Raw genomic sequence first — 52,510 nt, 5'->3', positions numbered from 1 at the left:
ATGTCGGCGCGCTTGGCGTCGGCAGCTTCGTCCAGTCGGATCCTGAAAAGAACGAGGCGGATCATATGCGCGCCGCCTGTTCAAGCTGGCGCTCAACCTCGACGACCCTGACGCCGCAGAGAGACGCGGCCATGAGCAGCGCCAGAAAGGCGGCGCCTGTCATGCTCACGACAGTGATGCGGCCAAAGGGTGTTGGCTCGACCTTGTGAAAGGTGCCGAGGTTCTTGCAGGCTAAGGGGTATGCGGGGGATATTTGGGTCACGTTGGCCTCCATCCGTTCGGGAAGCCGCCTCGAACGAGGCGGAAACCGGAGCGGACGTGTCAGGCAGGCAATGGCGTCAGCCGCCTCCCATTGTGCAGATCCTTCCGCGCATGGAGGAGGGTGATGTAGGCAAGACGCAACGCATCGTTCGCTCTCATTCGACCGGCGACATAACCCTTCCGGATCTCCGAGGCCGCTCTCAGTCGACTGAAGGCGGAAATGATGTGGGGTGCGCCCGCCCTCCAGCCGTCATCGATATAAGATTGTCTGAATGCGGGTCCGCATGTTGCCTTTCGGCGCTGTGCTGGTGATGGCTTTGCCATGTCTGTCTCCATCCGTTCAGGAAACCGCCTCGCACGAGGCGGAAACCGGAGCGGATGTGTCAGGCGGCTTCAAGAAGCGCGTCGTCGTTCGCCTTCATGCGCGCCTGTTCGTGCAGGCGGTCGATATCGGCGTTCGGGAAATAGAGGTTCAGCTGCTCGCGGGTGCAGCCTTCACCAAAGCGGCGCATTGCGGCGGCCATCGCTTCGATCTTTTCATTGTCATTCATCGCACTGACGTTCATGTCGGTCTCCATCCGTTGAGGGGAGACCGGACGGCATCGAGGCGAGGGGGGTAGGGGTGCCGTCCGGTCTTTGTCCGGGCCATGTGGTTTGCTCGGATGGACGGATGTTAAGCATGGCTTTAAAGCAAATGCAAGCGATACTTTAAATCGCCCACGTGCCAAAAATGATTCGACAAGCGAATTAAAAGAATCAAATATAAGAACGTAAGAAGAACAAACAGGAGAAAGCAGGGATGAGTGGGGTGGCCGAGCCGACGTTGATGCAAGTGGTTTCGCTGTCGATTGAGTGCGCCGATTGCGGCCGCTTGCGCTGGCGAAAGCCCGAAGAATTGTACCGCTTTCGTGGTGTAAACGCTTCGACGCCGCTCTCCAAAATCGGAGAGAGGCTGTCTTGCTCAAGTTGCGTTGATGCTGGAGCTCAGGGCAAAAACATCGTTGTGCAGGCGGCGTTCTCCTTTGAGCTAGATCGTGAGAGGGCTGCTGCTTGGAGGCTTAGAAGCCAAGAAGTTCGCGCAGCGGGATGATTCGCCACATGTTTTTGATCGCGTAACGATCAAATTCGAGGTCTTTGGGAGGGTTGTATTGCTCACAAACGATAGTGCTTTTCGTCCGGGTCTTTAGTTTTTTAACGTACGCTTTTCCAGCTGGTTCGCCATCTGTGGGGAACAACTCAATCACTACATGATCGCCCGGTACTGCATCTCGCCCGCCGCAATATATGAGTTCTCCCGGATCATATCGAGGCACCATGCTGTCGCTAAGGATGTGTAGCGCAAATACTTTGCGTAAATTTGCGATACCAGGCGGGCGCCTGACATACCCCGCCACCTCGCCATTAAGTGTGAAATCGCCATCATCGCCACCGACGGCTACGCCAAGGACCTCAACGTCCATTGGCCCCTGGGGAGCCGGGCCGGCGTCACTGACAATTTCAGCGTCGCCCAGATCATCTTCGCTGTCGAGATATCGCAGTTCTCCGCGCGATAGCGCGAGCGGATCAATTTTCAGATACTCGGCAATGGCCTGAAGGTTTTCCATCGAGAGCACGTTTGCGCCGCGCTCCCAGTTCCCAACCGCACCGGTTGAGACTTTCGCTGCTGCGGCGAGTTGGCGCATTACAAGACCTCGCCGCTTACGCGCAGTTTGTATGGCTCGGCCAATTTTTTTGGGAAGTGCATCTTGTTCCATGTCTCGGATGAAAGGCAAACTTTCATCCGGCGTCCATTTAAGTATCGCTTGCATAGAATTTAAAGCTGTGCTTTTAATCTCGTTCATGGAACAGAACCCTAACTCACTCGGATTGGAAGCCGTTAAGCAGCACGCTGGTGGCGCTAGCGCGGTGTCCCGGATTGTAGGTGTGACACCTCAGGCCGTGGCGCAATGGAAGGCGATTCCACCCGAATACGTGCTCCGACTTGAGAAGGCGTTCGGGGTTTCCAGACATATCCAGAGGCCGGATGTGTTCGGGCCTGCCGATGTGGAGGCCGCAGAATGACGGTGCTCCTGCTTTTCCGCTGCGTAGGTAAGTGTTTATCCCTCGCGGCTCAGAATTACGGTGTCGCAGGTTCGAATCCTGACGCCGCAACCAATCCCGGCGCTTTCCTGGCAGAGCGCGCACGGGATACCGGACGGAAGAGGCTTTGCACGCCTGCGGACCCTTCCGTCCGGATCGCCTTTCCTGTTGCGCGAGAGTTCTTCCTTTCTTCTCCGCGCACCCGCCGTGACGCTTTTCCTCCGAGCTCCGGCGGCCCTTTTCTTTCGTTGTCATCATTGTTGTCACTCCAGCTTGCGTCGCCGCTGATGTGGCGCGGCTGTGGTTGATCTGATGAGCAACGAATAGGCCGCGCCCGCGCGGGCTTCACCGAATCCTTTTCCGATTTTCTTTCCTTGACGCGTTTTCAGGGGTGTTTTCGTGCGCACTATTTCCGAAGAAGAAATCCGCAGCCTGAAGGGCGCAACCGAGGCCAGCTACAAGCTGGGCGGCGGTGTGACCGATTTCCCGTTGTTGACCCGCGTGAATGTCTCGACGCTGTCGAAGTATGCGAGCTTCAACGAGGAAAACAGCGAAGCCCTGATCCCGATCGATGTTGCCGTCGAGGCGGACCGCCGCGCGAAAAGCCCTGTCATCGTCGGCGCCATGGCGCGCAAGCTTGGTTTCAAGCTTGTCGTCGATGACGAACTGCAGCCGGAGGCGCGGCCCATCAACGATACCGACATGATGGACCTGATGTCGGAGTTCGCTGACGTCATCAAGGTTGTTCAGGAGGCCAAGCAGAGCGGGACGCTCGGCACTGCCGCCGTAACCAAGCGTATCACCAAGGAAGTTCACGAGCTTATCCGCGAACTGAAGGACCTGATGGTGAATGCACCGCAGAGGCCGGACCGATGACTCTCTGCATGGCCGAAACAAGCCGTTCGAAGCTCATCAAGGAGGCCCGCGCCGCGCGGGTTTTGGAGTTTTGGCGCGCCGGCCGATCCACCCACGAAATCGCAACGGAACTGGAACTCGACGAGATCGAGGTCTGCCGTATTGTCGAGGAGGCAGGACATTGAAAACCAGTGAAAGCGCACTGACCCTGAAGCCGATATCTGACGCCGCGCGCGCGATGCTGCGCGACGTTCGCGCGGCTGGAAACAAGTACACCATTCGCGCCTCGTTTCAGGCTCGCGCTCTGGCGGCTGAACTCAAGAAGGCTGGATACGTCCAGATCGACCAGAGCGGCCATGATCTTCGGCTGACCGGAATGGGGCAAGCGTACCTTGATCGACTGATGAGGGCGCACTGATGGAGCTGTTCGACGCGCTTCCGCCCCAGATCCGCACCGCAATCAATGATGCCGGTTTCGAGTTCGCGCCACGTTTCGCCGTTCGCCTGCTTGGACGGGGCGTCTCGGTTGAGCGCGCCGCCGAAATTATCCGCGAGACCGACGTGCGCCTGATGCGCAAAGGCGGTGCGGCATGAATGCGCAGCGTCTCCAGATGCCGGGTGATGTTGGCCTCAACATCGTATCAGTTGCATTGCGCAACGGCGAGTTTCGGTGCCAGACGACGCAGGAAGTGCGCGCGGCATGTGCAGCGATGGCCCACCGCTATCTGACGCGCGATCCCAAAGACGGCAATCTCTTTCGCCCTGGTGATCGCGCCGCCGCTGTCATCGAGCGGGCGAGGACAGAGGGCAGGCTGCCGGAAAAAAACCTAAGCCGCGTTGTCGTGACGGGGCCATACCAGCTCCTGCCGCCGCTCTCGGATGACGATTTCAAGGCGCTCTATGACGATATCGCAGCGCACGGCGTCAAGGTGCCGGTCGAGTATGACGAGGCTGGCGAAATCCTCGACGGTCACCACCGCGTTGCCATCTGCAAAATGCTCGGAATTACCGACTGGCCACGGTTCGTGCGCAAGCAGCTGTCGGAAGAAGGCAAGCGTTCGTTCGCACGGTCCCTTAATTTCGCGCGGCGCCATCTCTCGGGCGCGCAACGGCAGGCGATCATTCAGGAGCATTTGAAGGACGCGCCGACCGCGTCAAACCGCGCCATCGCCGCACAGCTTGGCGTCGATCACAAAACGGTATCGGCTGCGCGTCGCCGCTTGGTTGATGGTGGGGAAATTCCCCACCAGACAACAATTGTCGGTCGCGATGGCGTTGCTCAGCCAGCGGTAAAACCGATCCGCACGATGTTCCTGCCGGAGCCATCGAATTTCCCGGAGCTAAAGAAGGTCGCTAAAGCCAAGCGTGCCGAGGATCAGAAGATCCGGCACGCCGTTCGCACCGATCTCGCCGTCCAGATCGCAGCGCGTCAGAACGTTGCGCCGTGGTGGCAGGGCGTTGGGCAGGACGAGGGCAGGGCGTTTCCGATCATCTATGCGGATCCGCCGTGGCGTTTTAAAACCTATTCCGAGGTTACCGGCGGCGAGAAGAGCGCCGAAAACCATTACCCCACAATGTCGCTCGACGACATCCTGTCTCTGGGTTGCCCCGGCGCCCATTGCTCGGCGCTGTTCATGTGGGTGACGGATCTCGCCAACGGCGTGGAAGCGCTGAAGCGCTGGGGTTACTCCTACAAGAGCTTCTGGGGCTGGAGGAAGGTCTATCCCGGAGAACAGACCGGAACCGGCTATTGGAGCTTCGACAACCTCGAACTTCTTCTGATCGGCACGCGCGGCGACTTCCCTGCGCCAATTCCCGGCACGCAGCCAATCAAGTGCACCGACCATCCTGTCGGCCGACACAGCGAAAAGCCGGTCTGGTTCGCCGAACAGATCGACCGGCTTTACCCGACCATGCCCAAACTCGAAATGTTCCAGCGCCGCGAAAGTCTCGCGGATGGCGACGTGCGCCTGAACGGAAAGTGGGAGTTTTGGGGAAATCAGGCAGGCACCCAAGAAGGGGACACCGATGTACGCTGAAACGCTCCTCAACCACCTCGCGCCTCCGCCGCAGTTCTCCAGCAAGAACCGCTGGAACCACGGTCTGCCGCTCATCGTCGACAGTTTTGCGGGCGGCGGCGGAGCCTCCACCGGAATTGAGATGGCGCTGGGTCGCTCTCCTGACCTTGCGATCAACCACAATCCGCAGGCCCTTGCCCTGCATGCCGCCAATCACCCTGATACGCTGCACATCTCGGAAAATATCTACAAGGTCGATCCGCTTGATTACGTGGCAGGACAGCACATCGGCCTCGCCTGGTTCTCGCCCGATTGCAAGCATTTCAGCAAAGCCAAGGGCGGCAAACCGGTAGAGCGCAATATCCGCGATCTCGCGCATGTCATTCCGTTCTGGGTTGAACGTGTCCAGAAAAGCGGCGGCAAGATCGACGTCATCATCATGGAGAACGTCGAGGAATTTGCGACGTGGGGACCACTTGTCCAGACCGACCGGGGATTGATGCCGGATCCGGATCGGAAGGGCGAAACTTTCCAGCAATGGTGCAAGAAACTTCGCCGCCTCGGCGGCAAGCTGGAGAAGCGGGAATTGCGCGCCTGCGATTATGGCGCACCGACGATCCGCAAGCGCCTCTTTGTGACCATCCGTTTCGACGGCCAAAAGATCGTCTGGCCGGAACCGACGCACGGTGCGCCCGATGATCCGGATGTCATTGCCGGTCGTAAACTGCCATGGCGCACTGCGGCGGAATGCATTGACTGGTCGATACCGTGCCCGTCGATCTTCGATAGCTCGGACGATATCGCGGCGAAACACGGTCTGAAGGCGATCAGGCCTCTGGCCGACAATACCATGGCCCGTGTCGCGCGCGGCATGAAACGTTATGTTCTCGATTCCGACAGGCCTTTCATCGTCAACCTGACGCATGGTGCGCGCTGCGAGGATATTGATGAACCTGTCAAGACGGTGACTGGGGCGAACCGTGGTGAGAAAGCTGTCGTTCTCCCGCACGTGGTCAGCTATTACGGCCATGGCGACCTGAGGGCTGAACGGACGCGGGATCTGTCTGAGCCGATATCGACGATCCCTTGCGAAAACCGGCATGCCGTGGTTGCGCCTTCGGTAATCCGGTTCAATACCGGTGCGACAGGCAGTGACATGCGCGAGCCCGCGCCGACCGTTACGGCGAACAGCTATATCAAGAAGCCAGGTGGCGCAGCACCGATCGGCATGATCTCGCCGCACCTGATGACGATGCGCAATGCTGGCAAGCCGTTTAACGGCGCTGATGAGCCGACGCACACTATCACCGCCGGCGGCGCTGGCCTGTCGTTGGTCGCGCCGGTTCTCACTGCCGCGCAACACGGCGGGTCCAATCGATCCGTCGAGGATCCTCATCACACAATCACGGCCAGCAAGAAGGATCAAAACAGCATCATCGTGCCGACGCTCGTTGGCTGTGGCGGACGGGCTGGGCAGAGCCGCCCGCGCGCTGGTGACGAACCGATGGCGACAGTGACTGCCAAGGCTGATGTCTGCGTTGCTTCCGTTTTCATCGCGCAGCATAATAATGACAGCCGCCGAGAAGGTGGCGTCAATCCGGGCAGGCCTGCTGATGCGCCGATGTCCACCGCCACGCAGAGCGGGTCACAGCAAGGTGTCGTATCCGCTTTCGTAGCGCGCCAGTTCGGCACCTCAACCGGCCACGAGGTTGACCGTCCGTCTGCGACGGTGATGGCTGATGGTGCTGGTAAGTCGCAGTTGGTGACACCATTCCTTCAGGCTTATTACGGCACGGGTGATGGCGGCGAAGAAAATCAGCCCGCGCGTACCATCACTACGAAAGACCGGCACGGCCATGTCGAGGCAGCGCTTGAAGTGCCGCCATTCACGGAAGCGCAGGCCGCCCGCGCCCGCGAGGTCGCGGCTTTCATGCGAGCGCACGGGTTTTGGGACGAGCGCGAGTTCGTAACCCTCGAGATCGGCGGGCACACCTTCGTCATCGTCGATATCGGCATGCGGATGCTTACGCCTCGTGAGCTGTTCAATGCGCAGGGTTTCCCCGGCGGCTATCAGATCGACGGGGTGAGGGTGTCTGAGAACGGCAAGGAGACTTGGATTGCATTTCCGAAGTCCGTTCAGGTGTCCTGCGTTGGAAACAGCGTAAGTCCACCTGTCGCGGAAGCTCTTGTCGGCGCTAATTGCAGTCATCTCATCGCCGCCCAGGTGGCCGCATGACGATGCGCGAGCAGGAAATACGCGACCGCGAAAAAGCCCGTGTGACGCGGCTGGAGGATATCGTCGGACGCTGCAATGGCGACAAGTGGCGTTTCGATACGGATGGCGACCAGACGCATATCATTGCGCGGCGGTCGACGGGCGAGAGTGTCATTCTCGGCACGCTGTATGCGGATGCCTTGCCGGATGAGGTCGAGCTTCTAACCGGCGCATTGGAGAACACTGTCCTTTTCCTCAGACTGCGGCAGCGCGCCATCGTTGCCTTCAGGAGCGGCCAAAGCGCGCCGCCGGATCAGCAGCCGGCAACGCGCCTGCGCGATGGCGATTTCGCTGCGAACGCCGCCATCCTCTGCGCGGATCCGCTATTTCATCGCTTTCTTGAGCGGCGACAGCACCCCGCAGAGGCGCGGGCCGTCCACAACAAGGAGCATGCCGACACGGTGCTGAAAAGCCTGATCGGCATCACCAGCAAGACGCAACTCAATCGTGAGGAACGGGCGCAGGCGGCGTTTATCGACCTGCGCACGGACTTCGAACTATGGAAAGGGGGCCGGTCATGACGGGGATGTCGCCGGTTATCGAACAGCTACAGGATTGCAGAACGGATGCGGAGCGGGCGCGGTGGCTGCTCAACATCCCGACATTCATCTTCTATCGCGAGCAGACAGCCATTTATCGCGTTCTGCGGCAGGTCGGGTTTGTTCGCGGCACGCAGCTCGTCGATCTTGAGATTTCGGCGCTAGTAACGGTGCGGGACCGCTTCGGGCGACTGCCGACCGACGTTCAGGACATGCTGAACGGCGCCAGGACGTTCATGGAGACGCTGGCGCGGAAAGGCGGTGTGAAATGAGCAACGCACGGTTCTCAATCATACCCGCATGGATCGTCACGGACCCTCGCCTTAAGGGCATTGACCTGAAGGTGCTGTGCCTCTTGGGGAGCTTCACCAATGCAGAAGGCTGGTGCCGTCGCAGTCAGGTGAAGATGGCAGATGAGCTCAACTGTGGCCGTTCCACGGTGCAGGGCTCGCTCAATCGGCTTTATGAAATCGGCGTGGTGGAAAAACGGATCGTTGAAAGCCGCGATGGTCGCGACTCCGCACACTACTATCGAGTCATCCATGACAGGGACGTTTCGAGCGATGCGATTGCTGCATGGCAAGCCGCTGCGATCGAGGAAAATGATCCTAACTCAGACGCCAATGCAGACGCACCCCCTGCCACTATATCGGCAGGGGGTGCCGCCTCTGGGATGGCACCCCCTGCCATCTCTGGACCGGCACCTATTAACGATACATCTCTAACGAACAATCTTAACGATCGAGAGAGAGCGCCTGCGCGCGGCAGTATAGGGGATGAGGAAGAAAATCCGAAAGCCGTGGAAGCTGCGTTCAAGCGGTTCTTCATCGGTTGGAAAACGGCGATCAGCGACAGCGAGCCGGAAGCTCGGAAGGAATGGCTGTCGCTTTCGCCTGATGAGCGTGGGTTGGCGCTGGAGCATTCGGAGGCGTATCAGGCTGCAGCGCTGTCGATCGGCCGGAAACACCTTTGCTCGGCAGCAAAGTACCTGAAGGAACAACGCTGGACGAAGCTCTCCCAGCCTAAGCCGGTATCGCCTCAGGCCGAAAGCTCGGAAACCTTCACCGTGTTCTCGCGAGCTGGGCGCGCCATGCTGATGTCAAAGCTGCTCCAGCCTATTCGCGCTTTGTCGCTCACTCCGCTTGAACAGAATATCGTCGATCAGAAGCCCGAAAAAAGCGACCTAATCTGGCGTGACAAGAAGGAAAAGCAGGGCTGGCCGGAAGCCGTGCAGCTCATAGAGCGCAGGCGCTTCACGGTGATGAACAGGATCATCGAGATCAGCAAGGATTTCGAGAAGGTCGCTGTTGGCGGTGAGGTTTGGGAAGCATGGAAACGCGCTTATGCGGAGCGCTGCTGGCCATGGCCTGTTGCCCCTGAGGTGTTGGAGTTTGCCCAGTTCCCACCACTGCCCGCCGATGTTGCCGACCTCGACGAGGCCGTGTTCGTCGCAATCGAAAACTTCAAATTCAGACTAACCGAGGGACGGAACGATGATGCAGCATAAGTTTGAAGGCATTTCCGGCGTGTCCCTCAAAGGGCTTATGAAGCTGGACAAGATCGCTCAGGAGGCCGCAAGGGTCGCTCATGAGCGCGAATCAGCATCAAAACAGAGGGCGCTAACCGTGTCTGATTCTGCTTGGGTGATAGCGCGCGTCGAGTATGGGCGGGAAAAGGCTGTTGAAAATGCCATGATCGAGGCCGGTATTGAAGCTTGCGTGATCATGCGCATGGGGCCGGAAAGGAAGCGCCACGGAAGGCGACTGCCGCCGTCACGCCTGCCAGTGTTCAACGGGATACTGTTCGTCTTTTGTGTTCCCGACAACCATGCCCTGCGCGGCATTCTCTCATTCGATGGTGTGAAAAACATCGTCATGGGTGGCGAAAGGCCGGTCAAGGTGAGCGTCGAAACGATCAATGAGTTCAAGGAATTGGCCGCAGATGGTGTATATGACTATGCGCGCCGATCAGATGCGATCAAGAAGGGCGACAAGGTCAGGATCATCAGTGGCCCATTCACTGGTTTTGAAGTATCGGTCGATGCTTTCGGGGAGGGCGGGCACGGCGACGCTGTCGTCACTATCGTCATCTTCGGAAAGCCGACCGTGTTCAACATGCCGCTTGCAATGCTTGAGAAAGTGTGAGTACAAATCTCCCCACGGTCGATGCGGTTCTTAGTGGCGATTACGTTTCACGCCCGCACCCAGTCCTGACAGTCTCCAAACCGAGACACCGACTCAGGGCCAGTGCTACAGCTATGCGACGATGAATGACAGGGCGGCCAGACGGTCGCCTTTTTGCATTGTGGGTATGGGCAGACTTACCACTCTCAAATCACGGATCGGCAATCTGCCACCTCGTCTGGGGCCAGCTCCTGGTGATGAGAAGGCTCGATTGAAAGAGCGAGACAGCAACGTTTCGTGGCGAGCATGGTATGGCTTAGAGCGATGGAAACGACTTCGTAAGAGGGTTTGGCTACGCGATCTATACATATGCCAGAAGACAGGTGTGTTGTGCATCGGCGCTTATCCTGCTCCCAATAGCCCCGTGGCTGACCACAAGATACCGCATCGTGGCGATCCCGTTCTTTTCTGGGATGAGAACAATCTCGAAACAGTGAGCAAGGCTTATCACGATAGCCAGAAGCAAAAAGAGGAGCGGTCTCAGGGCCGCAGGTTTTGATGACTGATCAACCTAATGCTGAGGTAGAAATCGAACTAATCGATGACGTTGTCGCTTCGCTTGATAGGTTGGCGATGGCAGCCGAACGCGCTTCTGCAGCGGTACAGAAGCTCTCAACGTTCACCGACACGGTCGTGACGGTTTCGGTTGACACCGATGGTCGATCGCTAGCACACAAGATTTCGACCGTCTTGCGAAGGTGGCGTTGATTATCACCACCTCAACGATTGCTGAATGGCATCAGTCCGACAAGTTCGGTTAGATCATCATCCCTCAAATCATCTTTTACCGCCTCCCAAATATGATCAGGGATTTCGAATGGCGTTTCATCGCTGTGGTGGCTACCTGGTGGGATTTGTAGATACCCCTTAGCTGTCAAAGCTTTCGTTACTGGGTGAAAGTAGGGTGCGGAAAAGACTTTGGTCCTGTTTGCGTAAGCCCATGCCAGGATGCCCTTCTCAGGGTCCGACAAGTCTTCCAGTCCATCAATATGCGCCTTTCGCCACTGGGCTGATCTACGTTGCCTCACTGGTCTTGCGGCCACTTCAACAACAGCTTGAGCAAGCGCGGCGAGCAAGATCGCGCCGCCTATAGCCACGGCAACAAACGCCGCTCCGGGTGTCCATTCAGGCAAAGACCGCAGATACTTCGCTGTGAGTTCGAACTCGTATCCACACAAGATCGCTAAGCCTGCCAACAGTAACGCTAACGCGACGGGCCACGATGCACTTAGTAAATCGAGCAAATCTTTAAATGAAGCCATCGTCCCCGCCTCAAATCCCTGTCCAAGACAGAGAGCGACATCGCTTGGAGATGTCAAGTCACGTCTCAAACGGCGATGGGGGGGGCGTTAAAAGTCTGGAAGGCCACCCACTTCTCCACCCGCGCCCCCCACATTCGGAGATTTTTTTTACCGTGACAGACGATTTTTCCGGCAAGGATGTCGAATACGATCTGTTCGGCAAACCGATCATGCCAATCAAGGATCGGCGCGGGCGCCCATCGTTCGCGAAAAACAATGAAAATCAGGAGCTTGTGTGTCTTCTTCGGGCTGCTGGTTGGACACAGGCAAGAATTGCCGGGTATCTAGGCTGCGACGAGAAGACTTTACGGAAGAATTTTTCCCGAGAGCTTCAGGACGGCGCAGACCAGATCGAGGGCATGGCGCTTGAGGTCACGCTCAAGAAAATGAAGTCCGGCAACTCGGTCGCGATATCGCGGATCTTCGACATCATCGAAAAACAGGGCGCTCCCGCCGTGCCGATACCGAGAACTCCGGAAAAAACGCCGGATGAAAAGCTCGGCAAGAAGGAGGCCGCCGACAGGGACGCCCATACGGCGCATGAAGGCACTCCATGGGCTTCGCTTCTGCAATAAAGGCGGACTGGAATTTTTCTTGCCCAGACTGGGCGGAAAGGCTGCGCGACGGACGTCCCATTGTCCCGAATCTGCCTCTCGATCTCGATGAAGGCAATAGGGCTGTCGGTATCTTCGATAATCTTCGCCTTCCTGACGTGCCTGATCAGCCTTACATGAAGGACGCTGCTGGCGACTGGTTCAGAGATATCGTCCGCGCGATCTTCGGCTCGATCGACGAACACGGCGAGCGCCATGTCCGCAACGTCTTCGGCCTGGTTCCCAAGAAGAATTCAAAGACGACGGGCGGCGCTGGTATCATGGTCACGGCGCTGCTGATGAATAAACGTCCGCGCGCTGAGTTTTTGTTGATCGGTCCGACGCAGGATGTGGCGGACACCGCATACCAACAAGCTGCTGGCATGATCGAAGCGGACCCTTATCTGGCGAAGCGGTTTCACGCTATCGAGCACAAGAAGATGATCGTGGACCGCCTCAACAAGGCGAAGCTGCGAATTAAGACTTTCGACATGAAGGTGCTGACAGGCTCAAAGCCTGCCGGAGTTCTGCTCGATGAGTTGCACGTCATGTCGTCGTATTCATACGCTTCGCGTGTTCTGGGGCAAATCAGCGGTGGCTTGATACCGAATAAAGAGTCGTTCCTGATCATCATCACGACGCAAAGTGATGAGCCTCCATCGGGCGTATTCAAGTCGGAACTGCAATATGCGCGCGGTGTCCGCGATGGCACGATCACGGATAGCAGCACTCTCCCGGTCCTTTATGAGTTTCCGGAAGCGATGCAGACCAGTGACAAGAAGCCGTGGAAGGACCCGAAAAACTGGCACATGGTTCTGCCAAATCTGGGCCGGTCGATTACGTTGGACCGTTTGATTGAGGAATGGCAGACAGCACAGAAAAAGGGCGAAGAGGAAGAACGGCGTTGGGCCAGTCAGCACCTAAATGTTGAAATCGGCCTTGCCCTCCATTCCGATCGATGGATCGGTGCTGACTACTGGGAGGCTGCTGCCGACAAGCGCATCACACTTCAATATCTCATTGATGAGTGCGATGTCATTGCTGTAGGCGGCGACGTGGGCGGCCTGCTCGATCTGTGGGGACTGGCAGCGATCGGACGCCATAAGGTTACACGCCACTGGTTGTTATGGGCGAAAGCGTGGGCGCAGCCTTCAGTTCTGACGCGCCACCCAGAGATCGTCGAGAAGCTAAACGACTTCGAGCGGGATGGCGATCTGGTCATCTGCAAGCGGGTGACGCAGGATGTCGAGGAAGCTGCTGCGATCATCGCCACCTTGAGGGACGCTGGCAAGCTTCCCGAAACCGGTGCAGTCGGACTCGATCCAAACGGCGTAACGGCGTTGCTCGAAGAGCTGGCGGGATACGAGATCGTTGATCCGATGGTGAAGGCGGTTTCTCAGGGCTACAAGCTCTCTGCCTCCATCTTCGGTATCGAGCGAAAACTCGCTGACGGAACAATGAAGCACTGCGGCTCCGGCTTGCTGACCTGGTGCGTTCAAAACGCCCGCGCAGAGCAGCGCGGCAGTAACATCTACATTGAGAAGAAAACGGCCAGCTCCAAGATTGATCCCTTGGTGGCGGCCTTCAACGCTGGCGAACTCATGAGCAGAAACCCGGAAGCAAACGGGCCGTCAGTCTATGAAACTCGCGGCATAAGGATGGTTTGACGTGGGTTTATTCAGCAAACTGTTTGGTTCGTCGGCTCCTCAAGCCGAAGTTTCTCAGCCTCGTGCTGACTCTGGCGGGCAGGGCTACGTCACGTACTCGCTCGATGATCCTAGGCTCCTGGAGTTTCTCCGCACAGGACACGAATCCGGGTCTGGAGCGACCGTTACGGTCGAGACTGCAATGCGCAATACGTCGCTGTTTCGCGCTTTCAGCCTGATATCGAACGCGATCGGGATGTTGCCGTTTCAGCTGATCGACGAAGCCACGAAGGAGAAGGCAACAGATCATCCTCTCTACCGCGTGCTTCACCGCCAGCCCAACAACTGGCAGACAGCATTCGATTTTAGGGTGCTGATGCAGCTTCGGGCCTTGGCTCACGGAAACGCCTATGCCCTGATCATCAAGAACCAGAACATCAAAACAGGCCGCCGCGCTGTTTCTCGCCTCATCCCGCTGGATCCGGAAAGAACGACACCCATCCAGAACCCGGACTGGTCAGTCAACTACCGATATCAGCCCAAGTCGGGCGGCCAGAAACTTTATGCTGGTGAGGAGATTTTCCACCTCCGTGGAATTTCCATCGACGGCATCAACGGTATCTCGCTCGTCAAACAGGCCAGAGATGCAATCGGTATTGCTCTTTCCGCTGAGCTTGCTGCTGCGCGTATATTCAAGAACGGCTCCATGGTTGGCGGAGCGCTCGAACATCCCGGCAAGCTTTCGGATGAAGCGTTCGAGCGTCTGAAAGCCTCTCTTGCCGAAAAAGAGGGCGCGGAAAACGCCGGTAAGAACATGATCCTTGAGGAGGGTCTGAAATACAGCAAGCGCGATACCAACGCCAAAGATTCGCAGTTGATTGAAGCCCGCAAGATGCAAGTCGAGGAAATTGCTCGTGTTACCGGCGTCCCCCGACCTCTTTTGATGGTTGATGAGACCAGCTGGGGATCTGGTATCGAGGCCCTTGGGCGTTTCTTTGTTCAATATGCGCTCGGGCCATGGTTCGAAAGCTGGCAACAAGCGGCGGAGCGCAGCCTCCTCGAAGAGAGTGAGCGGGATCGTTACTCCGCAAAATTCAATCCAGGCGCGCTGCTTCGCGGCTCAATGAAAGATCAGGCCGACTTTTTTGCCAAAGCGCTTGGTTCCGGCGGTGCACCTGGCTGGCTCACGCAGAATGAGGTGCGCGACCTTTCTGATTATCCGGAAACGCCAGATGGAGACACGGTCAGTAAAGGCACGGCGAGTTCCGCCGTTCCAAAGGAGAAAAGCGAAAATGAAGCGTAGTCCTTCCCCTCGCGTGTTCGCCAAGGCCAGACCAGGCGCGTTGCCGATCCCGGCAAATCGTGACGTTTCGGCTCTGACGAAACCGAGCGTCTTTGATAAGTGGGCCGCAGAGTCAGCCGGCGTTCGCGCGGTTGATCAAGGCGATAACGTAATAACCATGTTCGAGGCGATAGGCGAGGACTATTGGTCGGGCGGCGGCGTGACGGCGAAAAAGATCGCCGCGCAGCTCAGAGCGATTGGTCCTCGTCCTGTTGAGGTCCAGATCAATAGCCCTGGCGGCGACATGTTCGAGGGCATTGCGATCTACAATGTTCTTCGGGAGCACTCGCAGCCTATCACCGTCAAGATCATGGGCATGGCCGCTTCCGCAGCGTCCATCATCGCCATGGCCGGAGATACAATCGAAATCGGGGCGGCCTCCTTTGTCATGATTCACAATTGCTGGGTCGTTGCTGTCGGTAACCGACATGATATGCGCGAGACGAGTGAGTGGCTTGAACCATTTGATCAGGCCATGGTCGATCTCTACGCGGCGCGATCAGGTCGCGATCCTAAGGAAATCGCCAAGTGGATGGATTCTGAAACTTATATGTCCGGATCTCAGGCGATCGAACGAGGATTTGCCGACAACCTTCTGGCCTCGGACGCGATGACAGTCGATGAAGACGCCAAGGCGACCGACCAGTCTATCAACGAACTGCGGGCGACGGAGATTTCGCTCGTTTCGGCGGGAATGACGCGTTCGGATGCGCGCGCCCGCATCAACAAGATCAAGGGCACGCCAGGCGCTGCCATTGAAGCCACGCCGGGCGCTGGCGACGAATGGGCCGGCGTAGCCGCGCTCGCTGCTTTACTCAAATCATAAGGAGCTTCGAGATGAAGCGATTTTTCATGCTCGTGGCGATCGTCGCCACGGCCTGCCTGACTGCTGCCAACGTTTATGCCATGGGCGAACTCGTCCAGGCTGCCGCGTCGGTTCCCGCAATTCTGCCTGCCGCTCTCGTGGCCGGCGCGTTTGCTCTTGCTGATCCCTTGATGGCTCGCCCTCGTGCGGTGTCCGCAGCGCCACGAGCCGATGCGTCGGACCCGAAAAAGATGCTGGCGGATCTCACCAAAGCCTTTGAGGACTTCAAGGCGGCGAACGATGAGAAGCTCAAGGCTAAGACTGACGATGTCGTCGTCAACGAAAAGGTTGAGCGGATCAACTCTGCTGTGGGTGACCTTCAGACCAATTTCCAGAAGGCAATTGACGATCTGAACGCCAAACTGGCGGCCGCTGACATCGGCTCGGGCGTCATCGGCGACATTCCCGCAGATCCGGAATATGTCGACGCCTTCAAGGCCCATATGCGGAAGGGCGACGTCAAGTCCGCAATGACGAAGGGTGTTGCAGAGGACGGCGGCTATCTCGCTCCGGTCGAGTGGGATCGGACAATCACGGGCAAACTCAAACTCGTCTCACCGATCCGTGCAAACGCCCGCGTGATTTCGATCACTGGCGCCGGCTTCAAGAAGCTTTTCACGGATCGTGCGGTCGGTTCTGGTTGGGTCGGTGAAACGGCGGCCCGTCCTGCGACCTCCACGCCGCAGATCGGACAGCTGGATTTCCCTCTTGGCGAAATTTACGCCAATCCTGCGATCTCTCAGCAGCTGCTCGACGACTCAGCGATCAACCTGGAAGAATGGCTGGGTGCGGAAGTCGATACCGAGTTTGCCCGACAGGAAGGTATCGCCTTCCTCTCGGGCGATGGCGTCAACAAGCCGCATGGCATCCTGACCTACGTCACTGGTGCGGCAAATGCAGCCCGCCATCCATGGGGTGCCATTCAAGTGATCAACAGCGGTTCCGCTGCGGCACTCACCTCGGATGGGTTCATCGACCTGTTCTATTCGATCCCGGCCGTTTATCGGCAGAATGCCAAGCTTTTTACGGGTCGGCTTGCGCAGGCATCGATGAGAAAGCTGAAGGATGGCCAGGGTAACTACCTGTGGCAGCCTTCGTTCGCAGCCGGCCAGCCTGCCACGCTCGCCGGGGAATCGATCGTTGAGATCCCTGACATGCCGAACGTTGCGGCGGACGCGATCGCAGCGCTCTACGGCGACATGGAGGCTACGTACCTGGTCGTTGACCGTGTCGGCATCCGTGTGTTGCGTGATCCTTTCACCAACAAGCCATTCGTTCACTTCTACACCACGAAGCGCGTTGGTGGTGGTGTGTACAACCCCGAGCCCATGCGCGCACTGAAGATCGCAGCGAACCCGTAATTGCGGCACTGGCGGCAGCGAAATCTGCCGCCTTCCATTCTGGCTTCAACAGAGGATAGCGAGATGACTACCAAAAAGACATCGACGGGCAACGCTACCACGGTCAAAACCGTGGCAAAGGCGCCCACCGCCAAGACGGATAAAAACGCCCCGGCGAACATCAGTCCAGCAACGGAGTTTTCTCCCTCCGGCGCACCAAACCAGACGGTTCCCGATGTGGATCCTGCGCATGTCGCTGTGGACGCAGACCCGCGCAAGGGCACATCGGAAACGCAGAACCGCATCGACTTCAACGACCCGACGATTTCGGGTCAGGAAGCCGTTTCGAAAAACCTGAACGCCAGCGAGTAGGTTGATACCATGGGAAATGTCGTCGTCCTCACGACCGGGCCGCTGTACACCCTCGATGAGGTGAAACAGCATCTTCGCGTTGACGTTACGGACGACGACGCTCTCATTGAGGCTTACATGAGCGCTGCGGAGGCTGCGGTTCTTCAATACTGTAATCTCTCTTTGGTGCCTCTCGGCAAAGAGGCAACGTTCAAGGTCGCTGCCCTGATGTATGTTGCAGCGATGTACGAGAGTCGAATGGGGTCGGCGCCTCTCCCAAAGGCTAGCGCTACTCTCATTGATCCATATCGTTGGTTGAGGGTCTGATCATGGAGGCCGGTGATCTCGATCGTCGTGTTACTTTCCAGCGAGCGACAGATGCGATCAATGAATTCAATGAGCCTATCCAAACTTGGTCCGATCTTGCGACCGTTTGGGCTAGGCGTCGGGACGTTAGCGATGGCGAAAAAGTTGCTGCTGGTCAGGCTGGCGCAACGCTGATGAGCCGCTTCGTCATTAGGTCGAGTGTTGCCGCGCGCAGGATTGCGCCGACCGATCGCGTTCACCATGACGACAAGATCTGGAATATCATCGGCATCAAGCAGGCTGATGAGGGGCGAAACCGCTTCCTTGAGATTACCGCAATCACGAGTGTGGATTAATGGCAAAGCAGACAGTGACCATAGACGGCCTGAAGGAGCTCGATCAGGCTCTCTCTGCTCTCCCTCGATCAGTCGGAAAGAAGGTCGCTCGCGATGTCCTGCGGGATGCCGCCGAGCCTATGGCGCGCGCCGCCAGACAGCTTGCACCCCGTGATGAGTATCATCTTTACGACAGTATCGATGTCTCGACACGGTTGAATTCTCGTCAACGCTCGCTCCATCGTGACGAGGTCACCCCGTCATTTCAGGAAATGTTCGTTGGCACCAACAATCCTGCCGGCGTGCAGCAGGAGTTCGGAAATGAGCGTCATGGCGCCCAACCGTTTATGCGCCCGGCGTGGGATGCGGAAAAAGTGCCGACGTTGAACCGCATTGCCAACTCTCTCTGGTTTCATATCGAGAAGGCAGCACGCCGACTGGCCCGAAAGAAGTAGGGAAGACCCATGCAGGAATTATTGGCGAGCCTGCTGGCGCCTGTCGCTGGCGGAAGGCGATATTGGGTGCGCGCTCCTCAGACGGCCGCGCGGCCCTACGTCCTGCTTCAGGTGATAAGCGCGCCTGAGAATTATCATATGCAAGGCGCGTCCGGATATGTGCCAATCCGTGTCCAGATCGATGTTTATGCAAACACCTATACTGAGGTGACAGCGGTTTCACGACAGATCAAGGGCATTCTTTCCGGCCACGTGTCCGGTCCGATACAGGCGGTCTTCATCGAAAGCGAGAGAGACCTTCCTGCCGCAGATGCGGGAGACGTCAATAATCTCTTTCGCAATTCCATCGACGTTATCATCCACTATGGAGAACCATCATGACCGACGCCCGCATTGGCTATGGCACAATCTATGAAATCTGGGACAAGAGCCTGACGACGCCGGCGTTCGTCGAGGTGGCTGAAGTCATCAACGTGACGCCCGGCGAAGCAACTGCCGATCGCATCGATGCCACTCATATGCAGAGCCCGAACCGTCGCCGCGAATACATTTCCGGACTGATCGACAACGGCGAAGCTTCTTTCGAAATCAACTGGGTCCCTGGCAGTGATACCGACGTGATGCTGCGCGAACTCTTCGAGTCCGGCGAGAACGTCAATCACCGCATCACGTTCCCAGGTGCTGACCCGCGCGTCACGGTTACTTATGAAGCGAGCATCATCGGCTTTTCAAAGGCGATACCGATTGACGATCGCATGACCGCAACCATCACGGTTGCTGTCTCTGGCGCCGAAACCTGGGGGACGGCTGCGTAATGGCAAACGACATTAGAGGAGAAGTCGGCTTCAAGGCGCTGGAAAAAGACTGGAAGCTGAAGCTCGGAAACGGCGCTATTCGCCACGTCGAAAATGAAACTGGGAAGTCCTTTCCGCAAGTCGGGAAGGAGTTGTCCAATAGCGAAACCGCGTCGATCTCGCTGCTGACGCAGGTTTTCCACGCCGCCCTGATCCAGCATCACCCCGATATCACCATTGAAGGATGTGATGACATTATTGATGAGATCGGCCATGAGAAAGCCGGCACGCTTCTAGGTAAAGCTTTCCAACTGATGCAGCCAAAGGCTCCGAAGGGCGGTGATGTCCGCCCCAGGAAAGCGACGGCTGGGTAGACTGGCCGTCGCTGATTTCTTTGTGGATCGAGGCCGGACAAACCTATGAATTGTTCTGGGACCTGACGCTCTATGAGGTCAGTCTTGTCATCGAAGGTGTGACAAGTGCCCGAAAACGGGAGCGGGATGAATATCTCTTTCTTGCGTGGCACACGGCCTATCTGACGGCCTATGCTCCGGAAAAATCCACCAGCTTCACCAAACTGGAAAAGCTGATTGGTGGTCCCCCGGAACCGACTGGGCGAAGGATGTCGTCCGAGCAGATAGAGGCGGTCGTACGCGGATGGCTCGGATCTCCCAATCGAAAGAACAGGTAGAAACATGACGAACGCTGTCATCGGCGCGCTTCGCGTCAATCTGGGTCTAAATACCGCAGAATTTGATGAGGGCTCAAAGCGCGCCCAGGCGCAGGCCGGAAAGTTCGGTGCGGCAATCAAGACCGCGTTCGTTGCGGCAGCTGCCGCAGCAGCTGGGGCGCTTTCGGGTCTCGCTGTCGCTCTCGGCAGCACCTTGAGTGCAGTCGACGATATCGCAAAGCGCGCCCAGATCTCCAATACGACATTCGAGGATTTCCAGCGCCTTGAGTTTGCCGCCCGCTCGGTCGGTATCGAGGGAGACAAGCTTGCTGATATCTTCAAGGATGTGAACGACCGGATTGGTGACTTCAATCAGACCGGCGGTGGTCCGATGAAGGACTTCTTCGACAATATCGCTCCGAAGGTCGGCCTGACGGCTGATGCATTCAAGAATCTGTCGGGACCGCAGGCCCTGCAGCTGTATTATGACAGCCTCAAAAAGGCTGGCGCCAATCAGCAGCAGATGACCTTCTATCTTGAGGCCATGGCCTCTGATGCGACCGCGCTTATCCCGCTGCTGGAGAAAGGCGGCGAAGGGTTCAGGAAACTAGGAGAGGGTGCCTCGGTCATCTCCAAGGAAACGGGTGAGAAGCTGCGCGGCTTCAATCAGTCTGTACGGAATGTGGGGCAAGCGATCAGCGACGTGGCTCTTGCTGCTGTCGCTTCGCTGGCGCCGGCACTCGTCGTGATAGGTGGCGGTATCGATGCATTTTCGAAGGCGTTGCGCGATCTGATCCGGTATCTGCCGACGGTCGCTGAGTATGCTGCGGTGGCCGGTGGCGCACTGGTTGCGATGTTCTCGCCTGTAATCCTGTCCGCCGTGGGCAGTCTCACTGTAGCGATTGGATCTGGCCTAGTCGGCGCGATCCGGCTGCTCACCGCTGCCATCGTCTCCAATCCTCTTGGGGCGCTTGCCGTGGGGATTGCGGCGGCAGTGGTTGCCATCTATCATTTCCGCGATGAGATCCAGAAGGCTCTTGGCGGCGACGTTGTTCAAATCGCAAAGGATGCCGCGAATTTCGTCATCGGATCGTTTGTTGCTGCTTTCGAAGACATAAAGTTCGTATGGCAGAGCTTTCCGAATATCATTGGAGCTGCGGTAATCGGTGCGGCTAACCTGGTTATCAAGGTCGTCAATGATATGGTGAACGGCGCGAAAATGGCCGTGAACGATCTTATTTCTGCCGTCAACAATATTCCCGGCGTAAGTATTGGAGCGCTAGCGACGGACGGAGCGACTGTCGACGAGATCACCAATCCCTTTGCTGATGCGCTTTCCGGGGCGGTCGATCAGAGAAATGCCGCAGTGAATGCGGCGCTCAACCACGATTATATCGGTCAACTGGGGAAAGCGTTCGAGGGTGCGACTCCTGCCGCCGTCAATTTTGGCAACGCGATCGGCGGTGTGAATAAGGAGTTGGCCGCCGGATCCGGTAGTGAAGGAAAGAAACGCGGCAAGACCGAGGCGGAGAAATACTCTGAGATCGTTGATCGTGCCAACCGGCGTATCGCGAGCCTCAAAGCAGAGCAACAGGCGATCGGCCTGACGGAGGAGGCTGCTGCCGCGCTCCAGTATCAGACGGATTTGCTCAATATGGCCCAGCAACGGAGCATAGAACTTTCGTCGGCTCAGCGAGCAGAGCTCACCGGCCTTGCCGCGTCGATGGCGGGAATAGAAGTCGCAACGACGAAAATGCGGGACGCATTGGATTTTGCGAAGGATGCCACCAATGGTTTCCTGTCGGGCTTCCGGCAGGGCATTGAAAATGGCGAAGGTCTTTGGAAGTCGTTTGGAAACGCAGCGCTCAACGTTATCGGAAAAATTGCTGATCGGATCCAGACGCAGTTGGTTGATGCGCTGTTCTCCGCAGGAAGCCTCTTTGGGGGCGGATCCAAGAGCGCTTCTGGCGGCGGGCTTCTGGATGGCCTTTTTTCGGGCTTGGGAAAAATCTTCGGCTTTGCACGGGGCGGAAGCATTCTTCCTGGTGGGGCGGGTGGAATTGATAGCCAGCTCGTAATGTTCCGTAAATCTCCGAATGAGCGAGTCGATATCACCAAGCCGGGGCAAACTCTTCACGGCGGAGGAGTTGGTGGGACTGTAAGTGTCGTCGTCGGCGTCGACCAGAACGGTAACCTGCAGGCCTATGTCAACGAAGTGGCGAGAAGCCAAGCCATAAAGGTTTCGACGGCTGTAGTCGCGCAAAACAACAAGAGCCAACAAAACCTTTATCAGAACGGACAAGCGCAGAATGGTTGATCCTATCACGCTTCCTGCTGTTGGCTGGAGGAAATGCACGTTCGATCCGGTGCAGCCTCGCAGCACCAACCGGATGGAAGGGCGCCGGACAGAATCTCAATCGTTTGGTACCTCGTACTGGAGGGCGTCCTATCAGGCAACCTGGCTCGAAAAAGACAGCTTCGGCCTGATGGATGCCTTCATGATGCAGGCCGGTGACGACGGTGAGACATTCCTCGGCTACGATGTGTTTCGCCCACGGCCGATCGCCATGGATACGGGTTCCCCGCTGTCCGGAACGAAGGCTGGTGGCGGCGCATTTAGCGGTGATGGCTTCTTGCAAGCTATTACCGGCACGACCCAGTTGAACGTTGGCGGCCTGCCTGCAGCGTTCGTATTCTCCCCAGGGGACTATGTCGAGCTTCGGATGTCGATTCTCAAGCGTTCGCTCCATCGAGTCATTGCGGCAGCTACGTCCGACGTGAACGGATTTGTTACGCTCAACGTGCGCCATCCAGTCGACAGGGGGCATTTCACGTCGAGCGCGACAGTACATTTTGAAAAGCCGTCATGTACGATGCAGATCGACCCGGACAGCTACTCCGGTGAAAAGGGGTGGGAGAGTCGGGAACCATCATTCAGCGCGACGGAGGTCTTCGTATCATGAGAGATACCCCAGAAACGTTAGCCGCTTCGGACGCTCCCTGCTATGTCGATATCCGATACAGCGCGGCAAATTTCGATCCGTTTGAGCATGTTAGGCCAAGGGTCGAGGAAAAAATAGGGCAGATTAATTCGGTTATCCCTGAGGACACGCGGGACCCGGTTTTAGCGGAGCGCAGAGCATGCGCCATAAGAGCCCTGCAGCAGATGGGACCGCACTACATGTCGGTGTCGACGGCAATTGCCATCGCTGATGCTATAATGAGGCGGTGCGATGAGCCTTGATCCCGTAGTCACAGCGCAGCTTGAAAAAGGCAGGATCGCTCGCCTCGACCTGATCCGCTTCGATCTCCCCGGGAAAACGGTGGGTTATCATCGCGGCGGCCGGTCCTACACATACAACGGCCTCCTGTATCTGCCGAACCGGTTCTTGGGTATCGGCAGCATGACGTCGGCGGTTGGTACGGCAGTCACGACGCGCACCATCACGTTCTCGGATATCCCCGTCACCGATCCTGACGACGCGGTGGCGAGGATCGAGGAGTTTCAATATCAAAACTCGCCGGTCATCATCGCTCACCTATGCGGCGTGCCGGATACAAATGTGGTTCTGGGTATCCTCGCATCGTCCATCTACGAGATCGACCAGGTGCGTTACAACAAGGGTGCCGTATCGGGCTCGGAGCGCACATTGACCATGGAGATCGACCTGCAGCCTCCGGGGCGCTCGGCGCGCGGCTCCACGGGCGTCAAGCGATCGATCGCAGAACAGCAATTCGACAATAGCCCGACAGACACCGGCCTCGAATACGTGGCCACCAATGCCAGCATTCCTGAGGAATGGGGCCAGAGGCAAGGCTGACCAGATGAACCGTTTCCGTATTGTCGAAGCTACGCTAACCGCGGAGCTGGCGAAGCCGTATGCCTATGGCACAGCCGACTGCTTCTTCTTGGGCTGCGCAATGATCGATGCGCTTACAGGCGCGGAGACGGCCAAGAAGTATATCGGCAGCTACAAGACGCTCGCAGGCGCTCAGAGAGCCCTCAGGAAGCGCAAACACAAGTCTCTGGTGACATTCTTCGAGGCCGAACTGGATCAGCCCTCTAAGGGCGCTGCAGAGGCAAGGCTGGGCGATCTCGTTATTCTTCGTCTCGCTGATGGCGCCGAGCATGTCGGCATCTGCCTCGGAACTCGATTCGTCACAAAAACACCGGACGGCCGGCAGGATTACGGCCTCGGGGAAGTTATCGCAGCCTTTCATATCGGATAATCGTCAATGGCAATTTTCTCACTGATTGCTGCCGGAATAGCCTCTCTTTTTGGTGGTGGCATTCTCGGCACACTGATCAGCGGTGCACTTGCCTTTGGCGCCAGTCTCGCATTCAGCTACCTGAAGCGCCCTAAGAAGCGTTCCTACACTGCGGTCCAAGGCGAAACGCAGTATGGCGGCGACATCGATGTCCAAGCTCTCTATGGCACTGGTAAGACCAAGGGACAGCGCATCTATTATGCGAAGTGGGGACAGGGCAATAAGTACAATGCCGACGTCTTCGTGCTGGCTAACGGCTGGTGTGATGGCCTCGAAAACTATTGCTATGCATACGGCGAACGACGTGGACTGATCCAGGTCGGCAATGTCGGCGGCGAGGCGGCTCATTATCATGTCGATGGTTTTGGCGATAAGGTGTCGGTCCGGTTCTACGACGGTCGACCCGGGCAGCCAGTAGACGCAAAGCTCGTTTCGGATACGGCTACGGTCGGCAACACATGGAAGAGCACCAGCGTAAACGCGGGCCTCTGCTATGTCGTGGTCGAGCGCCTCTACGACAGTTCCGTCTTTGAAAAAGGGAAGCCCGATTTCGAATGGGTACTCCGTGGCTTGCGTGAGTATGACCCGCGCAAGGATTCGACTGTTGCCGGCGGCTCTGGGCCACAGCGTATCAACGATCCCGCAACATGGGTCTTCACTCGCAACCCCGCTGTGCACCGCCTGAATTATCAGCTTGGCCTTCGGGCGATGAACTCCGGTCGCACGCTGATAGGTGAGGGCAAGTCACTCGGCCAGTTGGACCTGTCGACGTACTTCGTCGCCATGAACGTCTCCGACACGGCGAAGAATGGCAAGCCGACGTATCAGTGCGGATTGTGGGTCAACGGTAGCGACGACCATACGGAGGTTCTGAAAGAGTTCGAGGACGCGATGGCGGGCTACGGCCTGAACCGTCGTGGGCTGTCTGGCGTCATCGCCGGAGCGCCTCAGATTCCGGTTCTCGAGATCACGAAAGACGACCTCGATATAGGTCGAGACAGCGAATTCCAGTTCCGCAAGTCTGCATTCGAGCGGTATAACCATCTCTCCGGTCAGTTCCTGTCGATTGATGACCAGTGGAACCCTCAGAGCCTGAAGCCGGTCTATTCGAACGCAGATGTGGCGGCCGACGGTCGCAACCGGCAGACCAGCAACGACTTCTTGCAGGTCACCGATCCAGACATTGCGCAGTATCTGCTCACGATCCGGTATCGACAGAACCGGATGGGCGGCACCGCTTCTCTTCCTGTCAGCCTACGGGTAGGCCTGAAGGTGCAGGAGGGTGAATGGGTCGTCTGGAACGGACGCACGTGGATGATTTCGGAATGGCTGTGCGACGAGAGCTTCAACATCACGCTGAGGCTTTCAGAGACCAGCGCGGATATCTACGATGATGGCGGGATTGATCCGGGCCCGGTAGTCATACCGCCGACGCCTCCGATTAACCCGTCTATTCTGACGACGGTCCAGAACTTCGCCATTGAAACCGGCATGATCGAAGGTGCCGAAGGGTTTCAGACCCCCGCGCTTAGGTTCATCTGGGATTCGCCACAAGACCCGTCAATCGTTGAGGTCGTGTTCGAATACCGCATCAGCGGTGAGACGACGGTATATACCGACGTTTGTAAAGACCCGGAGGCCGGAGAATATCGGACATCTAAGGATGTGATTTCGGGTGTTTTCTATAACGCTCGGGCCACCATTCGTACGGTTCCTGACCGGTTCAAAACGTGGACGCCATGGGTCACCTCGGCCAATATTACCGGCAATCAGACGGTTTATGCCGACATTGATCTGTCGAACATCGAGGATGCCCTTGGGTGGCTGCGCAACAGCACCAGAACCGCACAGGATGCCATAGACGGCCTCATAGCTGGCATGATGGAATTGGCGACGGTTGCCTATAAGGACACCCGCAATCTCGCCAGAGAACTGTCTGTGGAGCTTGGCGCGGCTCGCGCTGAATATCGAGAAGATTTCCAGCTCGCCGTGAATGAAACCATGGCCGTCGCCGGCAAGGTGGAAAGCCTGACGGCGGCGCTGGGCGGCAATACCGCATCAATCAACATCGCTTGGGCTGCGGTTGCGGCTCCAGTTGGCTACTCGGCGCGCTACGGCATCACGGCAGCCGTCAATGATGAGAACTATCGATCGGCGTCGTTCCTCATGGACGTGCCGTCGAACCCAGCCAATCCGACGCGCATCATCATGAAGGCCGGTCAGGTCGTAATGGTGAGCGATGACGACGCCACTATAAAGCGTCCGTTCGTATTCCAGTCTGGCGTTCTTTATCTGGATGAGGTCAAGGTCAACCAGCTCTCCGCCTTGTCGAGCGTGCTGGGCAACGTCGATATCTCAAATGCCTATATCGGGACGTTGACAGTTGGGACATCTAACATTGATCCTGGGGCGATCACAAACATCGAGTTTGCGGAGAGCGGGACTGTTTCAGGATCGAGTGTTTTCCTCAACATTGTTGCAAATCACGGAGTAGGCTCACCGAAAATCAAGGTGGAATTTAGGGGGCTGCTTCGTACCAGTGCCCCCAACACTTCACTCCAAACGGCGGTGGAATTGCGCGATCAGACCGGAGGGCAGGTCCTCGCCTCCGTGGGCGTGCTCGCACAATACTCCTCGCCGGGGGCGGGGCAAATAGTTACTTGGTCTAAGCTTTTTACCCCTCCTTCCGGTCGAACACAGACGACCTTCCGCGTTGAATTTGGCGGCGGTGGATCGAGTGAATGGAGCGGGATGGAATTGGTCGCTTACACTTTCAAGAGGTAATCATGACAACCGGCAACACGATGCAGGTCGACGCTTCTGTCATCCTGCAAGAGGCGGAAGTGCGCGAAGCGTTTCTCGTCAACCGCACGCTTCTGCTCTCGCAACAGCTTCTTATGCAGAAGCAGGAAAACCAGATCCTTCTTGACAAGATCAACGGGCTTGAGGCCGATCTGCGCCTTGCGAAAGGTGAGGGCGATACCGTCGACACCGGTAACGGAGCATCCGAATAATGGCTAACACCACATGGTACGGCGACGGCACGGCTACCGTCGCTGTCGGCTCTCGCACTGTGATGGGCACGGATACCGGCTGGCTGACGGAAGTTGCCGGCCTGACGCCAATCAAGGTTGGTGACAAGTTCGGCATTCATGTTGGACGTCCGATCGTCATCGAGCAGATTATCAGCGACACGGAACTGTTGCTTGCTGATGATTGGCCCGGTCCAGCCCAGACGGACGCGCCTTACAAGGTCGAACTGACATCGCCTACGATTGCCGCTGTTGAAGCTATGCGCCGGCTGCTGGCTTCGTTGTCGAATGGTAACCTCGACAGTCTGTCAGAAATTACCGTTGGCACTGACGATATCCCGATCGGTATCGGGCCGGGTGTCTTCGGCACCATCAACAAGGCGGCTCTGGTTCAGGGCGTCCAGTATGACGCTTGGGTGGCGAACCTTGCGGGGAGGGCGGCTTACAACGGTGCTGCTGCTGGCTTCTCCGTTCTCGTCATCGATATCGGGGATGGCCGGTCGGCGCTCTATTTCAAGAACTCGGCAACCTCTGGCGACTGGAGCGCACCGTCCTACGTGACTGGTCCTGTCGGTCCCGCTGGCGTCAATCAGCGCGGCAACTACAGCGCAGGCACGGCCTACGCGATCCGCGATATCGTGCAGTACGGCGGATCCACTTGGATCGCCAAGGTGGCAACCACGGGTAACGCACCGCCCACACTTCCAACGACCGAGAACACGCAGTGGCTCTTATTCGCTCGCTCCGGCACTCCGGGTGTCGTTGATCGCGGCGCTTACAGCGGCGCTGCGGCATACGAAACCAATGATATTGTTCTTAACAACGGCTCGACGTGGATTGCGCTGCAGTCCACGTCTGGCAATGCGCCGCCTGTTTTGCCGACCGAAAGCGACGCTTATTGGCGGCTGCTGGCGCGTAAGGGGATGGACGGAACCGGGACAGGTGATGTTGTCGGCGCCGCGTCCGCAGTAGATGGGCAGTTCGCTATCGCCAACGGTACAACAGGCAAGAGCATCAGGTTTTTGACACCGGCACAGGCAAGTCAGGCTCTGGGCGGATGGGAGCCAATCGGCTTAATCAATATTTCCGGTATATCATCCTACATTATAAGAAACCTATCTTCGTTTACTATGCTTAGGTTTACGACGAGCATGATCGCTACGGCGGGGGCTTATTTCGTAATTCAGGTTTCTTCCGATAACGGCGATAGCTTCCTTAGTGGTGCGCTAGATTATCAATTCACCACGGGTGAGGCCCTTTACAATGGATCGACTACGACCAGCACTCCATCGAGTTCTTCGTTTGCGGGAATATATCTTGGTGGCGGTGAGTTTTTTGGAGTCACTGAACTTGGCGGATTCAACAAGGACGTCGTTATGTTTTCAACGGGAAAATATGTGAGGCAGGACTCCTCGGGAAGAGTAGCTGGGTCTATGGGTAGCAGAACATCGACATCAAATACAGCAAGGAACGCGATAAGGATTCAATCGTCATCGCCCGCTTTGTATGGGCAAATTTTGCTTGAGGGGATTCGAGGATGAAGATTGCCTTTTTTGATGCCGAGACCGGCGAAAGAGTTTGCCGGGATATGACGGCTGAGGAAATAGCCGAACTCGAAGCAATCCCAACCCCTCTACCAACCATCACCGACTACGAAAACGCCATCCAGAACCTTGTCGACAGTACGGCGCGTGAGCGTCAGTTCCGCGACGGCGTGACGTTGGCCTCCTACACGGCGTCAACCAAACCGAAGTGGGCCGCAGAGGCTCAGGCTTTCGTAGCGTGGCGCGACAATGTGTGGTCATACGCTTACGGCGAGTTGGCCAAGGTTCAGGCGGGTCAGCGGCAGCAGCCGACCGTCGAGCAGTTCCTTGGCGAGATCGCGCCGATTGCTTGGCCGGTAGCGTAATTCGGCACCCATAACCCACAATCAGGTGGAAACCAGGCGGGAACCTTCGCTACTTATAGGCTCGATAAGTGTTCCCGCCCCAAAGCCGTTTCTCGGGGTAGAGCTTTTGAGCCTTCTTAATTTCTGCATCGAGCTTCGATTTTAGCTCCGGATCGGAGACGGCAGCGAAAAGATTGTCATCGAGGGTTTGCCCTTTAGGAAGGGATGCCTTCAAATCGAGTGACGTTTTAAGTGCTTGGTTCACGCAAGTCGCAGCACCCACGATGTTTTCAGCATTAAGCTCGATACATTTGTCCTTCAAAGGCTGCGCCTCTTGTGGATAGATCGCAGAAAAGGCATCGAGAGTTTTATAGGCAACGTCTGCGTCTGGAAGGCAAGCGGCGACCTCAGTGAAAGCTTTTCCTCCGGCTTTGCAAGATTCAATTGCCCTCGCATCGGCTTCGGCATGCGCAATGCTCGACCCCAAGGATACCGACAATGCGATCGCAAGTTTACATTTCATAGCTTATCCCTCCAAGACATCGCCCGAACAAGACGTTGTCCAAGGCCGAGAGTCAACCTTGGTCGCAGGGTAATCAGGCTCCCGTAATTGACAAATAAAGAAGCCCGTCGCTCCTCGTAAGCGACGGGCTCCAATCCCGTTGCCTCGTTACATGGCGCGGCGTTCACCTATGGCGACCATCTCGTTCGCCGTCAATCAATAATCAGGAGATTATCATGGCTCGGGAAACGCTTCCCGTCGCTCTCGACCTTATGTTTGGTCACGAGGGCGGCTACGTGAATGCGAAGACGGATCGGGGCGGCCCGACCAAATTTGGCATCACCCACAAGACGCTTGCGGCTCATCGTGGCGTTGCATCTGTCACGGCTGAACAGGTCAAGGCGATGACGCGCGAGGAAGCTACGGAAATCTATCGCCGGTCATACTGGACGCAGAGCGGCGGCGATCTGTTGCCGAAGGGCCTCGATTACGCTGCCTTTGACTTCGGTGTTGGCTCTGGCCCGGCAACCGCAGTCCGGCGCCTGCAAAAGGTTCTCGGCGTTCGCGAGGATGGCGTCGTGGGCGAGCAGACCGTGGCGGCCGTCAAGGCGTACCCTGGTGGCATCGCCAAGCTCATCCACGCCTATTGCAACGAGCGAATGGCCTATCTTCGCAGCCTGACCAATGCAAAGACCGGCTTCCCGGTCAATGGCCGTGGCTGGACGATCCGTGTCACCGGCAAGGACCCAAAAGGGCAGTGGGCCGATCAACTCGGTGTTGTCGGCAATGCCGTCCGCATGGCCACGCTTAGCGTCGATATGGTGAAGAACGTTAAAGTGCCGGAGGAAGGCGAGGCAAAAGCCGATGTTCGCGACACGGGACTTATCGAGGTGATCAAGAAGCCGGAAGCGTGGGGACCGCTTGGCGGCTTCCTGTCGGCGGCCGGCGCAATCTTTGCCGGATCTGGCCCAGTGCAGTGGGCACTCGCAGCGCTAATGATCGGTGGCGGCATCCTCGGCTTCATCTATCTGGTCAAGCGAGTGAGGGCAGCATGATCCTCCATTGGCTGAAAATCGCCGCCATCGGCGCTCTGTGCGCGTCTGCGCTGGGTACTGCTTCGTACCTTGCAGGCAAGCGCGTCCAGCGCGCCGAGATGGCAACAGAGACACTGACGAAGACCGTCCAAGTCCTCCAATCAAGGAACGATACCAATGTGGAAATCACTTCTTCCGCTGCTGCTGAGCTGTGCGCTCATTACGGGCTGCCAGACGAAGAACGTCTCGAATGTGTGCGCCGGGTGGAGCAAGCTTCAGCCGACGCTCGAAACAGCAGTAAAGATCACAACGGACGATCGGCAGTTCGCTAACCAGGTGGCAAGCCATAATGCGCATGGAAGCCGCCAAGGGTGCTGGAAATGAGCGCGCCTGGTTACAGGGGCGTTGGGATGTGGGTGCGCATCCAGCATCGCTTCGGCCCGAGAATGACCGAGTGGTTCATGGCGATGCACATGATCGGGTTCGGCTGGGTTCTGCTCTTGCCGACGCAGACATTCAATCTGCCGCAGTTTCACACCTTCCGCGAGCTGTTCCCATCGGAACCGTTCCTCGGCTGGCTCATGGCGATCGTCGGATGCTTGCGCATCATTGGCCTGGTCATCAATGGCGCCAAGGAGAAGGTAACGCCCCAGATCAGACAGTTTTCGGCTGGGGTAGGCTGCATCATCTGGACAGGCATAACATACGGCTTCGCATCCTCTGATGTCGTGAGCACGTGGATCGCCATCTATCCGCTTTTTGCTTTTGGCGAGCTCGTTAACATAAACCGCGCCGCTCGCGACCAAGGGGAAATCAGGAATGGAACAGCTGGCTAATCTGCCGACGCCCGCTCTCATCACCTTCGGCGCAACTCTCGCAATAATCTTTGGCGTTCGGTATCTCGGGCTTTGGCAAGGTGCTAAAGCGGCTCCTGCCACCTCACCAGCGGCCGCGCAGGTGGCGGCGGTCATTGTGGACCCGACAGCCCTCAACAACGCCACGCGGGCGCTTGAGGCGCACACCGACGCTGTTCATGAAATGACTGAGACCATGAAAGACTCGGGCCGGTCTTTTTCAAATATGGCAATCGAGATGGACCGTATTCGTGAAGAGCTCCGCATCCAGCGAGAGGTTGCTAGAAGGCCTTGAACATCTTGCCGCAGCCAGTTCGTACATCGAACATTTTGTAAACGGTTCGCCTGTAGGCTTCCCACATGAAGAAGCCCAGAACCTCAAAGCCTCTTCTGAGGCACGACGAACCCCTCCGCTCTCGGCCACGGCGTCGTCGGGACCCGGCCCAGCCGGCGTTGCCACTGGAGCCGATGCCGGCGCGTATCGAACCCGCCCTTGCGCTGCTGAAACAAAAGCCGCCTAATGGCGACAAATGGGGATGGGAAATCAAGTGGGACGGCTACCGGCTCGCGGTTCACGCCGATGCGAGTGGCGTGCGAATACTGACACGGGGCGGTTACGACTGGGCGGCGCGCTTCCCGGCTATCGAGCAGGCTGCCCGCGACCTTGGCCCTGCATCATTCATTATTGATGGCGAGGCAGTTGTCCTGGACGAACAAGGGCGCTCTGACTTCAACGCGCTGCAAAATAGCTTAGGTGCCGTTGGCGCTCGCAGCGGAAAGAAAGTGGCCGGGGACGCCATTCTCTATGCATTCGACCTTCTGTATCTCGACGGCCGCGATCTGCGCGAACTGCCGTACCGCAGTCGCCGGCACCTGCTTGAAGAAATGCTGACCGGCGTCGATGGCGCCATCCGACTATCGGAAGAGGTAGAGACCGACAATCCCGGCCTGATGCTGGAGCACGCCTGTCGGCTCGGGCTGGAGGGCATCGTCGGTAAGGATCGAAACAGCCCCTACCGGAGCGGTAGAACTGGCGACTGGATCAAGGTGAAGTGCGTCCAGTCGGAACCGTTCATGATCGTGGGGTATGAGCCCTCCATGTCCGCCAGCGGCGGCTTTGCATCGCTATTGCTGGCCGCATATGAGGGTGATGAACTGCAGTATGTCGGTAGCGTTGGGACGGGCTTTAAGGAGAGGGCGGCAAACGAACTCCGCCGCACGCTCGACAAGCTCCCATGGCGTAAGAAGAAGCCGCCCGTTGTCCATTCCGGCCGGCGCGAGGTCGTTTGGGTGCAACCGACGCTTATTGCGGAGATCGAGTTTCGGCAGATGACGCCCGATCGCAAACTGCGCCATGCCGCCTATAAGGGGCTCAGGGAGAGACAGGATAACGCAGACGTGTACCGTCTTGATTAAACGCCGCCGTTTTTCGTGTAGGTTCGCCCCATGAGCGAATTCAGGATAGAGCCGATCACGATCCTTTGGGGTGCTTTCGAAACCCTCGAAACCGTCACTGATCTTGCACGGGTTCTTCTTCACCAATGGCCCGGCAGCACAGAATCGCAGGCGTACGTTACTGCTCTGATGGTCTGCGCAGCGGTTCTCGAAAACGGGCTAGACGACCGACCTGAAGATGCGCGCCTCGCTTTTGTCGAAGCCTCTCACGAGGCCGGTCTATCAGTCTCGCCAGATGATGACGGTCTCGGGTTTGACGACATAGGCACCTAGGCACGCTGGGCGATGATCTTGTGCGGGTAGTGCTCCCAGCAGTGCCAGGATGATTTCTCGGCCTTCGACCGGCTGTAGCCGAACCCACCCCACTGCTTGCAGCCCGGATGCTCGCACCAGTGGTTCTCGTGAATGCCGTCGCCCGCTTTGTTGGTCTGGTCGCTCATTGATCAGCCACTAGCTCGCGCAGTCGCCAGCCTCCGGGCGGTGGAGAGGACTTCAACTTGGTGGCGCGTTGCGTAAGCTTCGCTGCGGCGATGATCTTCGCCTCCCGTTTCGATGTCGCCTGAACACTCACGACCCACCGGCCGGATTGAAAACGGTAGGGCTTGGGCTTGGCGCCGTCGACAAATTTGCATCCTGCGACGAAAGCAAGGCGCATTCTGGCTTTGTCCTGCTCGGTTACTCCCCTCACAGTCTTCCACCAATTTTCGAAATTTTGATCGATCTCACTTTTCAGCATGTTCCTATTATGTTCTTGTCTGCGCAAGAGTCAATCGGGCGGGAACATAACGCGCATGCGGACCGATTGCGGACCGTTTTGCTTGAATTTGCCGGAACTCAAGTAGAACAAATATGCCCGTGTGCCCCGGGAAGGCTGGATTTTCAGGAAGCAATCGCCGTTCGGGACGTGGGGACCGCACTAGATTGAACTATCGTCATCTGGTTGCTGATTAGGATCGTATTGCAACATCTGCACATAGTCGTCGAGTCTACCGATAGCGACCTTGCTGCCGCCCACTTTTATGAAACGGTCACTTCCCCCGAGATAATCCGCGCTGAGGCCCAAGAGCGCCGCTGTCGTAATGATTTCTGCGCCGCTCTTACGCGTTTCAGGATGCTCCAGGTATTTTGAACATCATCGCCATCTCACGGCAAGTTCACTCCGATGAACCCAAGCGCCCATTTTAGGCTGTCATAACCCTCTCTCAGCTTTGGCAACACGGAGATCGCGCTTCCTACTCCACTAGCTAGCGCCCTCAGCTTCGAGTTGTTGGGGCGCTCTTTCTGGGCTTCAGCCTTGGCCTCGGATACAAGCTCCACAATCTCGTCATCTGCATCGCCCGGGTTTTTCGCGAGCAAATCTTGGATTTTCGATAGTGCGGCGATGATCTGCTCTCTTGCCTCGGTGTCAACGATCTGGTTTGCGACGCCAAAGCTGCCTGCACCGGTTTGAACGAGACCGACTGAACCGTTGAAAACGTACGAGTCCTTTTCACCTGGCCTAGCCGCATCTGATTTCCGGGAAGCGTTTGATGCGGCTATCAAATCTAGCTCACCCGAGACTCTTCTTATTTCTAAATTGGCGGCGCTCCGATAGTCCTCGAAAAACGCATCTGTCGCGTGCGGAGATTTCAGAGGCGGCATCTGCTTTGCGAGTGCCAACAATTCATTCTCGCGCCTGCGAATGTGTCGGGTCAGCAGGTCTTTGGCGGCGTCCTTGTTGCTGTCATCTAGTTGCACGCCGTGAGCTGCAAGTGACCGCAGGAGGATTGTTAAAGCCGTCTGGGCTTCCAGCGGCAGTGCATCGCGAATGTTTCTAACAACAGCGATTATCGCGGCGGAACTGTGGAGCGCTCCTCTCGCCACTGCATCATTAACCGATTTGGTCATAGCCTGTTGGGTCAGTCGATCAAGCTTCTCTGACTCCACACTAGACAGGTCTTCGTAAATTCTTAGCGCTTCGGCGTTCATGGCGACTTATCCTCCGTGTGCCTTAATTTGCTGCCCAGAGCGCACGACCTGCAACGCATCATTGAGGCTTATCCACAAAGACCGTTTTCTGTGGATTTCATTTTACAGTACTACCTTGACACAACTGGAAACGTTGGGCGATTTTAGGCTAAATTTTACAAATTAAGCCTTCCTACGCACCTGAAATAATTGAAAGTGCGATGGGATTTGTAATCAGGGGGTCGCGGGTTCGAACCCTGCCGGGGGCACCAGTATTTTCAAGGATTTGGCCCGTCTTTCATACGCACTGTACGACTGATGTTCGTGCAGCGGCTATGGCTTTATGTGATAGAGCTTGTGCACGATCGTCCAGTTGCCGTCGTGCTCCAGCAGGGACAGATATTCGTAAAAATCCATACCGTCGAACCGGGTTGTCAGCTTTACCGAGGCGCTGTCTCCCTCCTTGTCGATGCCGAGGATTTCGAAGGCGGGGTCGTGATCGGGAAGGCCGCGTTCGGTTTTGCGGACCTGATCGACAAAATCCTCCAGAGACAGCCATTCAGTCGCGCCTTCGAATGTGCCGACGATGCTGGCGCGCGGGTCAAAAACATCGCGCATCAGGCCTTCACTCGCATAGGCCATGGCGTGCACATAATCCGTCACGGTCTGGGTAATGGTTTGCGGCATCGGATCGTCCCTCCCTCGGATCCAAAAGGGGAGCTTACACCCCTTGGCGACATTCCACCATAACCTCCTGAAAATGCGCTTGTTCGGGGCACGTGACGATCTCTCGTGGCGGCCCGTGCTGGAGGCGGTTCCGATGCCGGTCGACGTTTTGCTGCCACTGTCCACAATTTTGTCCCGGCTGTCGTTATAGTCGCCTTGGGTCCGACAAATTTCGGCATCAAGGGCTTTTTCGCCAGAGAGACCCTCTCGTGCGGGAGCGCGTAAATTCGTGTTCTGCCGGTTTAAGCGCCGTCGCGGGGTGCCGCACGGGGCGGATTTGGCCTATGATCCGGTTGCTGACCGGTTGAGAGTGGTAGCAGCGTGCGGGTAACAGTTTGCGTTTGAAGGTGTTTTTGTGATTGATCCCTATGTTTTGCTTGGCGTGGAGCGGGATGCCGACGAGGCGGCGATCAAGTCGGCCTACCGCAAGGTTGCGAAGGCTACCCATCCCGACAGCGGTGGCGATGCCGAGCAGTTCGCGCGCCTGCAGACAGCCTATGAACTTCTGAAAGATCCCGTGCGCCGCAAGGTCTTCGATGACACGGGTTACGATCCGCAGCTTGCCGATGCCAAGGATCTCAAGGGCCTGCTGATGCTGGAAACGCTGGTCAATGAATTCATTCTGGATGAGCGGGAACCCGGCAGTTTTGATCCCGTGGCTGCCATGCGCCGGAAGCTGACCGACGATATTCTGAAAAGCCGCTTCCATATTCTGGAACTCGAACGGCACCGTACCCGGGTGCGTAAACATATGGACCGTCTCGGACGGAAGCCGGAAACCGATGTGCTGAGTTCGATGCTCCGCGCCCGAAGCCAGTCCATAGCCGAAGCCATACGCAACGCGGAGGCGCAGATCGAGGCGATAGAACAGGCCTATACCATGCTCGAGGGCTATTCCTACGAGCTGGAGAGCGTGACGCTCGCCGAGCCGTTGCTGAAGGGCGAGGCGGCGGAGTAACTGCCTGTCATGGGCCGTTGACGAGGGCGAGTATGAGCTGGTGAACCCGCCCGCCCGGGGACAGTTCATCCCGGTCGAAATCTCGGCCGCGTTGGCGCTGCTCGTTGGAAAGCTCACCTAACCTCTGCTGCAGAACAGCGCGCACCTTCTGGCATTTGGGATCGTCTTCCGCCCGTAGCCCGGTGCTGAAGGCTTCGATCTTTCTCACCATATCGAGAATGTGCTCGCCATGAACTCGCTCATGGGTTTCCACCCCGGAAATGAAGGTCTTCCAGCTGGCAGCGACGGCGGCCGGCAGATGGGCAGGCGCCTTTGGCCAGGTGTAGATGATGGTGAGATTGGGTCTGGCACTGGCCAGCACACAGGCACCGTCGGGCTGCGGTCGGTAGTCTCTCCGCCACGTCAGCTTGAAGGTGGTGTGGGCAATGGCCTGCACGCCCGCAGTCGGGCCGCGCTCGCCGATGGACTGATAAAGCGCACCGCCCGTATTGCCGCTGACGGCATAGGTCTTTATCTGCTCGGCGGGTTTCCAGCCGATGGACTGTGCTGATAGCGGGAGAGCGCTCAGCAACATAATTGCGGCGGTGACGGTGAATTTGGGGAGACTGTTGACGGGCACGCATCGATCCTTGCAGGTTGCGCGCCGAAGATAGGCGAGAGGCGGGCAGTGAGGCAAGGGTGCGGGCGGTGGGAATGCTGCCTGATGTTCAGACTTCCACGCATGAAAACCCCCGCGCCGGAGCGCGGGGGGACAAGCCTCGACTGCAGGGGTAATCAGTCGTCCAGCTTGTCGTAATCGAGCTTCGGAGCGTTCTGCAGTGCATCCTTGGTGGTATCGACAAAGGCCTTCCATGTGCCGTTGTCATTATGAACGGCCACGGAGGCCGGATCGAGCACCACGTAGCTCTTGTCGATGCCCAGGAAGCCGCCGACGCTGGCCACGAGGCCGATCACCGCCTTGCCATCGCCGATCACGACGTCTTCGATTTCGCCGATGTTTTCATTCTGGGCGTTATAGATATCCATGCCATCAAGCTGGGAAGCGGTGAGATCGGTCTTCTGGACGTTGACGAACTTCAGCGGGCCGGTTGCCTTCGTACCCATGGTAATGCCGGGGCCCGACAAGGTCGCATCCGCGCCGGCAGCAGGAGCCGTGGCAGCCGTCTGGGCAAATGCCACGGAAGAGGAGAGCGCTGCTGCGGCAGCGAGAGCGATGACATTGATTTTCATGATGTTTCTTCCCTTTTTATGCTGAACATTGCGTTCGGGGAAGAAACGGCAAAGAGCGGATTTGGTTCCTCATGGGATGACAGGAAAATTTGGTCTATGGTGAAAAAGAAACAGGCGTGCGTCGAAATCGGGAGGATGTCATGGCGAAAAATACGGTGACTGAAGATGCGGAGCAGACCGCACCATCAGACTTCATCGACCGGAAGATCGCGGAGCTGGGCGACTGGCGCGGCGAGACGCTCGCGCGTGTTCGCGCGGTGATCCAGAAGGCCGATCCGGAAGTGGTGGAAGAGGTGAAGTGGCGCGGCGTTCCGGTCTGGTCGCATGCGGGCATTCTCTGTACCGGCGAAACCTATAAAAGCGCGGTGAAGATGACATTTGCGAAGGGCGCCTCTCTGGAGGACCTGTCAGGCCTGTTCAATTCGAGCCTTGAGGGCAACACGCGGCGCGCCATCGATTTTCACGAGGGCGATGTCGTTGATGAGGAGGCGCTGGCAGCGCTGATCCGCGCTGCGGTGGCGTTGAACGTGGCCGGAAAAAGCGGAAAGAAGCGGGGATAAAGCCGGGCGGTGTCACCGGCAAAGAACGACAGATCGTGATTTAATAGCGGTTGGCATCCGCTGTCTTGTCCCACTCTCCGTCGATGAATTTCAGCGCATCAATGATCGAAACCTTCCACACGGCCCAGACGTGGTCGCCATCCGTCACCCGCAGTTCGGATTTGCGATTGTCCGCCTGCAGGGTCTCATGCAGGGCAATGGCACCGCGCCAGAGGAAGAAGCCATCGTCATCTCCCACAGTCAAATAGGTGGCGGGGAGATCCTGACTTTCTGCGACATGCTGTGCGACGAGGGTAAAGACATTCTTTTCGTTAAAGAGACGTGCATCGAAAGGGGTGCCGAAGGCGCCGGAGAAATGATCACCGGTTGAGGGAAGCACGATGCCGCTGGTGACGGTGGTGCGGTCGACGCGGTGGAAAAAGGCGCTGTCCTGAATGAGCTTGAGTTCGGCGGGTGTCTTGTCGAGATCGGAGGCGGGCACGTTTTGCCAGATGGCGCCCGACAGGCTGGCGACGGCGCCATAGAGGTCCTCGTGGCCATAGGCGAGATGCAGGGCGCCGAAACCGCCCATGGAAAGGCCAACAATGGCGCGGCCTTGACGATCTTTTCGCACCGGCAGCGTTTTTTCGATCTGGTGGCGCAGATCGCCGGTGAGGGCGGTCTCGTAATCGCCGGGACCGCCGACGGCGGCAGAATCCACATACCAGCTGTTTTTCACGCCGGGCATCACGACAACCAGAGGGCGGATGGTGCCAGCCTCGATGAGCGTATCAAGCGTCTTTTCGATATTGCCGAGATCGCGCCAGCTGTTCTGGTCGCCGTCGTGGCCGTGCAGGAGGTAAAGTACAGGCCAGCCGTTTTCGGGCGGCGGACCTTCGGGGCGATAGATATTGACAGGGAGCGGCGCGTTCAGGGCGGCGCTGTGAAAGGTGGCGTCTTCGATATGGCCGGCGAAGGCTGAACCGGAGGACATGAACAGACAGAAGGCCATAAGTTTTTTTCGATACACATGGCTCTCCTGTCATCATTCCCGAAAACGATCAACGTTCCCGGGCCTACGCGTTCCTGATTTCATAATGTTACGGCAATGCTGTTCGCGCAAGTTTGCGCGCGGTCTGGCGATTGCGGCGCCGCAAACGTGGTTTGACAAGCCCACTTCATTAAGCTGCTTTTTTCAGGTTCCAACAGGATGACATTGCTATTATCGCGTTCTGCCTGCCTGTCTGTTTTTCTCCTGTTCCTCGCCGGTTGCATGACCGTACCGATTTCCAGCATTCCCAAGCTGATGCGGCAGGATTTTCTGACGAGGGATTTCGGGCATGTGCGGGTCGGATTGCAACTGCCAGCCAATCTTTTCCTCCGGTCCGGTGACGCCGTGATGATCACCCGGAGCAGGACAGACGGCGCGCCCGAAGAAACCGTTGCGACCTACGCGCTGGTGGCGGATACGGATGCGGCTGCGCTCGCTAAATTCCGGCCGGAAAAACGGGATGGTATGTTGGCGAGCGTATGGCGGGTAAAGCCCGAAGACGTCGGAAGGCTCGCGGAGCTACAGGAGCGGGTGCGCCGTTCCCGCGCTCAGGGTCCCCGTATCAGAGGCAGTACTGAGATCAAGATCGTGAAAGCCTGCTTCAAAGGCACGTTTCCCGCTGGCCCGATCTATTCCTCGATCTATATGAAACCGGCGGAAAACGAAGACTATATTCCCACATCGCTTGATGCGAATCTGGTCAAGCTGTTCGGGGCAACCGCGGTCAAGTCGCTGATCACGCCTTGTGAAGGCTGACAGGCGCCGCCGGCATGCGCAGACGGCGCTGACATGAACGATGGGAGCCTTAGCCGCTGTTCATGTCAGGCGGGCTTTGCACAAAGCGCATCAGCGGCCCGGACGGCCAGTCTTGCCCTTGGTCCGGCTTTTGCGCTTCTGCTCGCCGGCATCTTCATAGGAACCGGCGCCGATCTTGCCACGGACCAGCGGCCGCGGATCGTCCGTGGCGCGTTCGGGCTGGCCTTCCAGCAACGGGGAGAACCTCTTGCCGGGTTCGGTCGCGGGCTTATCGGGCACCGCGCCCCTTACGGGCTTTTCGGTCCGACCCACGGTCATCTCGTCCAGCGTGTTCTTGCGGAAAAGCGGTTTTCCTGCGTCGGAGCCCGGACCCATCTCGTCCAGCGAAGGTTTGGCGAAGAGAGACTTCCCGCTTTCGTTCGTGGAAGCGGCATCCCCGTCTGCCCTGCCGGATGTCTCCCCCTCAACGGGGGAAATCGACAAGTGGCTCCGTCTGTTGTTTTTCCCGCCGCCTTCGACCGCACGTGCTTCTTCCTTGGCCATGGGGTCGTCCATGGTGGCAAGTTCGGCTGCCTTGAGGCGTTTGATTTCGTCGCGCAGACGGGCTGCCTTTTCAAAGTCGAGGTCCGCTGCGGCGTCGCGCATGGATTTTTCCAGCGCGTTGAGATGCGCCTGGAGATTGTTGCCGACCAGATGACCGCCATCGGCGAAGCCCTTGCCGGAAACGCCTGAAATATCGGCTCTTACGTGGTCGCGTTCATACACGGAATCAAGAATGTCGGAGATCCTCGCCTTGACCGATTCCGGCGTGATGCCATGTTCCTGGTTATAGGCCATCTGCTTTTCACGGCGGCGGGAGGTTTCCTCCATCGCCCGCTTCATCGAACCGGTGATATTGTCGGCATAAAGGATGACCTTGCCATCGACGTTACGGGCGGCGCGGCCGATGGTCTGGATCAGCGAGGTCTCCGAGCGCAGGAAGCCTTCCTTGTCTGCGTCGAGGATGGCTACGAAACCACATTCCGGAATATCGAGACCCTCGCGCAGCAGGTTGATGCCGACGAGCACGTCGAAAGCGCCGAGCCGCAGGTCGCGGATGATCTCGATGCGCTCCAGCGTGTCGATATCGGAGTGCATGTAACGAACGCGGACACCCTGTTCATGCAGATATTCGGTGAGGTCTTCGGCCATCCGCTTGGTCAGCACGGTGCAGAGCGTGCGGTAGCCCTTGGCGGCGGTCTCGCGGATTTCGCCGAGAACATCGTCCACCTGGGTGCGGGCGGAGCGGACTTCGACCGGAGGATCGATGAGGCCGGTCGGACGGATGACCTGTTCGGCGAAAACGCCGCCGGATTGCTCCATTTCCCAGCCTCCGGGGGTGGCGGAGACGGAAATGGTCTGCGGGCGCATGGCGTCCCATTCCTCGAAGCGCAGGGGACGGTTGTCCATGCACGAGGGCAGGCGGAAGCCATATTCGGCCAGCGTTGCCTTGCGGCGGAAGTCGCCGCGATACATGCCGCCGATCTGAGGAACGGTGACGTGGCTTTCGTCGATGAAGATCAGCGCGTTGTCGGGAATATACTCGAACAGGGTCGGCGGCGGCTCGCCCGGATTGCGGCCGGTGAGATAGCGTGAATAGTTTTCGATGCCGGCGCAGGAGCCCGTAGCCTCCAGCATCTCGACATCGTAGCGCGTGCGCTGTTCCAGACGCTGGGCTTCCAGCAGGCGGCCGGCTTTTTCAAGCTCGGCGAGGCGCAGCTTCAGCTCTTCCTTGATCGACTTGATCGCGCCGTTCAGCGTCGGGCGCGGTGTCACATAGTGCGAATTGGCGTAAATCTTCACCGATTGCAGGTCGCCGGTCTTATGGCCGGTCAGCGGGTCGAATTCGGTGATGGATTCAATCTCGTCACCCCACATGGAAATGCGCCAGGCCGCATCTTCAAGGTGGGCGGGGAAGATTTCGATCGTATCACCGCGCACGCGGAAGGAGCCGCGCACGAAGTTGATGTCCTGCCGCTTGTATTGCTGGGCCACGAGGTCGGCAAGAAGCTGGCGTTGATCCAGCTTGTCGCCCACCTGCATCTGGAAGGTCATGGCCGTATAGGTCTCGACCGAACCGATACCATAGATACAGGAAACCGAAGCGACGATGATACAGTCGTCACGTTCGAGAATGGCGCGGGTTGCGGCGTGGCGCATACGGTCGATCTGCTCGTTGATCGACGATTCCTTCTCGATATAGGTGTCGGAACGCGGCACATAGGCTTCCGGCTGGTAATAATCGTAATAGGAAACGAAATACTCCACCGCATTGTTTGGAAAGAAGTTTTTGAATTCGGAATAGAGCTGGGCCGCCAGCGTCTTGTTGGGCGCCAGAATAACGGCCGGGCGCTGTGTGGCCTCGATCACCTTGGCCATGGTGAAGGTCTTGCCGGAGCCGGTGACGCCGAGCAGCACCTGCGAGCGGTCGCCGGAATTGAGGCCTTCGACGAGATCGGCAATGGCGGTCGGCTGATCGCCGGATGGCTTGTAGTCCGTCACCATCTCGATGGCGATGCCGCCTTCCGATTTCGGCGGACGGGCCGGCCTGTGGGGTGTCCACAGCTTGCCATCCTTGAAGAGCGGGTTGCCGCTTTCAATCAGTTTGGAAAGCGCGTCCACCGTCGCCGTCACCGCGCCCGGTGCCAGGGACTGGGCATCCTCCAAGGAGACATCGAGCCCTGCCACAGGATTGAGACCCGCGGCGGCGCGCGTTTTCGGATCGCTCGACGCGCCGATCGAAACGCCGCGTGCCGTTTTTGACGCGGTGGTCTTTTTCGCCGTCTTGGTGGCGGCTTTTTCCGCTTCCTTGCGCGCTTCTATTTCGATCTTCTTGCGGTGCTTGCCCGCCTTCGAAGCGATTTCGCGCTGGGTCTCCACGGAGGATGCTTCCGCTTCCGCCTCAAGTTGCTTGACCCAATCGGCAACGCTGCCGCCGAGCGGCGCGCCTTCGAATGACGATTGCGGAGCTTCCTCGAAGCCCGAGGGCGAGGAGGTGGAGTTTTTCGGTGATCTGGCCATGGGCGAAATATGGAGAGAGTCACGCGCAAAGGGAAGGGGAGACAGTGAAAAAATGAGTACAAAAAGGAAACGGCGCATGCGGAACAAAATTCCGCCGGATGCGTTGCGTAGCGGCTGAACACGGCCTTGCCGCGATCCGTAGAAATCGATTCCGGTTTTCGGCCGGATGCGCTAGAGCAAATCCATTACGGCAGGATGAGGGATCCCCTCAGACTGCCTTCTTCCGCTGCATTTTACGACATCCCTCTTTTTTCCAGGACCCATCATGCCGTTCTCAATCAGCCCTGCCCACATCTGGCCTGTCCTGATGCTCATCGCCTCCAATGTTTTCATGACCTTCGCCTGGTACGGCCACCTCAAGCACAAGGGCAGCGCGCTCTTTCTGGCGATTGTCGCCAGCTGGGGCATCGCCTTTTTCGAGTATGTGCTCGCCGTTCCCGCGAACCGCATCGGTTCGGAGGTTTACTCCACCGCACAGCTCAAGACCATTCAGGAGGTCATCACGCTCGCGGTCTTCGCGCTGTTTTCGATCTTCTGGCTGAAGGAAAGCATCACCATCAACCACGTCATCGGCTTTGCGCTGATCGCTTTCGGTGCTTCCTTCATTTTCCGGTCCTGAATAAGAGGAGACTCGCGCTTTGCCTGCCCAGAACCATCGCAACGGACAAGAGGTGATGTATCGATGAAAATACGGCCTGCAAGACTTGACGATGCAAAGGGAATGGCAGCGGTTCAAAACGACATATTCGCGGCCGGCCTTCGAAAAGCGCCGACGGACGTCGCGGCGGTGCTGGAGAATTACATCCAGCACGCCGACCGTATCGAGTGTTCGGTCGCGGAGGATGAAGACGGGCATATCCTGGGCTTCCAGTCGCTGCGTTATGCACGGGCGGACAATCCCTATGGCGTGGCGGAAGGGTGGGGCATCATCGGCACCCATGTCAGTCCGCAGGCGGCGCGAAGAGGCGTTGGATCCGCCCTCTTCGCCGCGACGCGCAGGGCGGCGGAGGCGCGGGGCCTTAAGAATATCGACGCCAGCATCGGCGCGGACAATGCGCTCGGGCAGAGTTATTATGATGCCATGGGCTTCATGACCTACCGCCAGCCGGAAGGGTTGGTCTGCAAGGTTTACCGACTGGACTAGATGCGGCGTGCCGCTGCCGGTCAGGTATTGCTCTGATGGTCAGCTGCGATTGTCGTTTTCGGAATATTGCAGGCGGGCCTTGCAGATGCGGACGTGGTTTTCGTCGGCCCATTGGACCAGCAATTGCATTGGTACCAGAAACGAGCGGCCAAGACCTGTCAGCTCATACTCCACGCGCGGCGGCACCTCGGCATAAAGCGTGCGCCGGATGAATCCATCCTCCTCCAGCCGCTTCAGCGTACGGGACAACATCTGCTTGGAAATGTCGTCAATCCTGCGGTTCAACTCGTTGAAGCGCAGCACGCCGCCCTGCAGCGCTTCGAGAACCAGAAGGCTCCATTGGTCTCCGATGCGGTCCAGCACATCCCGGATGGGGCAGGGCTGCTCGAAGTCGAAGATTTCTTTCGTCTGCGTATCCGACATTTCGATTACCCCATATCCTTGCAGGTCATCGCCATGTGACCAGATCACCGGCTGCTGACTTCTTGCGGCCGGGGACGCGATACCATAGCTCTTTCTTTCGGTCTATTATTTAGACCAACGACAATAGCAACAAAAGGAAGAAGCCATGGCTAAAATCGCGCTCATCGGTGCTTCCGGCAATGCCGGGTCCCGTATTCTCAAGGAACTTTCCGACCGGGGGCATAATGTTACGGCCATTGCCCGCAGCCCCGAAAAGATTGCCGCCCTGCCGAACGTCGTTGCAAAGAAAGGCGATGTCTTCGATCAAGCCGGACTTTCAAAACTGCTTGCAGGTCACGATGCCGTGATCAGTTCGGTGCATTTCACGGCGAGCGACCCGGTGACGCTGATCGAGGCCGTGCGTGCCTCTGGCGTTCCACGCTACCTCGTGGTCGGTGGTGCCGGCAGTCTTGAAATCGCGCCCGGCCAGCGTGTCGTCGACCTGCCGGATTTTCCTGCCGCTTACAAGGCCGAGGCCACCAAGGGTGCGGAGTTTCTTGATTTGCTGAAACAGGAAAAGCAGCTCGACTGGACCTTCCTTTCGCCTTCCGCCGAGTTCGTGCCGGGTGAAAGAACGGGCAAATTCCGCATCGGCAAGGACAATCTTCTGAGCAATGAAGAGGGTAGCCGCATTTCCTTCGAAGACTACGCGATTGCGCTTGTCGATGAAATCGAGAAGCCGCAGCATTCCCGCCAGCGCTTCACCGTCGGTTATTGAGAGGTATCACCCATGAATGTCATGACACGTCGTCTCGCCATCGCCGCTCTCGCTCTTGCGCCCGCATTGACAGCCGTTCCGGTGCTGGCCGAAACCGCCGGGCGGGATTTCGCCCGGGAAGAGGCCAATCGCAAGCTGGTGATCGAGTTTTACGATACCGTCTTCAACAAGCACGAAGTGGAAAAGGGTGCTGCCGTTATTGTCGACAGCTACAAGCAGCACAATCCCATGGTTCCGGATGGCAAGAAACCGTTCGTGGATTACTTCATCGGCCACTTCAAGGAAAACCCGCAGTCCAAGGCGCGGATCGTGAGAAGCGCCGCGGATGGCGACCTTGTCTATCTGCATATTCATTCAACAGAAAAGGACGGAGACCGGGGCAGGGCCATCGTCGATATTTTTCGGGTGACCGATGGCAAGATCACCGAGCATTGGGATGTAATCCAGCCCGTGCCGGAGACGGCGGCGAACAACAATACGATGTTCTGAGGCGACGAACTTTTGAGGCAGGCGGGCACGCCGGGATCGTGCCCGCTTGCCGGAACGGGTAAACTTCAGGCCAGAAGATCGTAAGTACGGAAAATCCAGGCGATCTGGTAAATCAGCGCAAAGATGACGAGAAACCGATGGAAACGGCGGTTCTCGATGAAGATCGCCAGCGTGAACAAAATGACGTAGATGGCGGTGCGTATAAGGTATTCCGGACCAAGTGAGGCGAGATAGTGCTGGCCTTTCAGCAAAGTATCCCCGACATCGGTGACGAAAAGGGCTGCCAGAAAGGCGAAGAACCAGCTTTTGCGGGAAAGGAAATAATCCTCATATCCCTTGTACTCCTTCATCTCCGTGGGAAAGAGCAGAACGCACAGGAAATAAAACAGCGAGCAGAACAGGATCAGGAAAAGGAACGCGCCGAAGCCCAATACATGGCCTGTGGCAGAAAGCCGGTGCTCCCACCACCAGAAATGCACCAGCATCAGAAACAGGAACGCCACCCAGCCGATGTGCAGGGGATAAATCCGTTCTTTTTTGGGATGCTGCACGAAACCTGCAAGGCCGGTCAGCAATCGGGCGAGGCTGAGGCCGACCACCATGCCCATGACCGCGCGGATGTGCGAATAGGCTTCTGCGGCGTTGACGGCGGCCTCCATCGCTCCTACTCCGCCGGAGGAATGGGCGTCGGTTGCCCGTTTTCGTCCATCGCCACCATGATGAAGGTGCCGGCGGTTACCTTTTCCAGCTTGTCGTAACGCGACCGCTGCGCCCAGGCCTCTACCGTCAGCGTGATGGAGGTGCGGCCGACGCGGGCAATATCGGTATAGATGGACAGCGTGTCGCCGATCTTCACCGGCAGTTCAAAGGCCATTTCCTTGACTGCCGCCGTGACAACGCGACAGCGAGAGCGTTCCGCCGCACGAATGCCGCTCGCCAAGTCCATCTGTGACATGACCCAGCCCCCGAAAATATCGCCGGCCGGATTGGCGTCGGCCGGCATGGCGAGCGTTCTGAGCGTCAGCTCGCCGGTCGGTTTGATGGTCTGGTCGGTCATGTTGAGATGTGCTCCGTGCGAATGACAAAGGCGCAGCATGCGATGCGCTTTGTGATTTCGCAAGGAATGGCAAGCGTCAGGACGACGCTTTGCCCAGAAATTGCTGTGTTGCGTAAAGGGCGATGGCCGCCGCGTTCGACACGTTGAGCGATTTGATCGCTCCCGGCATATCGAGACGGGCGAGCGCCGAGACGGTCTCGCGGGTCTTCTGGCGCAGGCCCTTGCCTTCGGCGCCCAGCACCAGTGCGATTTTTTCGCCGCTGAAGGTCCGTTCAATCGGGGCGGGGCCCTCCGAATCGAGGCCGACCGAGAAGAAGCCGAGCTTGTGCAGTTCACCCAGCGCATCGGCGAGATTGGTGATCTGAATATAGGGGATGAGTTCCAGCGCGCCTGAGGCGGATTTCGCCAGCACACCCGACTCGGTCGGGCTATGGCGCATCGTGGTGATGACGGCGCCCGCATTGAAGGCGACTGCCGAGCGCATGATGGCGCCAACATTATGCGGATCGGTGACCTGATCGAGCACGAGAATGAGTGGTCTATCCTTCAGCGCGCCCAGCCGCTTGACCGGCAGCGGCCGGGTCTCCAGCATCACGCCCTGATGGATCGCCTCAGGCCCCAAAACCCTGTCGATATCCTGCGGGGATACTACTTCGACCGGGAAGGGCTGCGCCTCCGCCTCGCCGATATCGAGACGTGCAAAGGCATTCTGGGTAACCGAAAGCTTGACGATCTGCCGCTCCGGATTGGCAAGGGCTGCGCGTACGGTATGCAGGCCGTAAAGGTGCACCTGGTCGGGCGCAAGTTGCGGCGGCTTCCAGTCGTCTGCGCCGCGGTTCCGGCGCTTCGGCTGCTGCGGGGTCGGAATTTCACCGCGCTCGCGCTTCGCGTCGCGCACGGCACGACGCAGGTTGGCGTAATGTGTGTCGCGGGTGGATTTGTTGTTGGGATCGTCTTTGCTCATGGCGCCTTATATCTCCCGCGCGTGCCGCGCACCAGCCCCCGTGATAATCCACAGGGCTGCAAAGGGGATTGAATTTTTTCCCGAAAATTCGTGAAAGGGCGTGTTGACAGAAACGAACGAGGCCGTCATATACGCGCCACAGACGACGCAACGGCGCTTCGCCGCAGCGAAATCTGAAGAGCTTGGTCGCTTGATCCTCGCAGATAACTGGAGGGATGCCCGAGTGGTTAAAGGGGACGGACTGTAAATCCGTTGGCTACGCCTACGTTGGTTCAAATCCAACTCCCTCCACCATTCTGCACGGATCGAAATCGCCACCGCGGGTATAGCTCAATGGTAGAGCAGCAGCCTTCCAAGCTGAATACGCGGGTTCGATTCCCGCTACCCGCTCCAGCTTCCTCTCAGTAAATCACCTTATCGCTGCGCGACGTGTTTCGCGTCTCCGGGTTGTGCCGTGAGCATTCAGCCGATGCGGTGGTGGGCTCTAGTTTATCCTATACGCCATGAATGCCGCTCCCCCAGTCGCGCTCAATAAGGCGAACGGCACTGGCTTCTTGTGCCTGCGGGCGCCAGGTAGCTGTTATCAGTAGGGTGATAGGAGGCGTAACGCGCCGCACACCATTTTACGTGATTTATTTCGGCCTGCGACAGGGCGTATCCGTCTGGCGTGGCTTCTTCCCCGGTTCCCGCGGCAAAGGCGGATGCGGGATAACCGCGCTGGCCCGAATTTTGTGCCTGCGTTTCATAGGCTGGCTGTATGAGGCTCAACGCCTCAGCGGGCATAACAAAAGCGGCAGATAATGCGACGCCAAGAGCGAGCGCGGAGATGGTCTTCGGCATCCTCAACATCGATAAATCCTCATTATTCGTTCGGGATGCTAACGAAAATTTAGGAATTTCGTTCCGATGGAGGCTTGACGCCACACGAAGACGTGATTCTTCGGCTTGATCGGAGGGCGTGGGTTCGGATCGGGCCTCATGGGGGAATCCGAGGCGCGGCAGGATGGATTTATGCTCGCTCAACCGGACTTTGTATCCATGCCGCACTGCTCGTTGACAAGCGGAAAATCCGGTCAGATAGTCGACCGGCAATCATGCAAACGGGAGTCTTCAATGTTGAACAGGGTTGTCATTCTCTCATCCTTTGCGCTGCTGGCATCGGCGGCGTTTGTCTCCCCCGCTGCCGCACTCACCATGAAGGAGTGCAGCGTAAAATATCAGGCGGCGAAAGCTGACGGGTCCGCCAAAGACGTCAAGTGGAACGATTATCGCGCCAAGTTCTGCGGCAGCGAGGCGGCGGCTGAAGATGCGGCCGACGACAAGCAGGTCGCGGCCACAACCGAGAAGGAACCCGAGAAAGCGACGATCAAGGCTCCGAAGGGCGTCGCTTTCCCGAGCGCTGTTGACAAGAAATATTCAAGCGAGACGCCGGCAAAGGCCCGCCTGAAAACCTGTGTCGACTCCTATCACAAGAACAAGAATGACGGTACGCTCGGTGACCTGAAATGGATCCAGAAGGGCGGCGGCTACTGGAGCCTGTGCAACACGGCGCTGAAGAGCTGAGGCGGGTAGGGGCGGCGGTCGGTTTCCGCCGCCCTCTCCCAAGCCGATATCGCATGAAGCGTGTAGCGCTGGTGGCGAAGACCCGCGCGCTGGCGGATTTGTGCGTCCTGCTCCGTCCATCGACCCCATTTCGGGCGGGTAAAATATCCGAATAGCCTGTGATTCAGCCTCTTGGTAGACAGGCTGATCCCTGCGGTTTATCCGCATCCAGCAATTCAACGGTTACGGTTGTCGAGCAACGGCCGTCCGGCGATGGGGGCGGATGACCAGACGGTTTCGAAATTATCTCGTAGTTCTGGCCATATCCTTGGCGATGTGGGCTGTGATTCTCGGCATTGTTTACTGGCTGTTTCGATAGCCAGCCCGCGCTTGGGGTGGATTGCAATGATGCACGCGTCCAGCGGCAATGAATCGGGGATATGGCGGCGGTTCCTGGAGCTGCCGCAATTTGGCTTTGCTGGCGTGACCTTATGACGGGGTCAAACCAGGAAGGCCCATCATGAAGAAATCCGTTGCAGCACTCTATCTTGCCGCTCTGTCCCTGCCGGCTGCCTCCAGCGCGCTTGCCGAGGATCTGGTGATTCCGCTTCCTGGGGATACAACGGTTGAAAAAACCGATGCCGTCTATCGGTGCGGCGCCGAGACGGTGGAGGCGGTTTATTACAATGCCGGCGACATCAGTCTTGTTCGGCTGGGTTTGAAGGACGGCGTTATCGTCGCCGCCAATGTCGTTTCAGGCTCCGGAGCAAAATACCAGGGCGGCGCTCGTGTCTGGTGGTCCAAGGGAGACGAAGCCGATCTCTACGATGTGATGGCGGATCCGGACATGAAACAGCCGGTTCACTGCGTGGAAGAGAAAAAAACTGATCGCCATGATATTCATGGAGCGGCGGCAGGGCGGTTTTGAAAACCGTGCCATGCCGCCGGTCAGTGTCAGGCTGCATGCTCAGCCAAGAACAAGCGACGCCAGAAGCGCCAGCAGAATGAGAGAACTGGCGACGACGCCAAGCTTCATTCGGCGAAGACGACGGGTACGTCCGCCGCTCCAGTCATAAGCCATTGGGAGCTTTACCTTTCTTTTTATTATTATGACTTATAAGTAGCTCCCTAGGCTTGCCCGTGGCTGACCTCAATTGCCAGAATCCACCGGCGACAAATCACGATTTCCCAATCTTCTCCGGATGTTGCAGCGAAGGCGACAGCTGATTCCCGCTCGCTCCACCAACGCAAAGGCCGGGTGGTCGGTGAGCTGGCCCCCGTCATGCAAAAGGCCCGGAAAGCGGGGCTTCCGGGCCTTTTGAAAGTGTGGTGCCGCAGGTGGCTCAGCCGAGATAGGCCTGAATGTAGGGCAGGACTTCGAGCGTGCCGTGATACAGCATGTTGAGCGCCACGTAGATGATGACCATCAGGCCGAGATAGGAAATCCAGCGGTAGCGGTGCAAAAGCTTGGCGACGAAGTTGGCAGCAAGTCCCATCAGCGCGATCGAGACGATGAGCCCGATGACCAGAACAGTCACATGTTCCTGCGCGGCGCCGGCGACGGCGAGCACATTGTCCAGCGACATGGAGACGTCGGCGATGACGATCTGGGTTGCTGCCTGGAAGAACGTCTTGTGGCCCTTGGTCAGGTCGGCCTCTTCATCCGTCACCTCGTCCTCGATGGATCCCGAAGCTTCGCGCAGTTCGCTCCACATCTTCCAGCATACCCAGGCGAGCAGCAGGCCGCCAAAGAGTTGCAGGCCGACGATGGCAAGAAGCTGTACGGTGACGGCGGCAAACCCGATGCGGAGAACCGTGGCGGCGATGATGCCGACAAGGATCGCCTTGCGGCGGAGATGCGCGGGAAGACCGGCGGCGGCAAGGCCGATGACGATGGCGTTGTCGCCTGCCAGAACGAGATCGATCGCAATGACCTGTAAGAATGCCGTGAAACCGGCGGCTGTGAAGATTTCCATTGGCTGGTCCTGAAACGGATAGAGAGGCGGCGCGGGGAAAAGCGGCGGTCGAGACATGCATGGTAGCGCGGCAGCGCCCGTTTCCGCTCGCCCGTCTCCCCCCGGCGATGAAGTGTCCTTAAGCCATCGAGCCGCCCCAGGTAAAGAAGTTGTGATGGAAATATCTTAATTAGTGATCGGCTGTGACTGAAAAGGCGGCTCGTCTGTATCTCTGTGTGATGCCGCGGCGCGGGTTTGAATGTCGCAAAACATACACCATATACGCCCCACAAGGCACGCTTAGAGCGCGCGCGAAGGCGCTTTCACAATTAAGTCTTGCGCATTCGCTTACAAAGCCTTAAACGGCGACACCAAACCGGTTCGCCGGGGAAACTACTTCACGTTCACAGGAAGCAATTCACATGGCAAAGAGCAAGTTTGAGCGGACGAAGCCGCACGTCAACATTGGCACGATCGGTCACGTTGACCATGGCAAGACGTCGCTGACGGCAGCAATCACGAAGTTCTTCGGCGAGTTCAAGGCGTATGACCAGATCGACGCGGCTCCTGAAGAGAAGGCTCGTGGTATCACGATCTCGACGGCACACGTTGAGTACGAGACGGCCAACCGTCACTACGCTCACGTTGACTGCCCCGGCCACGCCGACTA

Annotated in this window: 68 protein-coding genes and 2 tRNA genes (2 of these 70 cut by a window edge); 50 read left to right on the top strand and 20 right to left on the bottom strand. The window is 57.8% G+C overall.

The features are described from left to right. The 4 genes from BTN45_RS08815 to BTN45_RS08800 form a co-directional block, all read right to left on the bottom strand. A protein-coding gene (locus BTN45_RS08815) for a hypothetical protein (RefSeq protein ID WP_207587288.1) crosses the window boundary here: on the bottom strand, positions 1-65 show its start. 97 nt of this gene lie to the left of the window's left edge; only the first 65 of its 162 coding nucleotides appear in the window; it begins with the start codon at positions 63-65; the stop codon falls past the left edge of the window. Further along, positions 62-262, bottom strand: coding sequence for a hypothetical protein (locus BTN45_RS08810; RefSeq protein ID WP_207587286.1), 201 nt, complete (start codon positions 260-262; stop codon positions 62-64). The genes BTN45_RS08815 and BTN45_RS08810 overlap by 4 nt, the downstream gene beginning before the upstream one ends. Before the next feature lie 382 nt (positions 263-644). After that, positions 645-827 carry a hypothetical protein gene (locus BTN45_RS08805; RefSeq protein WP_112554025.1) on the bottom strand — a complete coding sequence of 61 codons (183 nt, stop codon included), beginning with the start codon at positions 825-827 and terminating at the stop codon, positions 645-647. Between the two features lie 492 nt (positions 828-1,319). Next, positions 1,320-2,015, bottom strand: a complete 696-nt coding sequence (locus tag BTN45_RS08800) for a helix-turn-helix transcriptional regulator (protein ID WP_207587284.1) — start codon at positions 2,013-2,015, stop codon at positions 1,320-1,322. On the opposite strand from BTN45_RS08800, the gene BTN45_RS26695 reads away from it, so the two are divergent. From BTN45_RS26695 to BTN45_RS08745, 11 genes are all read left to right on the top strand, one after another. Beyond that, positions 1,975-2,322 carry a YdaS family helix-turn-helix protein gene (locus tag BTN45_RS26695; protein ID WP_348649824.1) on the top strand — a complete coding sequence of 116 codons (348 nt, stop codon included), beginning with the start codon at positions 1,975-1,977 and terminating at the stop codon, positions 2,320-2,322. The two genes, BTN45_RS08800 and BTN45_RS26695, sit on opposite strands and share 41 nt — an antisense overlap. Positions 2,323-2,739: 417 nt before the next feature. After that, positions 2,740-3,216 carry a phage regulatory CII family protein gene (locus BTN45_RS08790; RefSeq protein ID WP_207587276.1) on the top strand — a complete coding sequence of 159 codons (477 nt, stop codon included), beginning with the start codon at positions 2,740-2,742 and terminating at the stop codon, positions 3,214-3,216. Positions 3,217-3,224: 8 nt separating this feature from the next. Beyond that, the gene (locus BTN45_RS08785) at positions 3,225-3,380 is read left to right on the top strand and encodes a hypothetical protein (RefSeq protein ID WP_207587274.1); all 156 of its coding nucleotides are present in this window, start codon (positions 3,225-3,227) and stop codon (positions 3,378-3,380) included. Continuing rightward, positions 3,377-3,613, top strand: a complete 237-nt coding sequence (locus BTN45_RS08780) for a hypothetical protein (protein WP_207587273.1) — start codon at positions 3,377-3,379, stop codon at positions 3,611-3,613. Before BTN45_RS08785 ends, BTN45_RS08780 begins: the two co-directional genes overlap by 4 nt. Beyond that, positions 3,613-3,789: a hypothetical protein gene (locus tag BTN45_RS08775; RefSeq protein ID WP_162711623.1), complete on the top strand. Its 177-nt coding sequence runs from the start codon at positions 3,613-3,615 to the stop codon at positions 3,787-3,789. Before BTN45_RS08780 ends, BTN45_RS08775 begins: the two co-directional genes overlap by 1 nt. Further along, complete coding sequence (locus tag BTN45_RS08770; protein ID WP_246751637.1) at positions 3,786-5,234, top strand: MT-A70 family methyltransferase; 1,449 nt, start codon at positions 3,786-3,788, stop codon at positions 5,232-5,234. Before BTN45_RS08775 ends, BTN45_RS08770 begins: the two co-directional genes overlap by 4 nt. Further along, the gene (locus tag BTN45_RS08765; RefSeq protein ID WP_207587270.1) at positions 5,224-7,449 is read left to right on the top strand and encodes a DNA cytosine methyltransferase; all 2,226 of its coding nucleotides are present in this window, start codon (positions 5,224-5,226) and stop codon (positions 7,447-7,449) included. The genes BTN45_RS08770 and BTN45_RS08765 overlap by 11 nt, the downstream gene beginning before the upstream one ends. After that, positions 7,446-8,009, top strand: coding sequence for a hypothetical protein (locus tag BTN45_RS08760; RefSeq protein WP_207587268.1), 564 nt, complete (start codon positions 7,446-7,448; stop codon positions 8,007-8,009). The genes BTN45_RS08765 and BTN45_RS08760 overlap by 4 nt, the downstream gene beginning before the upstream one ends. Beyond that, positions 8,006-8,299: a hypothetical protein gene (locus BTN45_RS08755; protein ID WP_207587266.1), complete on the top strand. Its 294-nt coding sequence runs from the start codon at positions 8,006-8,008 to the stop codon at positions 8,297-8,299. Before BTN45_RS08760 ends, BTN45_RS08755 begins: the two co-directional genes overlap by 4 nt. Next, the gene (locus BTN45_RS08750) at positions 8,296-9,534 is read left to right on the top strand and encodes a helix-turn-helix domain-containing protein (protein ID WP_207587264.1); all 1,239 of its coding nucleotides are present in this window, start codon (positions 8,296-8,298) and stop codon (positions 9,532-9,534) included. Before BTN45_RS08755 ends, BTN45_RS08750 begins: the two co-directional genes overlap by 4 nt. Then, positions 9,521-10,171: a transcription termination/antitermination NusG family protein gene (locus BTN45_RS08745; RefSeq protein ID WP_207587261.1), complete on the top strand. Its 651-nt coding sequence runs from the start codon at positions 9,521-9,523 to the stop codon at positions 10,169-10,171. The genes BTN45_RS08750 and BTN45_RS08745 overlap by 14 nt, the downstream gene beginning before the upstream one ends. A 758-nt stretch (positions 10,172-10,929) precedes the next feature. Here the strand turns inward: BTN45_RS08745 and BTN45_RS08740 are convergent. Beyond that, positions 10,930-11,472 (bottom strand): hypothetical protein, encoded by a 543-nt coding sequence (locus BTN45_RS08740; protein WP_207587259.1) that lies wholly within the window; start codon positions 11,470-11,472, stop codon positions 10,930-10,932. Between the two features lie 152 nt (positions 11,473-11,624). Between BTN45_RS08740 and BTN45_RS08735 the strand changes: the two genes are divergently transcribed. From BTN45_RS08735 to BTN45_RS08635, 21 genes are all read left to right on the top strand, one after another. After that, positions 11,625-12,086 carry a helix-turn-helix domain-containing protein gene (locus BTN45_RS08735; RefSeq protein WP_207587257.1) on the top strand — a complete coding sequence of 154 codons (462 nt, stop codon included), beginning with the start codon at positions 11,625-11,627 and terminating at the stop codon, positions 12,084-12,086. Further along, on the top strand, positions 12,065-13,771 hold the full coding sequence (locus tag BTN45_RS08730) for a terminase TerL endonuclease subunit (RefSeq protein ID WP_207587255.1): 1,707 nt from the start codon (positions 12,065-12,067) through the stop codon (positions 13,769-13,771). Before BTN45_RS08735 ends, BTN45_RS08730 begins: the two co-directional genes overlap by 22 nt. A gap of 1 nt (position 13,772) precedes the next feature. Beyond that, positions 13,773-15,053: a phage portal protein gene (locus tag BTN45_RS08725; protein ID WP_281434733.1), complete on the top strand. Its 1,281-nt coding sequence runs from the start codon at positions 13,773-13,775 to the stop codon at positions 15,051-15,053. Positions 15,054-15,210: 157 nt separating this feature from the next. After that, positions 15,211-15,918 carry a head maturation protease, ClpP-related gene (locus tag BTN45_RS08720; protein ID WP_246751635.1) on the top strand — a complete coding sequence of 236 codons (708 nt, stop codon included), beginning with the start codon at positions 15,211-15,213 and terminating at the stop codon, positions 15,916-15,918. Between the two features lie 11 nt (positions 15,919-15,929). Next, complete coding sequence (locus BTN45_RS08715; protein ID WP_246751634.1) at positions 15,930-17,318, top strand: phage major capsid protein; 1,389 nt, start codon at positions 15,930-15,932, stop codon at positions 17,316-17,318. Between the two features lie 63 nt (positions 17,319-17,381). Beyond that, on the top strand, positions 17,382-17,669 hold the full coding sequence (locus BTN45_RS08710; protein ID WP_246751633.1) for a hypothetical protein: 288 nt from the start codon (positions 17,382-17,384) through the stop codon (positions 17,667-17,669). 9 nt (positions 17,670-17,678) lie between these two features. After that, the gene (locus BTN45_RS08705) at positions 17,679-17,975 is read left to right on the top strand and encodes a head-tail connector protein (protein ID WP_207587251.1); all 297 of its coding nucleotides are present in this window, start codon (positions 17,679-17,681) and stop codon (positions 17,973-17,975) included. A gap of 2 nt (positions 17,976-17,977) precedes the next feature. Next, a complete protein-coding gene (locus BTN45_RS08700) occupies positions 17,978-18,310 on the top strand; it encodes a phage head closure protein (protein WP_246751632.1) in 333 nt (110 codons plus the stop codon). Then, a complete protein-coding gene (locus BTN45_RS08695) occupies positions 18,310-18,744 on the top strand; it encodes an HK97-gp10 family putative phage morphogenesis protein (RefSeq protein WP_207587249.1) in 435 nt (144 codons plus the stop codon). The genes BTN45_RS08700 and BTN45_RS08695 overlap by 1 nt, the downstream gene beginning before the upstream one ends. 9 nt (positions 18,745-18,753) lie before the next feature. Further along, a complete protein-coding gene (locus tag BTN45_RS08690; RefSeq protein WP_207587247.1) occupies positions 18,754-19,125 on the top strand; it encodes a DUF3168 domain-containing protein in 372 nt (123 codons plus the stop codon). Next, complete coding sequence (locus BTN45_RS08685; RefSeq protein WP_246751631.1) at positions 19,122-19,559, top strand: phage tail tube protein; 438 nt, start codon at positions 19,122-19,124, stop codon at positions 19,557-19,559. The genes BTN45_RS08690 and BTN45_RS08685 overlap by 4 nt, the downstream gene beginning before the upstream one ends. Beyond that, positions 19,559-19,912 carry a hypothetical protein gene (locus BTN45_RS08680; protein ID WP_207587245.1) on the top strand — a complete coding sequence of 118 codons (354 nt, stop codon included), beginning with the start codon at positions 19,559-19,561 and terminating at the stop codon, positions 19,910-19,912. The genes BTN45_RS08685 and BTN45_RS08680 overlap by 1 nt, the downstream gene beginning before the upstream one ends. Positions 19,913-19,932: 20 nt before the next feature. Further along, positions 19,933-20,229 carry a hypothetical protein gene (locus tag BTN45_RS08675; protein ID WP_246751630.1) on the top strand — a complete coding sequence of 99 codons (297 nt, stop codon included), beginning with the start codon at positions 19,933-19,935 and terminating at the stop codon, positions 20,227-20,229. Between the two features lie 4 nt (positions 20,230-20,233). Beyond that, positions 20,234-22,525 carry a hypothetical protein gene (locus BTN45_RS08670; protein WP_207587242.1) on the top strand — a complete coding sequence of 764 codons (2,292 nt, stop codon included), beginning with the start codon at positions 20,234-20,236 and terminating at the stop codon, positions 22,523-22,525. Further along, the gene (locus tag BTN45_RS08665) at positions 22,518-23,171 is read left to right on the top strand and encodes a hypothetical protein (protein WP_207587240.1); all 654 of its coding nucleotides are present in this window, start codon (positions 22,518-22,520) and stop codon (positions 23,169-23,171) included. Before BTN45_RS08670 ends, BTN45_RS08665 begins: the two co-directional genes overlap by 8 nt. Positions 23,172-23,441: 270 nt before the next feature. Beyond that, positions 23,442-24,029 carry a DUF2163 domain-containing protein gene (locus BTN45_RS08660; RefSeq protein WP_207587238.1) on the top strand — a complete coding sequence of 196 codons (588 nt, stop codon included), beginning with the start codon at positions 23,442-23,444 and terminating at the stop codon, positions 24,027-24,029. Between the two features lie 4 nt (positions 24,030-24,033). Further along, positions 24,034-24,438, top strand: coding sequence for a hypothetical protein (locus BTN45_RS08655; RefSeq protein WP_207587236.1), 405 nt, complete (start codon positions 24,034-24,036; stop codon positions 24,436-24,438). Positions 24,439-24,444: 6 nt separating this feature from the next. Further along, complete coding sequence (locus BTN45_RS08650; protein ID WP_207587234.1) at positions 24,445-27,261, top strand: phage tail protein; 2,817 nt, start codon at positions 24,445-24,447, stop codon at positions 27,259-27,261. Between the two features lie 2 nt (positions 27,262-27,263). Continuing rightward, entirely contained in the window at positions 27,264-27,491 is a 228-nt protein-coding gene (locus BTN45_RS08645; RefSeq protein WP_207587232.1) for a hypothetical protein, read from the top strand. Then, entirely contained in the window at positions 27,491-29,050 is a 1,560-nt protein-coding gene (locus BTN45_RS08640; protein ID WP_207587230.1) for a fusion protein, read from the top strand. The genes BTN45_RS08645 and BTN45_RS08640 overlap by 1 nt, the downstream gene beginning before the upstream one ends. Continuing rightward, a complete protein-coding gene (locus tag BTN45_RS08635) occupies positions 29,047-29,418 on the top strand; it encodes a hypothetical protein (protein WP_207587228.1) in 372 nt (123 codons plus the stop codon). The genes BTN45_RS08640 and BTN45_RS08635 overlap by 4 nt, the downstream gene beginning before the upstream one ends. Positions 29,419-29,467: 49 nt before the next feature. Here BTN45_RS08635 and BTN45_RS08630 read toward each other — a convergent pair whose 3' ends face one another. After that, positions 29,468-29,920, bottom strand: coding sequence for a hypothetical protein (locus BTN45_RS08630; RefSeq protein ID WP_207587226.1), 453 nt, complete (start codon positions 29,918-29,920; stop codon positions 29,468-29,470). Positions 29,921-30,135: 215 nt separating this feature from the next. Here BTN45_RS08630 and BTN45_RS08625 point away from each other — a divergent pair, with 215 nt between their 5' ends. The 6 genes from BTN45_RS08625 (at position 30,136) to BTN45_RS08600 (ending at position 33,515) form a co-directional block, all read left to right on the top strand. Further along, the gene (locus BTN45_RS08625) at positions 30,136-30,954 is read left to right on the top strand and encodes a glycoside hydrolase family 108 protein (protein ID WP_207587224.1); all 819 of its coding nucleotides are present in this window, start codon (positions 30,136-30,138) and stop codon (positions 30,952-30,954) included. Then, positions 30,951-31,265, top strand: a complete 315-nt coding sequence (locus BTN45_RS08620; RefSeq protein WP_207587222.1) for a hypothetical protein — start codon at positions 30,951-30,953, stop codon at positions 31,263-31,265. The genes BTN45_RS08625 and BTN45_RS08620 overlap by 4 nt, the downstream gene beginning before the upstream one ends. A gap of 78 nt (positions 31,266-31,343) precedes the next feature. Beyond that, complete coding sequence (locus tag BTN45_RS08615) at positions 31,344-31,769, top strand: hypothetical protein (protein ID WP_112668420.1); 426 nt, start codon at positions 31,344-31,346, stop codon at positions 31,767-31,769. After that, the gene (locus tag BTN45_RS08610; RefSeq protein ID WP_207587220.1) at positions 31,753-32,082 is read left to right on the top strand and encodes a hypothetical protein; all 330 of its coding nucleotides are present in this window, start codon (positions 31,753-31,755) and stop codon (positions 32,080-32,082) included. The genes BTN45_RS08615 and BTN45_RS08610 overlap by 17 nt, the downstream gene beginning before the upstream one ends. A 65-nt stretch (positions 32,083-32,147) precedes the next feature. Continuing rightward, positions 32,148-33,203 (top strand): non-homologous end-joining DNA ligase, encoded by a 1,056-nt coding sequence (gene ligD, locus BTN45_RS08605; protein WP_207587218.1) that lies wholly within the window; start codon positions 32,148-32,150, stop codon positions 33,201-33,203. Between the two features lie 30 nt (positions 33,204-33,233). Continuing rightward, positions 33,234-33,515: a DUF982 domain-containing protein gene (locus BTN45_RS08600; RefSeq protein WP_207587216.1), complete on the top strand. Its 282-nt coding sequence runs from the start codon at positions 33,234-33,236 to the stop codon at positions 33,513-33,515. Here the strand turns inward: BTN45_RS08600 and BTN45_RS08595 are convergent. From BTN45_RS08595 to BTN45_RS08580, 4 genes are all read right to left on the bottom strand, one after another. After that, entirely contained in the window at positions 33,512-33,682 is a 171-nt protein-coding gene (locus BTN45_RS08595) for a hypothetical protein (protein ID WP_207587214.1), read from the bottom strand. The two genes, BTN45_RS08600 and BTN45_RS08595, sit on opposite strands and share 4 nt — an antisense overlap. Next, a complete protein-coding gene (locus BTN45_RS08590; RefSeq protein WP_207587212.1) occupies positions 33,679-33,978 on the bottom strand; it encodes a hypothetical protein in 300 nt (99 codons plus the stop codon). The genes BTN45_RS08595 and BTN45_RS08590 overlap by 4 nt, the downstream gene beginning before the upstream one ends. 407 nt (positions 33,979-34,385) lie before the next feature. Then, positions 34,386-35,210 (bottom strand): hypothetical protein, encoded by an 825-nt coding sequence (locus BTN45_RS08585; protein WP_207587210.1) that lies wholly within the window; start codon positions 35,208-35,210, stop codon positions 34,386-34,388. A gap of 312 nt (positions 35,211-35,522) precedes the next feature. Beyond that, the gene (locus BTN45_RS08580; RefSeq protein ID WP_207587208.1) at positions 35,523-35,876 is read right to left on the bottom strand and encodes a nuclear transport factor 2 family protein; all 354 of its coding nucleotides are present in this window, start codon (positions 35,874-35,876) and stop codon (positions 35,523-35,525) included. A 394-nt stretch (positions 35,877-36,270) separates the two neighbouring features. Here BTN45_RS08580 and BTN45_RS08575 point away from each other — a divergent pair, with 394 nt between their 5' ends. After that, positions 36,271-36,873 (top strand): J domain-containing protein, encoded by a 603-nt coding sequence (locus tag BTN45_RS08575; protein ID WP_006700361.1) that lies wholly within the window; start codon positions 36,271-36,273, stop codon positions 36,871-36,873. Between the two features lie 7 nt (positions 36,874-36,880). Here BTN45_RS08575 and BTN45_RS08570 read toward each other — a convergent pair whose 3' ends face one another. Together BTN45_RS08570 and BTN45_RS08565 are read right to left on the bottom strand one after the other, a co-directional pair. Next, positions 36,881-37,492, bottom strand: coding sequence for a DUF922 domain-containing Zn-dependent protease (locus tag BTN45_RS08570; protein WP_207587206.1), 612 nt, complete (start codon positions 37,490-37,492; stop codon positions 36,881-36,883). A gap of 155 nt (positions 37,493-37,647) precedes the next feature. Then, the gene (locus BTN45_RS08565; RefSeq protein WP_004442682.1) at positions 37,648-38,103 is read right to left on the bottom strand and encodes a PRC-barrel domain-containing protein; all 456 of its coding nucleotides are present in this window, start codon (positions 38,101-38,103) and stop codon (positions 37,648-37,650) included. Between the two features lie 140 nt (positions 38,104-38,243). Here BTN45_RS08565 and BTN45_RS08560 point away from each other — a divergent pair, with 140 nt between their 5' ends. Further along, positions 38,244-38,663, top strand: coding sequence for a DUF1801 domain-containing protein (locus BTN45_RS08560; protein WP_077987502.1), 420 nt, complete (start codon positions 38,244-38,246; stop codon positions 38,661-38,663). Between the two features lie 40 nt (positions 38,664-38,703). On the opposite strand, the gene BTN45_RS08555 is transcribed toward BTN45_RS08560, so the two are convergent. Beyond that, positions 38,704-39,654 carry an alpha/beta hydrolase family protein gene (locus tag BTN45_RS08555; RefSeq protein WP_207589694.1) on the bottom strand — a complete coding sequence of 317 codons (951 nt, stop codon included), beginning with the start codon at positions 39,652-39,654 and terminating at the stop codon, positions 38,704-38,706. Positions 39,655-39,852: 198 nt separating this feature from the next. On the opposite strand from BTN45_RS08555, the gene BTN45_RS08550 reads away from it, so the two are divergent. Continuing rightward, positions 39,853-40,449: a hypothetical protein gene (locus tag BTN45_RS08550; RefSeq protein ID WP_246751629.1), complete on the top strand. Its 597-nt coding sequence runs from the start codon at positions 39,853-39,855 to the stop codon at positions 40,447-40,449. Between the two features lie 90 nt (positions 40,450-40,539). On the opposite strand, the gene uvrB is transcribed toward BTN45_RS08550, so the two are convergent. Beyond that, on the bottom strand, positions 40,540-43,509 hold the full coding sequence (gene uvrB, locus BTN45_RS08545) for an excinuclease ABC subunit UvrB (RefSeq protein WP_207587204.1): 2,970 nt from the start codon (positions 43,507-43,509) through the stop codon (positions 40,540-40,542). Positions 43,510-43,774: 265 nt separating this feature from the next. Between uvrB and BTN45_RS08540 the strand changes: the two genes are divergently transcribed. Beyond that, positions 43,775-44,128 (top strand): DMT family protein, encoded by a 354-nt coding sequence (locus BTN45_RS08540; RefSeq protein WP_003507620.1) that lies wholly within the window; start codon positions 43,775-43,777, stop codon positions 44,126-44,128. A gap of 102 nt (positions 44,129-44,230) precedes the next feature. Continuing rightward, entirely contained in the window at positions 44,231-44,653 is a 423-nt protein-coding gene (locus BTN45_RS08535) for a GNAT family N-acetyltransferase (RefSeq protein ID WP_137069271.1), read from the top strand. Positions 44,654-44,692: 39 nt separating this feature from the next. Here the strand turns inward: BTN45_RS08535 and BTN45_RS08530 are convergent, their stop codons facing one another. Beyond that, complete coding sequence (locus BTN45_RS08530; RefSeq protein WP_004442667.1) at positions 44,693-45,076, bottom strand: helix-turn-helix domain-containing protein; 384 nt, start codon at positions 45,074-45,076, stop codon at positions 44,693-44,695. 145 nt (positions 45,077-45,221) lie between these two features. Here BTN45_RS08530 and BTN45_RS08525 point away from each other — a divergent pair, with 145 nt between their 5' ends. Beyond that, positions 45,222-45,833, top strand: a complete 612-nt coding sequence (locus BTN45_RS08525; protein WP_207587201.1) for an NAD(P)-dependent oxidoreductase — start codon at positions 45,222-45,224, stop codon at positions 45,831-45,833. A gap of 12 nt (positions 45,834-45,845) precedes the next feature. Continuing rightward, positions 45,846-46,322 carry a nuclear transport factor 2 family protein gene (locus BTN45_RS08520; RefSeq protein ID WP_207587199.1) on the top strand — a complete coding sequence of 159 codons (477 nt, stop codon included), beginning with the start codon at positions 45,846-45,848 and terminating at the stop codon, positions 46,320-46,322. Between the two features lie 65 nt (positions 46,323-46,387). Here the strand turns inward: BTN45_RS08520 and BTN45_RS08515 are convergent, their stop codons facing one another. From BTN45_RS08515 to BTN45_RS08505, 3 genes are all read right to left on the bottom strand, one after another. Continuing rightward, on the bottom strand, positions 46,388-46,981 hold the full coding sequence (locus tag BTN45_RS08515; RefSeq protein ID WP_022556543.1) for a hypothetical protein: 594 nt from the start codon (positions 46,979-46,981) through the stop codon (positions 46,388-46,390). Positions 46,982-46,986: 5 nt separating this feature from the next. After that, entirely contained in the window at positions 46,987-47,379 is a 393-nt protein-coding gene (locus BTN45_RS08510) for an acyl-CoA thioesterase (RefSeq protein ID WP_004442658.1), read from the bottom strand. Between the two features lie 76 nt (positions 47,380-47,455). Continuing rightward, positions 47,456-48,343 carry an RNA methyltransferase gene (locus BTN45_RS08505; protein ID WP_207587196.1) on the bottom strand — a complete coding sequence of 296 codons (888 nt, stop codon included), beginning with the start codon at positions 48,341-48,343 and terminating at the stop codon, positions 47,456-47,458. A 209-nt stretch (positions 48,344-48,552) separates the two neighbouring features. Between BTN45_RS08505 and BTN45_RS08500 the strand changes: the two genes are divergently transcribed. Next, a tRNA-Tyr gene (locus tag BTN45_RS08500) sits at positions 48,553-48,637 on the top strand. A 25-nt stretch (positions 48,638-48,662) separates the two neighbouring features. Next, a tRNA-Gly gene (locus BTN45_RS08495) sits at positions 48,663-48,736 on the top strand. 135 nt (positions 48,737-48,871) lie between these two features. Here BTN45_RS08495 and BTN45_RS08490 read toward each other — a convergent pair. Then, positions 48,872-49,192 (bottom strand): BA14K family protein, encoded by a 321-nt coding sequence (locus BTN45_RS08490; RefSeq protein ID WP_004442654.1) that lies wholly within the window; start codon positions 49,190-49,192, stop codon positions 48,872-48,874. A gap of 264 nt (positions 49,193-49,456) precedes the next feature. Between BTN45_RS08490 and BTN45_RS08485 the strand changes: the two genes are divergently transcribed. Both BTN45_RS08485 and BTN45_RS08480 read left to right on the top strand, forming a co-directional pair. Then, entirely contained in the window at positions 49,457-49,906 is a 450-nt protein-coding gene (locus BTN45_RS08485) for a hypothetical protein (RefSeq protein WP_077987469.1), read from the top strand. Positions 49,907-50,405: 499 nt separating this feature from the next. Beyond that, positions 50,406-50,813, top strand: coding sequence for an MliC family protein (locus BTN45_RS08480; protein ID WP_207587189.1), 408 nt, complete (start codon positions 50,406-50,408; stop codon positions 50,811-50,813). Between the two features lie 415 nt (positions 50,814-51,228). On the opposite strand, the gene BTN45_RS08475 is transcribed toward BTN45_RS08480, so the two are convergent. After that, complete coding sequence (locus BTN45_RS08475) at positions 51,229-51,861, bottom strand: TerC family protein (protein ID WP_004442646.1); 633 nt, start codon at positions 51,859-51,861, stop codon at positions 51,229-51,231. Between the two features lie 401 nt (positions 51,862-52,262). Here BTN45_RS08475 and tuf point away from each other — a divergent pair, with 401 nt between their 5' ends. Then, on the top strand, positions 52,263-52,510 hold the 5' portion of the coding sequence (gene tuf, locus BTN45_RS08470) for an elongation factor Tu (RefSeq protein WP_004442617.1). It continues 928 nt past the right edge of the window; the window shows 248 of its 1,176 coding nt (coding positions 1-248); its start codon is at positions 52,263-52,265; its stop codon lies off the right edge, out of view.

This window comes from Rhizobium sp. ZX09 (genome assembly GCF_017357485.1).
Taxonomy (GTDB): Bacteria; Pseudomonadota; Alphaproteobacteria; order Rhizobiales; family Rhizobiaceae; genus Agrobacterium; species Agrobacterium pusense.
This window is presented reverse-complemented; position numbering and strand designations above follow the sequence as displayed.

What these genes read in the sequence shown, in the direction of transcription:
- BTN45_RS08805 (WP_112554025.1), bottom strand. Translation starts at nt 827, where the DNA reads ATGAACGTCAGTGCGATGAATGACAATGAAAAGATCGAAGCGATGGCC.
- BTN45_RS26695 (WP_348649824.1), top strand. Translation starts at nt 1,975, where the DNA reads ATGGCTCGGCCAATTTTTTTGGGAAGTGCATCTTGTTCCATGTCTCGG.
- BTN45_RS08800 (WP_207587284.1), bottom strand. Translation starts at nt 2,015, where the DNA reads ATGGAACAAGATGCACTTCCCAAAAAAATTGGCCGAGCCATACAAACT.
- BTN45_RS08785 (WP_207587274.1), top strand. Translation starts at nt 3,225, where the DNA reads ATGGCCGAAACAAGCCGTTCGAAGCTCATCAAGGAGGCCCGCGCCGCG.
- BTN45_RS08775 (WP_162711623.1), top strand. Translation starts at nt 3,613, where the DNA reads ATGGAGCTGTTCGACGCGCTTCCGCCCCAGATCCGCACCGCAATCAAT.
- BTN45_RS08770 (WP_246751637.1), top strand. Translation starts at nt 3,786, where the DNA reads ATGAATGCGCAGCGTCTCCAGATGCCGGGTGATGTTGGCCTCAACATC.
- BTN45_RS08765 (WP_207587270.1), top strand. Translation starts at nt 5,224, where the DNA reads ATGTACGCTGAAACGCTCCTCAACCACCTCGCGCCTCCGCCGCAGTTC.
- BTN45_RS08760 (WP_207587268.1), top strand. Translation starts at nt 7,446, where the DNA reads ATGACGATGCGCGAGCAGGAAATACGCGACCGCGAAAAAGCCCGTGTG.
- BTN45_RS08755 (WP_207587266.1), top strand. Translation starts at nt 8,006, where the DNA reads ATGACGGGGATGTCGCCGGTTATCGAACAGCTACAGGATTGCAGAACG.
- BTN45_RS08750 (WP_207587264.1), top strand. Translation starts at nt 8,296, where the DNA reads ATGAGCAACGCACGGTTCTCAATCATACCCGCATGGATCGTCACGGAC.
- BTN45_RS08745 (WP_207587261.1), top strand. Translation starts at nt 9,521, where the DNA reads ATGATGCAGCATAAGTTTGAAGGCATTTCCGGCGTGTCCCTCAAAGGG.
- BTN45_RS08740 (WP_207587259.1), bottom strand. Translation starts at nt 11,472, where the DNA reads ATGGCTTCATTTAAAGATTTGCTCGATTTACTAAGTGCATCGTGGCCC.
- BTN45_RS08730 (WP_207587255.1), top strand. Translation starts at nt 12,065, where the DNA reads ATGGGCTTCGCTTCTGCAATAAAGGCGGACTGGAATTTTTCTTGCCCA.
- BTN45_RS08720 (WP_246751635.1), top strand. Translation starts at nt 15,211, where the DNA reads ATGTTCGAGGCGATAGGCGAGGACTATTGGTCGGGCGGCGGCGTGACG.
- BTN45_RS08715 (WP_246751634.1), top strand. Translation starts at nt 15,930, where the DNA reads ATGAAGCGATTTTTCATGCTCGTGGCGATCGTCGCCACGGCCTGCCTG.
- BTN45_RS08710 (WP_246751633.1), top strand. Translation starts at nt 17,382, where the DNA reads ATGACTACCAAAAAGACATCGACGGGCAACGCTACCACGGTCAAAACC.
- BTN45_RS08705 (WP_207587251.1), top strand. Translation starts at nt 17,679, where the DNA reads ATGGGAAATGTCGTCGTCCTCACGACCGGGCCGCTGTACACCCTCGAT.
- BTN45_RS08700 (WP_246751632.1), top strand. Translation starts at nt 17,978, where the DNA reads ATGGAGGCCGGTGATCTCGATCGTCGTGTTACTTTCCAGCGAGCGACA.
- BTN45_RS08695 (WP_207587249.1), top strand. Translation starts at nt 18,310, where the DNA reads ATGGCAAAGCAGACAGTGACCATAGACGGCCTGAAGGAGCTCGATCAG.
- BTN45_RS08690 (WP_207587247.1), top strand. Translation starts at nt 18,754, where the DNA reads ATGCAGGAATTATTGGCGAGCCTGCTGGCGCCTGTCGCTGGCGGAAGG.
- BTN45_RS08685 (WP_246751631.1), top strand. Translation starts at nt 19,122, where the DNA reads ATGACCGACGCCCGCATTGGCTATGGCACAATCTATGAAATCTGGGAC.
- BTN45_RS08680 (WP_207587245.1), top strand. Translation starts at nt 19,559, where the DNA reads ATGGCAAACGACATTAGAGGAGAAGTCGGCTTCAAGGCGCTGGAAAAA.
- BTN45_RS08670 (WP_207587242.1), top strand. Translation starts at nt 20,234, where the DNA reads ATGACGAACGCTGTCATCGGCGCGCTTCGCGTCAATCTGGGTCTAAAT.
- BTN45_RS08665 (WP_207587240.1), top strand. Translation starts at nt 22,518, where the DNA reads ATGGTTGATCCTATCACGCTTCCTGCTGTTGGCTGGAGGAAATGCACG.
- BTN45_RS08660 (WP_207587238.1), top strand. Translation starts at nt 23,442, where the DNA reads ATGAGCCTTGATCCCGTAGTCACAGCGCAGCTTGAAAAAGGCAGGATC.
- BTN45_RS08655 (WP_207587236.1), top strand. Translation starts at nt 24,034, where the DNA reads ATGAACCGTTTCCGTATTGTCGAAGCTACGCTAACCGCGGAGCTGGCG.
- BTN45_RS08650 (WP_207587234.1), top strand. Translation starts at nt 24,445, where the DNA reads ATGGCAATTTTCTCACTGATTGCTGCCGGAATAGCCTCTCTTTTTGGT.
- BTN45_RS08645 (WP_207587232.1), top strand. Translation starts at nt 27,264, where the DNA reads ATGACAACCGGCAACACGATGCAGGTCGACGCTTCTGTCATCCTGCAA.
- BTN45_RS08640 (WP_207587230.1), top strand. Translation starts at nt 27,491, where the DNA reads ATGGCTAACACCACATGGTACGGCGACGGCACGGCTACCGTCGCTGTC.
- BTN45_RS08635 (WP_207587228.1), top strand. Translation starts at nt 29,047, where the DNA reads ATGAAGATTGCCTTTTTTGATGCCGAGACCGGCGAAAGAGTTTGCCGG.
- BTN45_RS08630 (WP_207587226.1), bottom strand. Translation starts at nt 29,920, where the DNA reads ATGAAATGTAAACTTGCGATCGCATTGTCGGTATCCTTGGGGTCGAGC.
- BTN45_RS08625 (WP_207587224.1), top strand. Translation starts at nt 30,136, where the DNA reads ATGGCTCGGGAAACGCTTCCCGTCGCTCTCGACCTTATGTTTGGTCAC.
- BTN45_RS08620 (WP_207587222.1), top strand. Translation starts at nt 30,951, where the DNA reads ATGATCCTCCATTGGCTGAAAATCGCCGCCATCGGCGCTCTGTGCGCG.
- BTN45_RS08615 (WP_112668420.1), top strand. Translation starts at nt 31,344, where the DNA reads ATGTGGGTGCGCATCCAGCATCGCTTCGGCCCGAGAATGACCGAGTGG.
- BTN45_RS08610 (WP_207587220.1), top strand. Translation starts at nt 31,753, where the DNA reads ATGGAACAGCTGGCTAATCTGCCGACGCCCGCTCTCATCACCTTCGGC.
- ligD (WP_207587218.1), top strand. Translation starts at nt 32,148, where the DNA reads ATGAAGAAGCCCAGAACCTCAAAGCCTCTTCTGAGGCACGACGAACCC.
- BTN45_RS08600 (WP_207587216.1), top strand. Translation starts at nt 33,234, where the DNA reads ATGAGCGAATTCAGGATAGAGCCGATCACGATCCTTTGGGGTGCTTTC.
- BTN45_RS08595 (WP_207587214.1), bottom strand. Translation starts at nt 33,682, where the DNA reads ATGAGCGACCAGACCAACAAAGCGGGCGACGGCATTCACGAGAACCAC.
- BTN45_RS08590 (WP_207587212.1), bottom strand. Translation starts at nt 33,978, where the DNA reads ATGCTGAAAAGTGAGATCGATCAAAATTTCGAAAATTGGTGGAAGACT.
- BTN45_RS08585 (WP_207587210.1), bottom strand. Translation starts at nt 35,210, where the DNA reads ATGAACGCCGAAGCGCTAAGAATTTACGAAGACCTGTCTAGTGTGGAG.
- BTN45_RS08580 (WP_207587208.1), bottom strand. Translation starts at nt 35,876, where the DNA reads ATGCCGCAAACCATTACCCAGACCGTGACGGATTATGTGCACGCCATG.
- BTN45_RS08565 (WP_004442682.1), bottom strand. Translation starts at nt 38,103, where the DNA reads ATGAAAATCAATGTCATCGCTCTCGCTGCCGCAGCAGCGCTCTCCTCT.
- BTN45_RS08560 (WP_077987502.1), top strand. Translation starts at nt 38,244, where the DNA reads ATGGCGAAAAATACGGTGACTGAAGATGCGGAGCAGACCGCACCATCA.
- BTN45_RS08555 (WP_207589694.1), bottom strand. Translation starts at nt 39,654, where the DNA reads ATGGCCTTCTGTCTGTTCATGTCCTCCGGTTCAGCCTTCGCCGGCCAT.
- BTN45_RS08550 (WP_246751629.1), top strand. Translation starts at nt 39,853, where the DNA reads ATGACATTGCTATTATCGCGTTCTGCCTGCCTGTCTGTTTTTCTCCTG.
- uvrB (WP_207587204.1), bottom strand. Translation starts at nt 43,509, where the DNA reads ATGGCCAGATCACCGAAAAACTCCACCTCCTCGCCCTCGGGCTTCGAG.
- BTN45_RS08540 (WP_003507620.1), top strand. Translation starts at nt 43,775, where the DNA reads ATGCCGTTCTCAATCAGCCCTGCCCACATCTGGCCTGTCCTGATGCTC.
- BTN45_RS08535 (WP_137069271.1), top strand. Translation starts at nt 44,231, where the DNA reads ATGGCAGCGGTTCAAAACGACATATTCGCGGCCGGCCTTCGAAAAGCG.
- BTN45_RS08530 (WP_004442667.1), bottom strand. Translation starts at nt 45,076, where the DNA reads ATGTCGGATACGCAGACGAAAGAAATCTTCGACTTCGAGCAGCCCTGC.
- BTN45_RS08525 (WP_207587201.1), top strand. Translation starts at nt 45,222, where the DNA reads ATGGCTAAAATCGCGCTCATCGGTGCTTCCGGCAATGCCGGGTCCCGT.
- BTN45_RS08520 (WP_207587199.1), top strand. Translation starts at nt 45,846, where the DNA reads ATGAATGTCATGACACGTCGTCTCGCCATCGCCGCTCTCGCTCTTGCG.
- BTN45_RS08515 (WP_022556543.1), bottom strand. Translation starts at nt 46,981, where the DNA reads ATGGAGGCCGCCGTCAACGCCGCAGAAGCCTATTCGCACATCCGCGCG.
- BTN45_RS08510 (WP_004442658.1), bottom strand. Translation starts at nt 47,379, where the DNA reads ATGACCGACCAGACCATCAAACCGACCGGCGAGCTGACGCTCAGAACG.
- BTN45_RS08505 (WP_207587196.1), bottom strand. Translation starts at nt 48,343, where the DNA reads ATGAGCAAAGACGATCCCAACAACAAATCCACCCGCGACACACATTAC.
- BTN45_RS08490 (WP_004442654.1), bottom strand. Translation starts at nt 49,192, where the DNA reads ATGTTGAGGATGCCGAAGACCATCTCCGCGCTCGCTCTTGGCGTCGCA.
- BTN45_RS08485 (WP_077987469.1), top strand. Translation starts at nt 49,457, where the DNA reads ATGTTGAACAGGGTTGTCATTCTCTCATCCTTTGCGCTGCTGGCATCG.
- BTN45_RS08480 (WP_207587189.1), top strand. Translation starts at nt 50,406, where the DNA reads ATGAAGAAATCCGTTGCAGCACTCTATCTTGCCGCTCTGTCCCTGCCG.
- BTN45_RS08475 (WP_004442646.1), bottom strand. Translation starts at nt 51,861, where the DNA reads ATGGAAATCTTCACAGCCGCCGGTTTCACGGCATTCTTACAGGTCATT.